Origin of the sequence: Chitiniphilus eburneus, assembly GCF_005048205.1 — a bacterium.
Classification (GTDB): domain Bacteria; phylum Pseudomonadota; class Gammaproteobacteria; order Burkholderiales; family Chitinibacteraceae; genus Chitiniphilus; species Chitiniphilus eburneus.
This window is the reverse complement of the sequence record NZ_SUMF01000006.1, coordinates 57672-115342: the sequence shown is the minus strand read 5'-3', so window position 1 is coordinate 115342 and position 57671 is coordinate 57672. Positions and strand designations below refer to the sequence as shown.

The following is a 57671-nucleotide window of genomic DNA, read 5'->3' as shown; positions in this document are numbered from 1 at the left end:
GGCGGCAGATCGGTCAGGTTGGCGATGCCACCGATATTGACGATCACGCGATGCCGGCGCGAATCGGCGAACACGGCCTGATGGAAGGCGGGCACCAGCGGGGCGCCCTGGCCGCCAGCGGCGACATCGCGCGAGCGGAAGTCGCCCACCACGGTGATGCCGGTCAGCTCCGCCAGCCGCGCGTGATCGCCGAGCTGCACGGTGTAGCCGCGTTCAGGGCGATGCCGCACCGTCTGCCCGTGATTGCCGATGGCCGCCACCTGCTCGGCGGGAACGGCTGCACGCAGCAGCAAGGCCAGCACTGCCTCGGCATAGCATTCGGCGAGCTGGATGCCTGCGCGCCAGGCGCGGTCGATTTCATCCGGCCCGCTGGCCTGGAGCGACAGCAGCGTGTCTCGCAGGCCGCCGGGCAATGGCCGTCCCTGTGCGGCGACGAGGATGGGGGTCGGGCCGGAGACATCCACCAGGACGGCGTCCACGCCATCCAGGCTGGTTCCGGTCATCAATCCGATGAAATACGGCTGGTTCATGGCGCGCACGGGGTAATGAAGGGCATGCCAGTGTAGCGGTTGTAAGGAAGGGCAGGGAAGCAGGGGAGGCTGGAAGCACGCACCCCGTCGATGGACGACGGGGTGTCATGGGTGGACGGTGTGCCGAACCGGCCAGAACGCTTGGATCAGTCGGCGCGGGCGAGTTCCACACGGGCCAGCAGGTTCAGTTGCGCCTGCATCTGGTCCGAATACGGGCGGAAGCGTGCGAACTCGCGCGGGTCCAGCGTGCGCGACTTGGGCAGGTTCAGTTTGGACGGATCGACCTGGTTGCCGGCGATCTTGAATTCGTAGTGCAGGTGCGGACCGGTGGCGCGTCCGGTGCTGCCGACAAAGCCGATGATGTCGCCCTGGCTGACGCGCTGGCCGGCCCTCAGGCCCGACGCGAAGCCGTTCAGATGGCCGTAGAGCGTGCTGTAGGCACCCTGGTGCTTGATCTCGATGGCGTTGCCGTAGGCGCCCTTGCGGCCGACGAAGGTGACGGTGCCGTCCGATGCGGCGCGCACGCGCGTGCCGGTGGGGGCGGCATAGTCGATCCCCTTGTGGGCGCGCCATTCCTTGAGGATGGGATGGAAGCGCATCGAAAAGCCCGACGACACGCGGGAGAACTCCACCGGGGTCTGCAAAAAGCTCTTCTTCAGGCTTTCGCCCTTGAGCGAGTAATAGGCGCCGTCGCCGGGGCGCGATTCGTACCACACCGCCGACAGCTTGCGCCCGGCGTTGACGAATTCGGCGGCGAGGATACGGCCGGTTTTCTGTTCCTGGCCATCGAGGGTATAGGTTTCGTAGACGACGCCGAAACGGTCGCCCTTGCGCAGGCGACGATGGAAGTCGATCTCGCCTTCGAAGATGGAAATCAGTTGCCGCGTGACTTCGTCCGGCAGTTCGGCGCGGTCGGTGGCGGCGAACAGCGAGCTATGGATCACACCGGATTTGAACGAGGTGCCGCGCGCCATTTCGGCTGGCGCCTGGTTCACGCGAAAGCCGCTGCCCGCCGGGCGCACCGTGATCTGGTTGCCGGCGGCGGTCACGTAGCTCAGTTGCAGCAGATGCCCGTCGGTGGTGGTCTGCGCGCGGATCACCCGGCCTGGATGCAGCTCGTACAACGGCTTGGCGGCGGTATCGGTGCGGATGAAATCCTTCGCCGCGTCGTCGTCCACGCCCAGGCGGGCAATCAGCGCGCCCAGCGTATCGCCGGAACGGATGACTTCCTCGCGCCAGAACGGCGTGTCGGCAATGCGCGCAACCAGCTCCGGCGCTTCCAGCGTGGTGGTGACGGGCGTGACGTGGATGGATTCCCGGGGGCCGAATTCGGCGACGCCATAGGCGGCGAAAGTCACCATCAGCGGCAGGGCCACTGCCGCCGCGAGCCAGCCAGCGCGGGCGCTGCCTTGGGAGTGGGCGGGCTTTTCGGATAGAATTTGGTTTTCGTACATCGTGTTGTTCAGGCTTCCTGGTGCGCGGCTAGCGTAACAAAAAGTTGTAGTGCCTGCCAAATCGACTTCATCATAAATTCCTTAATTTCCATAGGCTTACCAGCCGCTGATCTCCATGGCCGAACAAGAACAAACCCCACTGCACCCGGAAACCGTCGCCGCGCTTGCTGTCATCAAGCGTGGCGTGGAAGAACTGATTCCCGAAGAAGAACTGATCCGTAAGCTTGAGAAGAGCCGCGTTACGGGCGTGCCGCTGAAGATCAAGGCCGGCTTCGATCCGACCGCGCCGGACCTGCATCTGGGCCACACCGTGCTCATCAACAAGATGCGGCAACTGCAAGACCTCGGTCACACCGCTCAGTTCCTCATCGGCGATTTCACCGGTCGAATCGGCGACCCGACCGGCAAGAACACCACCCGTCCGCCGCTGACCGAGGAAGACGTCAAGCGTAACGCCGAGACCTACGAACGCCAGGTGTTCAAGATTCTCGACCGCGAGCGCACCGACGTGCTGTTCAACAGCGCATGGCTGTCCGACCTGGGTGCCGCGGGCATGCTGAAGCTGGCGGCCAGCATCACCGTGGCGCGCATGCTGGAGCGCGATGATTTCGCCAAGCGCTTTGCCGGTAACCAGCCGATCGCCGTGCACGAATTCATGTACCCGCTGCTTCAGGGCTACGACTCGGTGGCGATGCAATGCGACATGGAGCTGGGTGGCACCGACCAGAAATTCAACCTGCTGATGGGCCGCATGTTGCAGCAGCAGCATGGTCAGGCGCCGCAGGTGGTGCTGATGATGCCGCTGCTCGAAGGGCTGGACGGTGTGAACAAGATGTCCAAGTCGCTGGGCAACTACATCGGCATCGACGAACCGGCCAACGAGATTTTCGGCAAGGTGATGAGCGTGTCCGACACGCTGATGTGGCGGTATTACGAGCTGCTGTCGTTCCGCCCGATGAGCGAGATCGGCCAGTTCCGGCAGGACATCGAAGGTGGGCGCAATCCGCGCGACGTCAAGGTGATGCTGGCGCAGGAGTTGGTGGCGCGTTTCCATGGCCAGGCCGCGGCCGAGGCGGCGCTGGCCGATTTCGAGGCGCGTTTCCAGAAAGGCGCGATCCCGGACGAAATGCCCGAGTTCACGCTGAACGCCGAAGGCGATGGCCTGCCGGTCACCGCCGTGCTGAAGGAGGCGCAACTGGTGCCGTCCACCAGCCAGGCGATGCGCGATATCCAGGCCGGCGCGGTCAAGCTCAACGGTGAAAAGGTGGCCGACAAGGGCCTGCTGATCGCCCGGGGCGACACCGTGGTGTTGCAGGTGGGCAAGCGCAAGTTCGCCCGCGTGACCGTGGCCTGATCGCCGGGCCGCAACGAAAAGCCGCCCTCCGGGGCGGCTTTTTTTCGGGCGGCGCCAATGACCGTCAGTGCTGGGCGTTCCAGTTGCGGATCGCTTCCTTGCGGCTGGACGCCTGTTGGCCGATGGCGCTGCAATTGCCGTTGCGGCCGAATTTGGCGCACTGCACCCAGTAGCGGTTGGAGCCGGATTTGGTCACCTCGCCCGGCGAGCCGCATTTCGAGCAGGGTTTGGCGGCGAGGGCGGGTTGATCCGTGGGCTGGGTCATGGTCGGGTTCCGGAATGGCTGCGAGGCGCATTGTAGCCAATGCGCCTCATGTCGGGCGAAGTCCGCCGCGCGTGAAGCGGGGTGGCAGGGCTGCGGCTGTGCCGGCTGCCGGGGGCAACGTGGCTCACGCCGTGGGTGCTGGATCGGGCGCGGCGGGCAGGGCCGGCTCGGTGCCTTCGTCCGGCGCGGGGGCCGGGCCGCATGGTACGGCGCCGAGAAAGGCGCGCAGGATGCGTTGCTCGATACGCGCGCGCTGGCCCAGCGGCACCGGCAGTTGCAGATGCAGGCCCACCGATTCACGGTCGTCCAGCGACAGCCGCAGGCGCGGCTCCAGCGCCGCGCTTTCCAGCGCCTGGCCCCGTTGCAGTTCGCGCGCGTGCTTGGCGAGATCTGCCGCGTACTCCTCCACCACCGCGCGCGCCTCGGCCAGCATCGCGCTCTCGCCGCCCTGCCAGTCCTCGCCCCGGTTGATGTTCACGTGGACCGTGTGCAGCACATAGCTGCCCAGCATGGTTTCGTTGAATACCGGTTGCGACAGCACCAGGCTGTTGGGAAAGGTGATACCGCGCCCCACCGTGCCCTTGCGCGCCACGGCCTGGCTGGATTCCAGCAACGTTGTCGACAGCAGGTTGATGTCGATCACCTGGCCCTTGAGGCCGGCGATCTCGATGCGGTCGCCCACCGAATAGGCATGCGTGCTGGTGCGATAGATCGCGCCCATCATGCACAGGATCATTTCCTTGGTGGCCAGCACGATGGCGGCGGCGATGGCGACCAGCGATACCGCCAGCGTTTCGATCTCGTTGGCCCAGATCAGCGCCATGCCGAGCATGAACACCACCAGCACCACGTTGCGCAGGTTGATCAACCAGCGACGCTTCACATCCGGGCTGAAATCGTCGCGCTTGAGGATGCCGTGGCGGATCAGCGAACGCAGCACCAGCAGGATGACGATGAATACCAGCGAGGCGGCGAGATCGCGCAGGAAGATCTTGTCGATGAAATTGGGAAGCCAGGCGGGCAGCATGTGAACTCGTGAGCAACGGAATGGGCCGATTTTAGCAGGCCCCCCCGCCAAAGCCGCCCCAGACTTTGCGTTCCCCCTCCCGCTCAGCCCTCACAGCCCTCCCTCGATACGATAGGCTTGCACCTACGCCCGCCCTGAACCGGAGGAACCCGATGCGCCGTCTGCCCGCCTGGCTGCCTTGCCTGTTGATCCTGCTGTGCGTCGCCTGTTCGCGCCCGACCTTGCCCCGCCTGGCGCCCGACGCCACCGTGCTGGCGTTTGGCGACAGCCTCACCTACGGCACCGGCGCCAATGAGCGGCAGGCTTATCCGGCGGTTCTGGCCGGGCTGATCGGCCGCACGGTGATCAACGAAGGCGCGCCGGGCGAGACCAGTGCGCAGGGGCGCGAGCGGCTGGCGGAGGTGCTGGACGAAACCCGGCCCGCGCTGGTGATCCTGTGTCTGGGCGGCAACGATTTCCTGCAACGGCTGCCGCCCGGCGAAACCGCCGCCAACCTGCGCGCGATGCTGGAGGAACTGCGGCGGCGCAAGATTGCGGTGCTGCTGGTCGGCGTGCCGCAACCGGGGTTGCGGCTGACCACCGCGCCGCTGTATGCCGAACTGGCCGACGAGTTCAAGCTGCCGCTGGAGGATGAAGCACTGGGCGATATCCTGTCGCAGCGCACGCTCAAGAGCGACACGGTGCATCCCAATGCCGACGGTTACCGTGTCCTGGCCGAGGCGATCCGCGATAGCCTGGAACGGCACGGGGCGCTTTAGGGCGAATCGTCCTTCGCACCCCACGTTTGAAGGTTGATTCGCCCTAACGCGCATCGAACCGGGCTGCAAGATTGCGGTTTTTCCCGACGCGGCCGCTGGTTTACCATCTGGGGCCGGGCGCGGCCGCCGTGCCCGCGTCGTTCCCCGCACCCCCACCGCGTCGTTCCCGTCGCCATCCCGATGCCTGCCGCTCCCGGCGCTGGCGCGAATATCCCGATGCTTCCTCACTGCGCGGTGCCCAAGGAGAGGCCATGTCCATTGCCCAGATATCCGATTGGTTCCAATCGCTCTATCGCACCGATGCCTGGATCTACCAGGTCTTCACCGTGGTGCTGCTCACGGTGTTCGCCAGCGCGCTGGCGCGTTACCTGCTCAATCGCCTGGCCGTGCAGCTTGCGCGCACCGCCACCTATTGGGACGACGCGCTGATCCATGCCGCGCGCCGGCCGCTGACCTGGCTGGTATGGGTGATCGGGCTATCGGTGGCGGCGGAACTGGTGGCGCCGGATGCGCGCTCGGAGTTGTTCGATTTCGTCGATCCGGCGCGGCGGCTGGCGATCATCGTGCTGGTGGTGTGGTTCCTGGTGGGCTTCATCAACAACGTGGCCCATGCGCTGGTGCAGCCGCGCGAAGGCCATACTCCGGTGGACGTGACCACGGCCACCGCGATCAGCCGGTTGTTGCGCATCTCGGTGATCGTCACCGCCGCGCTGGTGGCGGCGCAGTCGCTGGGGTTCTCGATTTCCGGCGTGCTGGCATTCGGCGGCGTGGGCGGGATCGCGGTCGGCTTTGCCGCCAAGGATCTGCTGGCCAACTTCTTCGGCGGGCTGATGATCTACCTAGACCGCCCGTTCGTGGTGGGCGAATGGATCCGCTCGCCGGACCGCAACATCGAAGGCACGGTGGAGCATATCGGCTGGCGCCTGACCACCATCCGCACCTTCGACAAGCGCCCGCTTTACGTGCCCAACTCGGCGTTCGCCACCATCTCGGTGGAAAACCCCTCGCGCATGCGCAATCGGCGCATCTTCGAAACGCTGGGCATCCGCATCGAGGACAGCGACAAGCTGCCCGCCATCGTCGCCGACGTGCGCACCATGCTGGCGTCGCATCCCGAACTGGACAACGAACAGACGCTGATCGTCAATTTCAACGGCGTCGGACCGTCGTCGCTCGATTTCTTCATCTACACCTTCACCCGCACCACCGTCTGGGTGGAGTTCCATGCGGTCAAGGAGAAAGTGCTGTTCGAGGTGATGGCCATCATCGCCCGCCACGGCGCGGAACTGGCCCGGCCGACCACGCGGCTGTTGCGGGATGAGGCGGTGGGGAGCGAAAAACCTCAATCCTAAGACTCGGGGTTTCCCACCGATCCCGCTTCGCACGCCAGGACAGCCAGCAAATCCAGCGGCGCCGGGTTGGTCTGGCAGAAGTGGCGTTTGGCGGTGGGTTTCAGTTGCTTGAGCGCGTATTCGGCCCGGGAGGCCGTCGAGCGGTCGGGGTAGGGCGCGACGGCGAGCAGGCGCAAGGGGGGATGGGCGCGGGTATAGCGCGCGCCGCGCCCCGCCACATGCTCGGCCCAGCGCCGTGCCACGTCGGTGGCGATGCCGGTGTAGAGGCTGCCGTCGCGGCATTCGATCACGTAGAGAAACCAGCTCATCCGGCACCCGCGATGCGTCGCTGCTTGATCACGGGCGCCGGCCTGTCGTGGCTCAGGCGCCGTGGCACTTCTTGTATTTCTTGCCCGAGCCGCAGGGGCAGGGGTCGTTGCGGCCCACCTTGTCGCCGTCGCGGGTCACGGTTTCCACTTTGCCGTAGCGCGCTTCCAGCCAGTAGAACATCACATCCTCGACCAGCCACGGCAGCTCCGCGATGCGTTCTTCGCGTTGCGCCACGTTCATCACCTGCGCTTCGTCCTCGGGGTGATGGCCGGCTTCCAGCGTGAGGATGTCGGCGATGGTGTCGTAGAACGCCTCATCGTTGTCGAGTGCCGCCTGCCATTGTTCCTCGTGCGCCAGCATGCCCAGGCGGAAGCCGGACGCCCAGTAGGCGCCCAGCGATTCCTGCCATTTTTCATCCACGCCTTCGTCGGAGAGGATCAGCGGGTAGTACAGCGGATCGTCGCCGACGTTGCTGCGCCGCTTCACCGAGAATGCGTCGGCGATGGTGGCGGCATGGCGGCGCAGCGCGCCCAGGATTTCATCCGCTTCCTGCTGGTCGGCAAACTCGGGCGGCGTGCCGGCGAATACCTGCGGCAGCCATTCTTCCTCCGGCACGTCCACGGGGCCGGTGGTCAGCGCGACCAGAAAACCGTCGAGCATTTCCACGTCCATGGTTTCGTCGGGGGTGCGTGGCGACATCAGGAAGTCGTCCAGGTCTTGCAGTTCTTCGTCGGTAAGGGGGGCGAGTGACATGGGTGTCCTTTGGGTCTGATCGGATTCGCGGGCTGGGGTCTAGGGCGTGTCATCCAATGTTTCACGCCAGCCGTGATGGGGAACGCCATGCTGCGCGGCGTTGCGAGGGATGTCCTGGCTGGCCGCGCGTCGCTCGGTCGGCCAGGTCTGTGATGGAGGCGCGGTGTCCGATGCAATGCCGGTCAGGCGGGTCGATGGCGTCATTGCTTCAACTCCGCCAGCAGTTCCTTCACCCGCACCGCGCGCAGCATCGCTTCGGGCCAGTTGCCTTCGATGCGCAGGCGATCCGGCGGCACCATCTTGTAGTGCTTTTTGCTCTGCACCAACTGGATGATCTTGAACGGTTCCACCACGGTGTTGCGGGCGAAGGTGACGACGATGGCGGCATCGGCGGCGTCGATTTTCTGGATGCCCATCGGCTTGGCCTGCATGCGCAGGCGGTGGCATTCCAGCAGTACGCGGCCGGCATCCGGCAGCAGGCCGAAGCGGTCGATCAGCTCCTGCATCAGCGTGTCCAGATCGTCCGGCGTTTCGCAATTGGCCAGCCGCTTGTACAGGCTGAGCCGTTCGTGCACATCGGGGCAGTATTCGTTGGGCAGCAGCGCGGGCGCGTGCAGGTTGATCTCGGTGGTGACGCCCAGCGGCTGGCTGAGGTCGGGCTCCTGGCCTTTCTTCAATGCCTTCACTGCTTCGTTCAGCATCTGGCTGTAGAGCGAGAAGCCGATTTCCTGCATCTCGCCGGACTGCGATTCGCCCAGCACTTCGCCGGCGCCACGGATTTCCAGGTCGTGCATGGCCAGATAGAAACCGCTGCCCAGTTCCTCCATCGCCTGGATCGCCTCCAGCCGCTTGCGGGCGTCGGCGGTCAGGCCTTCCAGGTCCGGTACCAGCAGGTAGGCATACGCCTGGTGGTGGCTGCGGCCGACACGGCCGCGCATCTGGTGCAACTGCGCCAGACCGAACTTGTCGGCGCGGTTCATCACGATGGTGTTGGCGTTGGGGATGTCGATGCCGGTTTCGATGATGGTGGTGCACAACAGCAGGTTGAAGCGTTGCGCGTGGAAGTCGCGCATCACGTGTTCCAGCTCGCGTTCGCGCATCTGGCCATGCGCCACGCCGATACGCGCCTCGGGCAACAGCGCCGTCAGCCGTTCGCGCATGTTTTCGATGGTATCCACTTCGTTATGCAGGAAGAACACCTGCCCGCCGCGCTTCAGTTCGCGCAGCACCGCTTCGCGGATCACGCCGTCGGAATACTTGGCGACGAAGGTCTTCACCGACAGCCGCTTGGACGGCGCGGTGGCGATCACCGAGAAATCGCGGATGCCTTCCAGGCTCATCGCCAGCGTGCGCGGGATCGGCGTGGCGGTCAGCGTCAGCACGTCCACATTGGCGCGCAGTGCCTTGAGCTGCTCTTTCTGCCGCACGCCGAAGCGGTGTTCTTCGTCGATGATGACGAGGCCCAGGTTCTTGAACTGCACGTCGGGCTGCACCAGCTTGTGCGTGCCGATCACGATGTCGATGGCGCCTTCGGCCAGCCCCTTGATCGCCACGCCCACTTCCTTGGTGGAGCGGAAGCGGCTCAATTCGGCCAGCTTGATCGGCCAGTCGGAAAAGCGGTCGGAGAAAGTCTGGAAATGTTGCTCGGCGAGCAGTGTGGTCGGCACCAGCACGGCCACCTGCTTGCCGCCCGCCACGGCGGCAAAGGCTGCGCGCAGCGCGACCTCGGTCTTGCCAAAGCCCACGTCGCCGCATACCAGCCGATCCATCGGTCGGCCGATGCGCATGTCCACCAGCACCGCTTCGATCGCGGCGGCCTGGTCGGCGGTTTCGTCGAAGCCGAAGCCGGCGGCGAAGGCTTCGTAATCGTGGTGGCTCCAGTCGAAGGCGTGGCCCTCGCGCGCGGCGCGGCGCGCGTACAGGTTGAGCAGTTCGGCGGCGGTGTCGCGCACCTGTTCGGCGGCTCGGCGCTTGGCCTTGTCCCACGCGCCCGAACCCAGCTTGTGCATGGGGGCGGCGTCGGCCGCGCCGCCGGAATAACGGCTGATGACGTGTAGCTGGCTCACCGGCACGTACAGCTTGTCGCCGCCGGCGTATTCCAGCAGCAGTAACTCGGTTTCGCCTTCGCCCAGGTCCATCGAGACCAGGCCCTGGTAGCGGCCGATGCCGTGTGCTTCGTGCACCACGGCGTCGCCGATCTTGAGTTCGGACAGATCGCGCAGCATGGCGTCGGTGTTGCTGCGCTTCTGTTGCTTCTTGCCGCGTGTCTGGGCCACCGAGACGTACAGGTTGGCTTCGGTGACCACGGCGATGGCCGGGTCGGCCAGTGCGAAGCCGGCATGGAGCGGCGCCGCCGCCAGCATCACGCGTTCGCCGGATGCCAGGAATGCCTGCCAGTCCTCGGCCAGCGCCGGCTTCAGGCCGTACTCGGCAAAGAACTGCGCCATCGTCTCGCGCCGACCCAGGCTCTCGGCCGTGATCAGGATGCGACCGGGGTGGCTGCGGGTGAAGTCGGTCAGCCGCACGATAGGGTTGTCGGCGCGGCGATCCACGTCCAGCGCGGGCAGCGGCATCGTCTGTTCGTCGCGTTCGGCGGTGAAGGCCAGGCGGGGGTAGTCCTTGACGCGGGCGAAGAACTCGTCGGGCGGCAGGTACAGCACCCGGGGCGCCAGGATGGGGCGATCCTTCTCGCCGGACAGGTTGCGGTAGCGATCCTGCGTGTCGGCCCAGAAGCGATCCGCCGCGGCGTGCACATCGCCATGCAGCACCAGCAGCGCGCTGGACGGCAGATAGTCGAACACGGTGGCGGTGGTGTCGAAGAACAGCGGCAGGTAGTACTCGATGCCGGCCGGGGTCAGGCCGCTGCTGATGTCCTTGTACAGCCGGCTTTTGCTCGGGTCGCCCTCGAACACCTCGCGAAAGCGCTGGCGGAATTTGGTGCGGCCCTGGTCATCCAGCGGGAACTCGCGCGCCGGCAACAGGCGGATTTCCGGCACCGGATACAGGCTGCGCTGGCTGTCCACGTCGAAGGTGCGGATGCTTTCGATTTCGTCGTCGAACAGGTCGAGCCGGTACGGCAGGGGCGAGCCCATCGGGTACAGATCGATCAGGCCGCCGCGAATCGAGTACTCGCCGGGGCTATAGACCTGCGTGACGTGGCTGTAGCCGGCGAAGGTGAGGTCGGCGCGCAGTTTGTCCGGGTCGAACTTCTGCCCCTTCTTGAGCATGAAGGTGTAGCCGGCGAGGAACTCCACCGGCGCCAGCCGGCCCAGCGCGGTCTGCATCGGCACGATCACCACGTCGGCCTCGTCCTGGCGGATCTGCCACAGCGTGGCCAGCCGTTCGGAGATCAGGTCCTGGTGCGGGCTGAAGTGGTCGTAGGGCAGCGTTTCCCAGTCGGGCAGCAGCACGATGCGGTTCTGCGGCAGCCAGAACGCCAGTTCGTCCTTCAGGCGCGTGGCGGTGGCTGCGCTATCCGCCAGCACCACCAGCGGGCGGGATTGCGCCGCGTAGCGCGCGAGCAACAGGCTGTCGGCGGAGCCATGGGGTGTGGGGAGCGTCAGGCGCTCGCCGGGGCGGGGAAGGGCGGACACGGGTAGCGGGCGGAGGCAGCAAAAACGCCATTATACCGATCCCCCGCCGGACGGCCGGCCATGCCGACTTGCAATTTCGCGGGCCATGCCGAATGATTCGGCACGCCCTTTTGCGCCGTCGGTTCCCGACTGACGGGGTACGAAAAAAAAGCAGGCCCGCGACGGCCACCTTTTCCGACGACAACGATGATAAAGCGTTTCCCGCCTGGCTTCTGGCCGACCGCGCTGGCCTGTTGTGCGGCGCAGGCGCTCGCCTGGACGCTGCGCCTGCCGGGGCAGTATGCCGCCATGCCGGCGCTGGGAACCGGCGTGATGCTGGTGCTGCTGCTGCGCTATGGCCGCGCCGCGTGGGCCGGCGCCGCCATCGGTGCCTGTCTGTGGCCGCTGTTGTCGCGTGTCGGCCTGCCGTTGTTGCTGCCGCTGGCCGCGCTCCAGTTTGCCCAGGCCGTCGCGGTGGCGCGCTTCCTGCCGCAGTTCGGCCGTGGCGGCGAGCTGCGCGTGCACGATGGTTTGCGCTTCCTGGCGGTTGGTCCGCTGATCGGCGCCGGTGCCGCCGCCAGCCTGGGCGTGCTGGTGCTGTATCTGTTCCAGGCCCGGGGCGACGCGCCGCTGTGGGCGCAATGGCTGTTGTGGTGGTGGTCCGACGCGCAGGCCATGCTGGTGGCGCTGGCAGTGTATTTCGGCCTGGCCTACCGTCGCCGCGATCCGCGTGCCGGGCTGGAGCTGGCGCTGCTGGTGGCCGCCGCGGTGGGGGTATCCACACTCGTCTATTTCCCGCCCTGGCCGGGGCTGGGTGACCTGCAATTCCTCCTGTTCCCGCTGATGGTCTGGGCGGCCTTGCGGCTGCGCCTGTTCGGCGTGGGGCTGGCCGGGCTGATCACTACGCTGGCCGCCGCGCTGGCGCTGCACCTGAACCAGACCCCGGTGCTGGCAGCGGTACCGATGGTGACGCTGCTGGTGGCGGTGTCGATCACCGGCCTGCTGCTGTCACTGTCCAACCGCGAAGGCGCCGCCGCAGCGCGCGAATCGCGGCTGGCCGGGCAGGTGTTCCAGAACGCTTCGGAAGGCATCCTGATCACCGATGCCGATGCGCGGGTGGTGGCGGTGAACCCGGCCTTTACGCGCATCACCGGCTATTCGCGTGCCGAGGCCATCGGCCGCATCTCGCGCATGTTCGGTAGCCGGGGACGGCAACGCGTGGCCAACCGCGAGATGTTGGAAAAGCTGGCGCAGGAAAGCTACTGGCAGGGCGAGATGCTGGACCGGCGCAAGAATGGCGAGGCGTATCCGGCGTGGCTGTCGATCAGCGCGGTGCGCGATGAAGTGGGCGAGATTTCCAATTATGTCGGTGTGTTTTCGGACTACACCAACCGCAAGGAAGCCGAGCAGCGGTTGCATTTCCTGGCCAATCACGATGCGTTGACCAAGCTGTACAACCGCACCGCGATGCACGAGGCGCTGGGGCTGGCGGTGGGGCGCGCCGGCGAGGAGCAGCGGCAACTGGCGGTGCTGTTCATCGACCTGGACCGCTTCAAGGCGATCAACGATACGCTGGGCCACGACGTGGGCGATGAATTGCTCAAGGTGATCGCCCAGCGCCTGAAATCCAGCCTGAAGGATACCGATCTGATCGCGCGGCTGGGCGGTGACGAGTTCACCGTGCTGCTGGACAACGTGCAGCAGGTGGACGACGTGGCGCACATCGGCGAGCGATTGCTGACCGAGCTGTGCCGCCCCATCGTGATCCAGGGGCAGGAACTGTTCGTCACCTGTTCCATCGGCATCAGCCTGTATCCCAGCGACGGGCTGCTGCCCGCGCAACTGTTGAAGAACGCCGACGTGGCGATGTATCGCGCCAAGGAACTGGGCAAGAACAACTACCAGTTCTTCTCGCCCGACATGAACGCGCGCGCGTTCGAGCACCTGGTCCTGGAAAACAGCCTGCGCTATGCGCTGGAGCGCCGCGAGCTGATCCTGCACTTCCAGCCGCAGATCGATATCGTGTCTGGCGAGCTGGAAGGCGTGGAAGCGCTGATCCGCTGGGAACACCCCGAGCTGGGCCTGATCCCGCCCAGCAGCTTCATTCCGCTGGCCGAGGAGAACGGCCTGATCGTGCCCATCGGCGATTGGGTGCTCCAGGAGGCCTGTCGTATGCTCAAGCTGTGGCAGGTGGCGGGTTATGCCATTCCACGGCTGGCGATCAATCTGTCGGCGCGGCAGTTCCTGCGCGAGCAGTTGCCGCAGCAGGTGGCGGCCACGCTGGCCAGCCATGACATTGCGCCGCAACGGCTGGAACTGGAAATCACCGAGAGCATGATCATGCAGAACCCCCAGCGCGCGGTCAGCGTGCTGGGCGAGTTGCGCGCCATGGGGGTGAAACTGGCGATCGACGATTTCGGCACCGGCTATTCGTCGCTGTCCAACCTCAAGCATTTCCCGCTCGATACGCTGAAGATCGACCGCTCCTTCATTGTCGGCGTGCCCGAGGATGAGGATAGCGCCGCCATCGCCGAGGCCATCGTCGCCATGGCCAAGAAGCTGCGGCTCAAGGTGGTGGCCGAAGGCGTGGAAACGATCCAGCAGATGCTGTTCATGCGGCGCAGCGGCTGCCACGCGGTGCAGGGCTACCTGTACGCCATGCCGCTGGACGCGGATGGCCTGCTGCGCTACCTTGCGCGCGAAGGTTACGCGGCGGCCGGCCCGGTGGATGCCAGCCCGGCCAAGTGACGCGCAGCCCGCGCCCCGGCGCCTTGCCGGATCGCCCTCTCTCGAATTCCCGGCTCCCATGCAGAAAAAAACCCTCCACGGCTTTCATGCCGTCGCCGCGCGCCTGAAGCGCTTTCCCGACAGCGTGCTCGAAATCTACCTCGACGCCTCGCGCCACGACGCGCGCGCGCGCGACCTGACGCAACTGGCGCAGGCCCAGGGCGTGAAGCTGCTGCATGTGGACGACAAGCGCCTGAATGGGCTGACCGGCGATGCGCGCCACCAGGGGGTCGCTGCGCTGATCGACGCCGGCAAGTCGTACGTGGCGCTGGAGGACGTGCTGGACGATCTGGCCGAGCCGGCCTTCCTGCTGGTGCTCGACGGCATCACCGATCCGCACAATCTGGGCGCCTGCCTGCGCGTGGCCGACGCCATGGGGGTGCATGCCGTGATCGCGCCCAAGGACAAATCGGTGGGCCTGACCGCTACTGTGTCCAAGGTGGCGTGCGGCGCGGCCGAAACCGTGCCCTACGTGATGGTGACCAATCTGGCGCGCACGTTGCGCGAACTGAAGGACCGCGAAATCTGGATCGCCGGCACCGCCGCCGATGCCGATGTGGACCTGCACCACTTCACCGGCGGCACCGGCCCCATCGCCTGGGTGCTGGGTAACGAAGGTGAGGGCATGCGCCGGCTGACGCGCGAGCATTGCGACGTGCTGGTGTCGATCCCGATGTTCGGTTCGGTGGAAAGCCTGAACGCATCCGTCGCCACCGGCATCGTCCTGGCCGAAACCCGGCGCCAGCGCACACTGGCCGGCTGATCCGGCCGGGATCGATCGTGCCGATATGGCCGCGCGGATTGCGCGGCCTTTTTTTAGAGTCGCCAACAAAGCCCTTCTGGCGATGTCGCGCGGGGGCGCCGAGCCTCACTTGCCGTACGCCTTGTACTGCCTGCGACCGAAGGAAGTCCGGTTTATTGCCTTTCAGGGCGTTTCGCGCGCCTTGCCAGAACCGCTGCGCTGGGCTTTGTCAGCGGCTCTTATTGCGTTGTCCTGGATGGGCAATGCCGTGGCAACACGGCGTCATGAATCGTTGAGCGGAACCGGGCCGGATTCCATGGTGAAGGCATGCGATTTTGCCCCGGTTAAATCAAGATTCGATGGCCGCGCGTGGCACTGCTACCGCTGCATGAGCGTGAATATCCCGTTGGTGGGGACAGGGGGCGGGTGATGAGATGCCCGCACTTTTTTCCAATCGGATCCCTGAAATGAAGCATTCATATTCCGCCGTGCTGGCAATGGTTTTTTCATGGTCGGCGGCTTGCGCCAATGCAATGGACCTGACCGCCGCCGCGGGCGAGGATTTCGTTTCCGCCAACGCGGGACTCAATGCCGGCGGTCTCGGGCTGACCGCAGACTGGTTGTATCACGATGACCTCGGCTATGTCGCCGGCCTGGGGTTGGGTCTGGGCGTGCCGCTGGGTTCGGTGCTGGTCACGCTGGGTGGCAAGGCGATGTATGTGGATCTGGATTCGGGCGACACCGGTGGCGCGCTGGCGATGGGGGGGACCGTGCAATGGCCGTTGGGCGAGCACTTCAAGCTGCTGGGTGGCGCCTGGTATGCGCCCGAATCGCTGGCAAGCGGTGTTGGAGCCTACACCGAAGCCATGGCCGGCGTACGCTACAACCTGACCAGACAGATCGGCGCCGATCTCGGCTATCGATACGTGAAGGTGGAAGGCGAGGAGGGGCAACCGTCGGCCGAATTGGCGAACGGCGTTTATGGCGGGGTGTCGTTTTCGTTCTAGGGCGAATCGACGCTATCGAGATGCCGGATGCGTGGGCGCGTCTGGCGCCTTGCATCCGGCATTTTCATCGATCCGCGCGGTTTGATGCGCGCAGCGCCTTCAAGGCCGACGGCGGGCGCGGATTTGCCGGGTGATCCATTTTTCCAGCTCGATCACCGCAAAGATCAGCAGGGCGATCTTCAGGCTGAGCAACCAATATAGGAACGGCAGTGGCGTGGTGCCGAAGATGTCGTTCATGAACGGCAGGTGGACGATGGCGAGTTGAAGCGCCGCCAGGACACCGGTGGCCAGCCACAGGCCCTTGCTGCGGAACATCGCCAGGTCCAGCGAGAAGCGATCCTGGATGCGGCAGTTGAACATGTAGACCCACTGCGTCGCGACCAGCGTCTGAAGCAGCACGGTGCGCACGAAGTCGGTGTCTTTGCCCAGCGCGAGCAACTGGCTTTCCAGGATGAATGCGCTGGCGGCCAGCAGCGTGCCGACCAGGGCCACGCGCCAGATGGCGTAGCCATCCAGGATGGAGCGGGCCGGATCGCGCGGGCGGCGGTGCATCAGGCCGGGCTCCGCCGGCTCGAAGGCCAGGCCGAACGACAGCGTGGTCGAGGTGGCCATGTTCATCCACAGGATTTGCAACGGCGTCAGCGGGATCACCGCGCCGGTGAGGAGGGCAACCACGACCAGCAGCCCTTGCCCCAGGTTGGTGGGCAGGATGAAGTGGATGGTTTTCTTCAGATTGTCGTAGACGCGGCGGCCTTCCTTCACCGCGCGCGCAATGGTGGCGAAGTTGTCGTCTGCCAGCACCATGTCGGCCGCCTCGCGCGTGACCTCGGTGCCCTTGATGCCCATGGCGATGCCGACATCGGCCTGCTTGAGCGCCGGTGCGTCGTTCACGCCGTCACCGGTCATGCCGACCACATTGCCACGCCGCTGTAGCGCGCGGACCAGCCGTAGTTTGTGTTCGGGGCTGGTGCGGGCAAAGATATCGCAACGGTCGGCCACGTCCACCAGCGCTTCGTCGTCCAGCGCCTCCAGTTGCTGGCCGGTCACGACGTCCTGGCCGTTGCCGATCCCCATCATCGCGCCGATGGCCATCGCGGTGCCGGGGTGATCGCCCGTGATCATCTTTACGCGGATGCCGGCGGTACGGCATAGCGCGATGGCTTCGGTGGCTTCGGGGCGCGGCGGGTCCATCATGCCGGCGAAGCCCAGGAACACCAGGCCCTGTTCCAGGTGCGGGTGGTCCAGTTCGGGAAAGCCGGCCGGGATTTCCCGATACGCCGCCGCCAGCATCCGCAGGCCCCCTTCGGATTGGCGCGCCATGGCGTCTTCCCAATAGGCGGCCGCGAACGGGCGCTGGCCATCGTCATGCAGTTCGGTGGCGCAGCGCGCGGCGATCACGTCGGGCGCGCCGATCATGAACAGGTAATGGCGGCCGTTCAGTTCGTGATGCGTGGCCTGGTACTTGTAGGCGGAGTCGAATGGAATCTTGCCGTGCTGCTTCGCCCCGTCGTGCTGGATGCCGGCTTTGGCCGCCAGCACCTTGAGCGCACCGGCGGTGGGGGCGCCCACCACCTGCCAGCGACCGTGGCTGTCGCGGCGCAGGCGGGTGTCGTTGCACAGGTCCACCGCGGTGATGAACAGGCCCAACGGCGTGGCGGGATCGATGCCGCCCACGGCCTGCCCGCCGACTTCACGGATTTCGCCCACCGGCTCGTAGCTTTCGCCGGCCACGGTATAGGCGCGATCGCCCAGCACCACCGACTTCACCGTCATTTCGTTCATGGTGAGCGTGCCGGTCTTGTCCGAGCAGACGATGGTCATCGCGCCCAGCGTTTCCACCGTGGGCAGCTTGCGGATGATGGCCTTGCTGCGCGCCATCTTCTGCACGCCCAGCGACAGGATGATCGAGATCACCGCCGGCAGGCCCTCGGGCACCGCGGCTACGGCCAGGCTGATCAGCGCCAGCAGTAGCTGGCCGAAGGGCATGTCATGCGCCAGCCAGCCCCAGAAGAACAATACGGCCATCATCGCCAGGATCATGATGAAAATGACCTGACCCAGCCGTTTCGTCTGTTGCAGCAGCGGTGTCTGGATCGGGCTGACGGTGGAGATCATGCGGTTGATGTGGCCCAGCTCGGTGTCGCCGGCCGTGGCCACCACGATGCCCAGCGCGTTGCCGGCGCTGACCGTGGTACCGGAAAACGCCATGTTGCGGCGGTCGCCCAGCAAGGCGTCGCCCGGAATGGCGGCAATGTGTTTTTCCACCACCGACGATTCGCCGGTGAGGATGGCTTCCTCGACACGCAGGCTGTGGGTTTGCAGCAGGCGCAGATCGGCCGGAATCTTGTCGCCGGGGCGCAGCGATACCACGTCGCCGGGCACGAGATCGGCGGTGGCCACCACGCGGGTCTTGCCGTCGCGTAGCGCCAGCGTCTGGCTGGAAAGCATGTCGCGAATGCTTTGCAGCGATTTTTCCGCGCTGTTTTCCTGGATGAAGCCGATCAGCGCATTGATGACGGCCACGCCGAGAATGACCATGGTATCCACCCAATGGCCCATCGCGCCGGTCACCACGCAGGCGCCGAGCAGGATATAGATCAGCACGTCGTTGAAGTGCAGCAGGAAGCGTAGCCAGCCAGGGCGGCGCGCCTGTTCGGGCAGGACATTGGGGCCGTGCCGCGCCAGCCTCGCTGCGGCTTCGGCGGCGGACAGGCCGTGGGCCGAGGTCTCCAGCGCGGTCAGCGTGATGGGGATGTCCAGTTGGTGCCAGGTGGGTGGGGCGTTCGGGTCGGGAACGGGTCGTGTCATGACGGGGGGCCTCCGAACCGGTGCTGGCTTCGCTCTGGCTGCCGGGCCGTTGCTTCGCTCGTGGCGGAGAAGGGTGCCGTAGTCCGGTTTGCTCGAATCCAGGTGGTTCTTATCGGGGGTGGATGAAGGTCCGACGGTCAGGGCGCCGGGGTGGGCCACGCCGGGGGCGTGGCGGAAGCCGTCACCGGGTGTGCTGGCCCGCAAGGCGGGCCGGGTCCGGGATGGCGATCGAGCCCGCCGGATGGCGCGTCGGCGGGCGTTGTAATCGGGTTGCGCAGCACCGCGAGGGTGCTGAGCTAGTGTCGAACTACTGCACCAGGGTGACTGGCAGGGTGGAAAGATGAACCACCTGGTAGGCGATGGAGCCGACCACCAGGTTCGAGATCAGCCCGAACCCCCGGGTTCCCATCACGATCCGGTGGCAGCCGCGCTTCTGCGCTTCGTCGACGATGGTCTTGGCTGGCGGGCCGAATTCGACGCTGTACTGGTAAGGCACGCGGGCCTGGTTCAGCAATGCCAGCCCGGCAGCCAGCGCTTCGTCGCCCAGCTCGTGGAAATAGGCGTCCAGCGTGGCTTGCGAGGCAATGGCGTTCAGGCTGATTTTGCTTTGCAGCGGCGATTGCACGTTCAGCAGGTGCACTTGCAGCGGCAGGCCGCTTTGCGTCAGTTCGATCACGTGCGCCAGCGCGCGTTTGGCGTTCTCCGAGCCATCGACGGGAACCAGGATCTTCAACATGGCTTGCTCCTTGTACGGCGTCTTTCAGCGCACCAGGGTGATGGGCAGCGAAGTCAGGCTGAGCGTTTTGATTGCGACGGAACCCAGCACGAAGGCGGCAATGGCGCCGCGCCCCTGGCTGCCCATGAAAATCTGCTCGGCGCCGGTTTCCTCGGCGACCCGGGCAATGGTGGGGGCGACGGCACCGGTCTCGATCCGGATCTGAAAGGGTATGCCTGCCTCTTCCAGCAGGCGGACACCATCGATGAGCGCGCGTTCGCCCTGTTGCAGTGTCAGCGCTGCGATTTCGGCGGCATCCAACGCGCGGTAACCGGGGTGGAGTTCGGGTTGCACGTTGAGCAGGCAGACTTGCCCGATTCGTTCGTAGTCGGCGAAACGCAGCAGGGTTGCCACCGCCATGGTGGATTGGGGCGAGCCGTCCACCGGGATCAGCACCGTTCTCATGATGACCTCCTCGATCATGCCGTCGGATTGCCGCGCGGGGGCGGCGCCAGGTTCCGCATGCGATCGGTGGAAAGGTCGGTGGGGCTATCGCGCTGGGATCGGGAATCGGCCGCGTGGACTACATCACGGGATCGGTGCCTGACTCAGCGACTCATGACGTTTGCCTTTGGATCGCAGGAAGAAATTAAGGTAATTGGACGTCTTTCCGCATGCCCCAGGCATGACCTGGATCAATTTGCGAGAAAACACGAATTGATAGGCGATAAGTGTGTCCGAATTTGCATGTTAAAAATAACGCTTAATATTCAGATATTTGCTAAAGCTTCCTGCTGTCAACCCTAAGTGGCGGTGATAATGCATGGGTATGGCCCTCCATCCATGGTTGATCGGGCGGGTCACCTGGTGTCGCATCCCCGGCGAGCCAGGTGAAGCGAATGCGCGACCGTGAAAAAGACCACCATGGGTTGACAGCGGTTTGTCGTAAAAAACCATCGGATCGCGGCCTGAGGCTCAACGATCGCGGCGCCATTGCGCGATCTTGCGGAACAGCCAGCTATCGGGTTGCTCGACGCCGGTACGGACATAATCCATCGTCGCCCGGTGCGACAAGGCAGCCTGCTGCGCGTGGTATGAACCCCGTGTTCCGGCGAAAAGGATACGGTCGCCGAAGGACAGGGTGCTTTCCGGCGGTGGCAGCAGAATCTCCCTGCCACCGTGCATAAACAGCAGCGGCAGGCAACGCAGCGGCAACTCCACATTGTGCGGGTTGGTCTGGAGATGGCGCATTTCCAGCGGCGGTGTTGGGTTGGCCAGCAGTGCGTAGATGGCCGCTTCGTTGCCGGCATTGAGTTCCACCACCCAGGTCTGTGGCACGTCGCCCCGGCAAAGCTGTTCCAGTTCGCGCATCAGCGCCGCCGCCCAGATTTCGCTGCGGGTCTGGATCAGTTCCAGAAAACGCGCCAGCGTGGGCGTGTTCAAGGTCCGCAGGCATTCGTGCGACATCACCCGTGCGCGCACCACGGCCAGATCCGGTTTGAATGCGGTGAACAGCAGGCTGTTGTTGGCCATATTCTGCCGCGCCACCACGAACAGGTCGGGCTTGATGGCGCGCGCGGTGGCGATGGCCGACAGATTGCTCGCATCCTGATCGTGGCAGGCGACCAGCCCCACCGCATGCGCGATGCCGGCCGCGCGTAGCGACGCATTGTCCACCCCCAGCGCCAGCGTGAACTGCGCCGGATCGATGCTGGGTTGCGGCTCGGGATCGATCACCGATACCGTGGCGCCCTCGCAATCGAGGGCCTGTTTCACCGCCTGCCCGAAGCGGCCGTAGCCCACGATCACCCAGTGGCCGCGTGGCGGCTTGATCAGCGGCGGCAGCGGGTTGCCGGGGAACTCCGATAGCGTGTCCCACAACCGGCTGGTGTGCGGCGCATGCAGCGCGCGGCGAAATTGTGCGCCCACCGCGTCGAACATGTTGATCACCCGGTTGGCGCCGAACGACGCCATGTTCTCGGCCACCGCGTGGGTCTTGGAACGGCAGACCGACAACAACTTCGGCCGCAACACATAGGCGGCGATGGCGACGGCCAGATTGGCCTCCTCGTCGCCGGTGATGGCGAGAATGCCCTGGCAGCGCGGATGGGTGAGCCCGGCATAGGTCAGCAACTGCGGGTTGGCGGCATTGCCGGCATAGGCCGGCACGTCGAACCGGTAGTCGGCGAAGATCACATCCAGCACGCGTTCTTCGCGCAGGTCCAGCACCACGAAGCGCAAGCCCTGGCGGTCGAGCGCCTTGCACAGCAGCCGCGCCGTCTGCCCGTAGCCGCAGACCAGGATGAATGGATCGGCCAGCCGCCGCACCCGCCCGCTGAACCGCGCCAATTGCAGCGCTTGCAGGAAGCTCTTGTCCTGCACGATGGCGAACGTACTGCCGATGGTGTAGGCCCAGCCCACCACCGACATGTAGATACATACCACCACCCACATTCTTTGCAGGTAGGTAAAGGCGTGTGGCACCTCGCCGAAACCGATGGTGGTCGCGGTGTAGCTGACGAAATAGAACGCATGGAAAAAATCCATGCGATAAGGCTGGCCGTGCTCATCCACGCCCGGGATCAGCACCAGACCCAGGACCGACATCGAATAGATCAGGATCAGCGTGATCAACGGCGCGCGCATGCGCCGCAACACCAGGAAGAAGATATTGGGCATCGACCCACCCATGGGCTGCTGGGGCGCGCTGGTCATGGCGTGCCACGAAGGCCGATCGAGATCGACCCCACCCCGAATCGCCTCTGCCCGATACCACCGCGAGCAAAGCGAGGCTCCCTCTCAGCCACCCCACAAAGTCTTCGACTTCGCGGGGACCCCGGGGCGGCGAGGGCGGGAGGAGTGGGTTCGATCAAGAAGCGCCGGTTACCGGCAGACAAAAAGCCTCGCGCCCCCCATTCCGCCCAGTGCTTGCTGCCGTTGGCACATAACCGACGTTCAAACCAAACCCCCACCGACGCCGTTACGCAACGCGGGCCGATGCCACAGCGAGCAGAGCGAGGCTCCCTCTCAGCCACCCCACAAAGTCTTCGACTTCGCGGGGAACCCGGGGCGGCGAGGGCGGGGGGAGTGGGTTCGATCAAGAAGCGCCGGTTACCGGCAGACAAAAAACCTCGCGCACCCCATTCCGCCCAGTGCTTGCTGCCGTTGGCACATAACCGACGTTCAAACCAAACCCCCACCGACGCTGTTACGCAACGCGGGCCGATGCCACAGCGAGCAAAGCGAGGCTCCCTCGCGGCGGCGAGGGCGGGGGGAGTGGATTCGATCAAGAAGCGCCGGTTACTCGCAGACCACTGACCTCTCGCACCCGGCTTTGCCGGGGGCTTGTTGCGACAGGCACTTGACCAGTCCATAAATCAAAACCTCACCGACGCGGCGAAAGCGTTTCGCCGATCAGCAGCACCACCGACACCACATTGGCCGCCAGCGCGCCGCCCGACAGCGACACGATGCTGGACATCACCGTCGGGGTGGTGCCGACGCCGCTGACGTACAGGTTGTAGCCCCATACCCCGGCGGCGGCGATCAGTTGCAGGTCCGCCACCAGGCTGGTGGCCAGGTGCAGGGCGCCGAGCTGGGTACGATCGCCGAACTTGAGCACGGTGGCGATCAGGTTCACCACGATGGCGGCGAATAGTTCGAATACCTCGTGCTGGTGGGGAACGTCGATCTCGCCGAGGAAAAAGCCGAAGTTCAGGGTGAACGCCAGCAGGATGAAGAAGCCGAAGATGATTTTTTCGAGATTCATGGTGGGCGCGCCGGCCGGGAGAACGCTCCTGATTGTAGTCGGCGGCGATCACTTGCCAACAACCCCGGGCACTGGCCATTCCGCCCGCCAGCGCCGGGGGCCGCGGATATCCCTTGTCGTCGGGCCGCGACGGAGCAGGCCGGCCGATGCTCAGGCCGGCGGCCGATCAGCTTGCGTGCTGTCCGATTCGAACAGGTTTTCCAGCTCGCGCATCGCTTCCTGCGAGGTCTGGATCAACTGGCTTTCGTCGTGATACGCGGCCTGCTGGCGCAGCAGCAGGCGCTCGTCGTAATCACGGAAGGCGGCAACGGTGGCGATGGCGTCGGCGCTGGTCAGGCCCAGCGCCTGCAATGCGCCCTTGGCCATTTCCAGGCTGGAATGGTAGGTTTCGCGCTCGATGGCGGTCACGCCCAGGTCCATCAGGCGATAGGCATGCGCGCGGTTACGGGCGCGGGCAAAGATCTTCAGCTTGGGAAAATGCATGCGCACCGTTTCGGCGGTTCTTACCGAGGCTTCGACATCGTCGATGGCCAGGATCAGCACCTCGGCCTGATCGGCACGCGCAGCGCGCAGCAACTCCAGCCGCGATGCGTCGCCGTAGAACACCTGGTTACCGAAGCGACGCACGAAGTCCACCTGGTCCGGACTGACTTCCAGCGCGGTGAACGGAATCCTGCGCATGCGCAATGTACGGCCGACGATCTGGCCGAAGCGGCCAAAGCCCGCAATGATCACCCGGCTGCCCTCGGTCGGCTCGATGGTATCGAACTCGCGGGTGCGGCGCGGCGCCAGCCACGGGGCGATCCAGCGTTCGTGCACCAGCGACACCAGCGGTGTGGCCGCCATCGACAGCGTGACCACCAGCACCAGCGTATCGGCCAGCGGTCGCGCCATCACGCCGTGCACGATGGCCAGGCTGAACAGCACGAAGGCGAATTCGCCGCCTTGCGCCAGCGCCACGCCCAGGTGGCGCGACGTGGTGGCGGTGGCGCCGGTCAGCCGGCCCAGGCCGAACAGTACGGCGAACTTGATCGCCATCAGCCCCAGCACCCACGCCACCAGCGTGCCTGGAATGCTGCCGACGAGGCCCAGGTTGGCCGACATGCCCACCGCGATGAAGAACAGTCCCAGCAGCAGCCCCTTGAACGGTTCGATGGTGGCTTCCAGTTCGTGGCGGTATTCCGAGTCGGCCAGTAGCACGCCGGCGAGAAAGGCGCCCAGCGACATGGACAACCCCACTTCTTCCATGAGCATTGCCGTGCTCAACACCAGCAGCAGCGCGGCGGCGGCGAACACCTCCGGGCTGCCGAAGCGCGCCACCAGCCGCAGTGCCGGACGCAACAGCCAGTGGCCGCCCACCACCACGGCAATCACTACCCCGACCGCTTTGAACACGCCTGCCCAGCCCGGCAATTCGCCGCCGGACAGCAGCGGCAGAAAGGCCAGCATCGGGATCACCGCCAGATCCTGGAACAGCAGGATGGCGAAGGCGTCGCGGCCGTGGCGCGTGGTCAGTTGCTTTTTTTCGGCCAGCATCTGCAATACGAAGGCGGTGGATGACAACGCCAGCCCCAGGCCGGCGACGATGGCCGCCGCCAGCGGCGTGCCCATCAGCATCAGTGCGCCGCCGATTGCCAGCGCGGTCACGCCCACTTGCGCGCCCCCCAGTCCGAACACCGCGCGCCGCAGCACCCACAGCCGCGATGGCTGCAATTCCAGCCCGATCACGAACAGCAGCAGCACCACCCCCAGTTCCGAAAAATGCAGGATGTTTTCCACATTGGCGACCAGACCCAGCCCCCACGGCCCGATCAGCACACCACCGGCCAGATAGCCCAGGATGGCGCCCAGGCCGGCACGCCTGAAGAGCGGCACCATCACCACGGCGGCACACAGAAAGACGGCGATCTGGCTGGTCAGGCTCATCGGGATATCCGGGAAACAGGGCGGGGTGACAGATTATCGTAATCCCCATGTTTTAACCGAAATCGCTTGCGTTGGCTGGGGTTGCGTTTCGGGGCAGGGTTTGCGTCGCCGATGCATGATGGCGGGATAATCCCGCTATCTTGTTGACCGAGGACTGTGTGATGACCCGCTTGTACGGCAATATCCTGACCGAACGGGGCTGGCAGCATGGACACCTGCTGTTCGATGGCGAGCGGATTGTCGGCATCGACGCCTCGCCCGCCGACCCGGCGGGGAACGACGATCCCTACCTGTTGCCGGGCTTCATCGACCTGCATGTGCATGGCGGCGACGGGGCCGACGTGATGGATGGCGCCGAGGCGCTGGCGCGGGTGGCGCGCAAGCATGCCGGCCATGGCACCACTGCCTTGCTGGCGACCACTGTCTGCGCCGACGATGCCTTGCTTCGCGCGCTGTTGCCGCAACTGGGCAATGTCTGTCGCCAGCGCCCCGTCGGCGCGGCCGAGGTGCTGGGCATCCATCTGGAAGGCCCCTATGTCAGCCCGCACAGCCTGGGCGCCTTGCCCGACGAAACGCGCGCCGCCACGCTGGCCGAGGTGGATCGCTATCGTGCGCTGGCGCCCGTGCGGGTGATCACGCTGGCGCCGGAGATACCGGGCCACGACACACTGATCGGCGAGCTGGTGCAGCGCGGTATCCGGGTGCAACTGGGCCACGGGCAGGGTAGCTACGAAGCGGCCGTCGCCGCGCTGGCGCAGGGGGCGGCGGGCTTCACCCATCTCTTCAACGCGATGAGCCCCTTGCATCATCGCGCGCCGGGCATGGTTGGCGCGGCCTTGGCACACGCCGAATTCAGCGAACTGATCCCGGACCTGATCCATGTCCATCCCGGCGCGATGCGGGCCGCGCTGCGGGCGATTCCACGGTTGTATTGCGTGACCGATGCCACATCGCTCGCAGGCCTGCCCGATGGCCAGTACGGCGATGGTCCGCGCGCCGTGCACAAATGCCTGGGCGGGGTGCGGCTGGCCGATGGCCGCCTGGCCGGTAGCGCGCTGACGATGGATCAGGCGCTGCGCAATCTGGTCGGGATCGGGCTGACGCTGGCGGGTGCCTCGGCATGCCTGTCGCGCAATCCGGCCGACTACCTGGGGCTGTCCGAACGCGGACGGCTGGCGGTGGATGCGGTGGCGGATGTGGTGCAGTTCGATCGTGCGCTCTGCCTGCGCGGGGTATGGGTGGCGGGCGAGGCGGTGACGCCGGTGGCGAAGGGCGCGCCGGCTGGCTGAACGGCCCGCGCGTTCAGCCCAGGCAGCGCTTCAGATCCAGCGCCAGGCGCTGCGCCTGATCCTCGTCGAGCGTGGCGGTGGTGATGCGCAGCCCCTGCGCCGGGGTTTGCACGCCAAAGGCCTCGCCGTTGCGCACCAGCCAGCCGAGCCGGGCCAGCGCATAGGCAACCGGCTGACCATCCCGCTGCAAGGGCAGCCACAGGTTGAGGCCGTCCGCGCCGGGAAGGGGCGCGATTCCTTGCCTGGCCAGTGCCGTTGCCAGTGCTTCGCGCCGGCGCGTGTAGTCGTGTCGCGCCTGGGCAATGCGCGCGGTGAAATCCGGCGCGACAAGGCAGGCTTCGACGATGTCCTGCAACAGGTGGCTGACCCAGTGGGTGCCGCAGGCCAGCCGCAGTCGCAGCCGGCGCGAAGTCTGCGCGTCGCTGGCGACGAAGGCCAGCCGCAGGTCGGGCCCAAGTGCCTTCGACAGCGAGCGGATCAGCGCCCAGCGCTGGGCGGACGCGGGGATCACCGTGTGGTACGGCACCTCGGACAACATCGCGAAATGGTCGTCCACGATGACCAGCACGTGGGGATGGCGCGCCAGCAATTGCCGCAAGGCACGTGCGCGCCGGGTGCTGAGGCTACATCCGGTGGGATTGTGTGCGCGCGGCGTCACGATCACCGCCTGTACGCCTTGGGCAAGGGCGTCTTCCAGCGCCTCCGGTCGCATGCCTTCGGCGTCCACCGGTACGCCCACCGCCTGCAATCCGGCGACGCGCAGCGTGCTGATGCTGCTGAGAAAGCAGGGGTGCTCCACCGCCACCTTGTCGCCGGGCACCAGATGGGCCGCCAGCAGCCGCTCGATGGCATCCACCGCGCCGTGGGTCAGGTCGATGCAACAATCGTCGGCACAATCCGCGCCGAGCCACGCTCGCGCATAGGCTTCGAGTCCCGGGTTGACCGGCGCTTCGCCATACAGCCGCGGCCGGTATGCCCGCCGTGCCAGGGCGGCGGGCAGATCGGGCAGCCAGGCCGTGGCCGGGTTGCCACTGGCCAGGTCGGCAAGGGGTGAGCCCGGCAGGCTGCCTTCCTGTTCGACCGGGCTTTCCTGCGGCCGGATCAGCGTGCCGAGCCGTCCTTGCGATAGTGCGATGCCGGCATGCACCAGCCGTCGATAGGCCGTGGCCACCGTATTGCGATTGACATCCAGCGCCACCGCCAGCTCGCGCACCGGGGGCAGCGCCTGCCCCGGCGCCAGCCCGCCCGACTGCGCCAGCAGGCGCACGCTGTCGAAGATTTCCGCTGCGGTCTTGCCGGCTATTTTCATTTTGACCTATGACAATATATACTTTGCAACAGATCAATTTTACATGGCTGCGCCGATACGCGCACCCCACCTCACCAGCCTGAGCAACCATCGTGGACGATCCGCTTTCCCTCGTGCAACAGCCCTATCCCGAGGCCAGGACCGTGGAGGACTTTCACCGCAATCTGGCCGCCATCCAGACCCGGATCGCCGATGCCTGCGGGCGCGTGGGGCGCGACCCGGCTGGAGTGCGCCTGCTGCCGGTCAGCAAGACCGTCGATGAGGCACGCATCCGCCTGGCTCACGCCGCCGGATGTCGCATGCTCGGCGAGAACAAGGTGCAGGAAGCCCAGCGCAAATGGGAGACACTGGCCGACCTGCCCGATCTGCGCTGGTCCGTGATTGGCCACCTGCAGACCAACAAGGCGCGGCGGGTGGCCTGCTTCGCCAGTGAGTTCCAGGCACTGGACAGCCTGCGCGTGGCCGAGGCGCTGGATCGGCACCTGCAGGCGGAGGGGCGTTCGCTGGACGTGTTCGTGCAGGTGAATACCTCGGCCGAGGCCAGCAAGTACGGCCTGCATCCGGATGACGTGCCGGCGTTCCTGCACGCGCTGCCGGCGTTTTCCGCGCTGCGGGTGCGCGGGCTGATGACGCTGGCCGTGCTGTCCGGCGATGCCGCGCGCGTGCGCGAGTGCTTCATCCGCCTGCGTACGCTGCGCGACCGTCTGCGCCAGGACATGCCGGCGAGTGTTGCGCTGGGCGAGCTGTCGATGGGCATGTCGGGCGACTTCGAGATCGCGGTCGAGGAGGGCGCCACCGTGGTGCGGGTGGGGCAGGCCATCTTTGGTGCACGCGCCTTGCCCGACAGCCACTATTGGCTAGGGTGAATCGACCTTCAAACATGGGGTGCGTTGTGCCTCGCTCGCGGGGATCACCCCACTTCGCTCGGCACGCCTTGCCCTGCATCCGGCCTTCTTCCTTCGCACCCACGTTTGAAGGTCGATTCGCCCTGGCGCCCACCCCTTGATCGCCCATTCAACCCACCGACCTGGACTGCCCATGAAAACCGCCCTCGCCATCCGCCATCTGCATTTCGAAGACCTCGGCACGCTGGAGCCACTGCTGCGCGAGCGCGGTTACGCGGTGCGCTACATCGATGCGGTGGTGGACGATCTCGCCACGCTGGATGCGCAGTCACCCGATCTGCTGGTGGTGCTGGGCGGGCCGATCGGCGCATTCGACGACGATGCCCATCCTTTCCTGGCCGACGAGCTGGCGTTGGTGCGGCGGCGCCTGGCGAGTGGCGGGCCGGTGCTGGGCATCTGCCTGGGCGCGCAGTTGATCGCCCGCGCGCTGGGCGCCCGGGTGTACGCCATGGGGGTGAAGGAAATCGGCTTCGGGCCGCTGATGCTGAGCGACGATGGCGAGCGTCACGCGCTGTCCGCGCTGGGCGAGGTGCCGGTGCTGCACTGGCATGGCGACCAGTTCGACATCCCGCCCGGCGCCGCGCGCCTGGCCAGCACGGCGGTCTGCGCCAACCAGGCCTTCGCGCTGGGTACGCGGGTACTGGGGATACAGTGCCACCTGGAGGCCGACCCGGTCCGGTTGGAGCGCTGGCTGGTTGGCCATGCCAGCGAACTCGCCCAGGCCGGCATCGACCCGCGAACACTGCGCGCGCAGGCGCGCGAGCACGGAGAGCGCCTGACCACAGCGGCGCGCGCCGTGTTCTCCGCCTGGCTCGACGGTATCGAAACTGCGCCGGGCCGTGCCGACCGAAAGCCTGCCGCCATACCATTGCCCATCGATGTGATATCGGTGCAATCGCAGGTGGTGTACGGCAGCGTCGGCAACAACGTGGCGATGCCCGCATTGCAGGCACTGGGCCTGCTGGTGGCTGCGGTGCCGACGGTCGCGTTCGGCAATACCCCGCATTACCCGACTGTCCACGGTGGCGCATTGCCCATCGACTGGTTCGAGGGCTACCTGAGCGACCTGATCGACCGCGACGCGCTCCGGCAGACGCAGGCGGTGCTGGTCGGCTACCTGGGCGGTCCGGCGCAGGCCGCATCGCTGGCGCGCTGGCTGGGCGAGCTTCAGCCGACACACCCGGCGATGCGGGTGATCGTCGATCCGGTGATCGGCGATCACGACCATGGCATCTATGTCGATCCGGCTATGATCGACGCCTACCGGCGGCACCTGTTGCCGCTGGCGCATGGCCTGACGCCCAATGGCTTCGAGCTGGAATGCCTGACCGGCCTACCCGGCAACGATGCCGAAGCGGTGGTGGCCGCCGCGAGATCGCTGCTGACCGGCCGCACCGAGTGGGTGGTGGTGACCAGCGCCGCGCCAGAGGCCTGGGCACCCGGCGAAATGCGCGTGGCGGTGGTCGAGCGGGAGCGGGTGCAATGGCTGCGCCATCCGCACATCGATATCGCGCCCAAGGGCACCGGCGATCTGTTCAGCGCCACGCTCACCGGGCATCTGCTATGCGGTGCGCCGGTGGCCGAAGCGGCCGCGCGCGCCTGCGAACAGGTCGTCCTCGCGCTGCGCCGCACCTACCACGCACAGTGCGCTGAACTGCTGCTGCCCCCGGCGATACACGCTGGCAGGATGGAGTGATCGCCATGGATACCTATCGACTCATCATCCATCGTCATGGCCGGCTCCTGGGCCACTTCGAATCCAGCACGCCCGGCGCGCTGGAGGCGGTGAAGGACATTACCGCACGCCTGGGCGCGGACGATGGCTACCGGATCGAACTACAGATCGCAGACGGTGAGCGCCGGCTGTTGGAAAGCAGCCCGGATGGTATCCGCCTGCTGGGCTGCGAGCTGTTGTTCCGGCCAGTGTTGCTATCGGCGTGAGGCCGGAGGGTGGGGGCGCCACAGCCCCTTGCCTTGCCGCCTTGCCCGATTGATTCTTCGAGCTTCTGGTTTTGTTCCGGCCGATAAGGGCGCGACGCATCGCATGGGCGATGCTGGTGAGCCCATCTGTGACCCCTTCACAAGCAGCTCAGTATTTGCATGGTGCAAACCAAAGGTTCATGAAAAAACATTGATGTATGCAAGTAAGTAATGTAGCGTGCATGGCACATAATAATTGGCGCATTCCGCTGTGCTTGCTGCTGCGGTTTTGGGTCTGTTCATGCCGCTGCTTATACCGCTCCTGGCGTGATATTTGATGAGTTTCCATCAGCCGATTGATCAGGAGTGAATTGTGAAAAATGATATTCCGGAAGAAATGCTCAAACTCAAAAACGAAATCATCTGTGGCATGATTGACTACATGGAAGGGGATGACGCCGACGATGATTTCGATGCGGGCTACACCAGGGAAGATGTCGATAAATGCGATGCCATTCTTGCGGATTATTTGATTTCAGTTTCAGATCCTGCCTTGTACGGTGATTCAGAAAAAATAATGGCATTGGTAAAGGACGTAGTTGCTTCTCTCAATGTGCTAAATAAAGAATGCGAGCATGGCCTCATTGAGACGGATCAGCGTGAGGGTATTTGTGAACTCATCATAAATTCAGCTACTTTAGCGGGCTTGATTTCATCAACCTATGACATTACCGAAGAATGGCGCGAGTGGTAGTCACCTAACGAAGCTTTGCAAAAGCCCCGGCCGGCACGATTGAACCATCCAGGGTTATAGCCCAGAGCACATTGATGAACCGCCAACACTTCAGTCAACCGGGGCCAGCTAACGCTGGCCCGTTACTTCCAACCCTAGGGCTGATATGGCACCGCTTAATGCCGAACAAAAATTGAAAGATTTGCTGGTTGCTGAAGGGTTTGACTTCACGCATCCCGATCCATCGCTGGCTTGGTCAGTGTTCAAGAGCTTTGCAATAATTCCTGTCGAGGGTGTTGACGATGGATTTCTGTGGCAACTCGGTTGCCATGATTTCACCGGAGAAAAGCTCTGTTATCTCGATTTTGTGCGTCAGTTCTCGTTCTACGACGAGGGCGAGTATGACCACATGGAACAACTGCATATTGAGTTTACGTCGAAGCCAACGCCTGCGCTCTCGCCACTGGAGCGAAACCAATGGGCATTCGATTACCCGTCTCTTGCCGAGTTTTTCCAGGATGTCGAAGGTTTTCCTGAATTTCAAATCGCACTTAAACATGCCAGTTGGAAAGTCAAGGTATGTCAGGAGGAAGTGTGAGCCCTCACAGCCCTGATGTTTCAGTCGATCGGACAACCCAGGGCTGCGATTTGCCTTCTCCCTGCTGCGCTGGCTGCCAGTCACTTTCAACGTTTGGGCATGGATGATCGACTGGCAAGTCATGGTGAATGGAAGCTAGCTGCATGGGTGGAACGAACGGTGTATCAAGCACCGCGATATCTCGCGCTCCTTGGGGGGGAGAGGGGACTGCATAACTTGATCCTGGCTGATCAATCCAGGTTGCTCCTCGTCGGGCGCGTGCTCCATTAGGCCGTGGGTCGCCCATAAACAGCCGCTTGCTCCACGCTATTTTCCTTGATTGCCCTCGCCAATCTGCGAGGGGTTTGCTGTTGCCGACATTCATGCCATTGTCATGGCGCGCATGAACTGAACGCCGCTTGCAGTACCGCCGGCATTGCCAAGCATGACCAGCGCTTCTCAATCAAAAACGATACTGGAGGATGAACAGATGTGGAACTTAACCAGGGGGCGGCATGTACTTGCCGCGCTGGCTTTACTTGCCGCCGGGTCGGCATTTGGCGGCTACGCCATCACCGGCGGCTCGCCGTTTTCCGCGCGGTTATCGCCGCAGCCGACCAATCAATGCGGTGCAGCCACTTCGCCGTTCGACTGCACCTATAACTTCGTACCGAACCCCAACTTCTATGCGCCCAGCAAGGCTTTCGATCAGAACAACGGCACTTATTGGCACAGCGCTGGCGAGAACCACGACTCCTGCGGCTCCGGCCAGGGTTGTTCCTATGAAACCATCTGGGACAAGACCGGCTATCTCGGGATGACGTTCGACACCTACCAATTGGTGGACGAGTACCAGATCACGCCATCATCCACGCTGCCGACCGCACCGAAGGACTGGACCCTGGAAGGGTTCGACGGCATCAAATGGATCACGCTCGATCAGCGCAGCAACCAAAGTAGCTGGTCGGTGAACCAGGCTGTTTCCTTCAAGGTGCCTTTCCCGAAGTACGCGGTGAAGTACCGGCTCAAGATCACCGCCAACAACGGTGCGACAGTGCTGCAGGTCGCCGAGCTCCGTTTCTACTCCCCGTTGCAGGGTACCTATGTACAGCCGTGGCTGCGTTACTACGGCTCCGGCGATCATTTCTATTCCGCCCGTTACGACGACCTGGGAACCGGCGCCGGCGTGTACCTGTTGGAAGGCCTGGAGGCTTATGTCTGGGCCTCCGGTCAGGCTGGTACGGTGCCCATCCACCGCTACTACAATGGCACCGACCATTTCTACACCACGGACTGGAGCGAGTTGGGCAGTGGCCGCGGCAGCTATCGCTATGAAGGGGTGGTTGCATATGCCTATAACAGCGCCAAGCCAGGTACCGTGCCGCTATACCGCTATTACAACGGGCGGGATCATTTCTATACGGTGACCCAAGGCTCCTACTCCGGCTACTGGCAAGAATCGACCAATATGTGGGTCAGCCCGACTCCGCGTCAGCCTGGCAGTGCACCGTTCGATACCACCGGCGATCGCATGACCGACGTCGCGGTCTGGCGGCCATCCACTGGGCAACTGCTGCGTTACGGCCCCTACACCGCCCAGGCCTGGACCACACAGCAGGGGGATCTTGCTGCTCCGGCCGATTTTGACGGTGACGGGATTGCAGACCTTGCCTACTGGCGTCCTGGCACTGGCAATTGGTATGTGACCTACAGCAGCAACGGTACGACGGCGAGCCGCAATTGGGGATCGCAAGCGGTTGGTGACATGCCGGTTCCAGCCGACTATGACGGTGACGGCAAAGCTGATTACGCCGTGTGGCGCTCCTCTACCGGGCAGTGGTTCCATATCCGCAGCAGCGATGGCGGCACGCTCGGCCCCTATTGGGGTGCAACCGGCGACAAGCCGGTAATGGGCGACTTCGATGGGGACGGCAAAGCCGATTACGCGGTATGGCGGCCCAGCACCGGAGAATGGTTGATCCGCAACAGCAGTGGCATTCCCGCCATCAGCAGCACCTTTGTGCTTGGCAGCAGCAGCGACCTCCGCGCACCCGCCGATTACGATGGCGACGGCAAGACCGACGTGGCGGTATGGCAACCCAGCACTGGTTTGTGGCTGATCCGGCTCAGTACGACGGGTGCGATCAAGCAGGAGTACTTCGGCGGCCAATACGGTGGCGTTCCGGTGCCTGGCCAGTACGATGCGGATGGCAAAGCCGATCTCGCCATCTGGAACCCGAACACCGGCACCTGGCAGATCCGCTACTCCTCAGGCCAGCCGGATTTGGTGGTGCAATGGGGAACGAGCGGCGATGTGCCGCTTGCCGGACTCTTCGTGCGTTAAGTCGCAGCGCTGGGTTAACAAACGAAACCGACCTTCTCGTTCCTGGGTGGGTGCAATCAAAGCCGCCGACTATCGAGGTCGGCGGTTTTTTTCGTTTAGCCCCTACTGGCTTCGCATCGGGCAACCCTATTTACAGCCGACTTTTCTCTCTTTTTCCATGGCGCTGGGCTGTACAAAAAAGCCACACCGCGCAAACCCGCGCCCCGCCTGAAAACCTCGCGCGCGGGCGGCCGTCGGTCGGCATAGCATACGTTTTCCGTATTGCGCTAGGTCAGACGTTTCCCCTAGTATTTGTGGCAACCGGATGCCCTGGACACAATATCTTGTGTTTGTTCACAGGCCATTCACAGCTTGTTCACATCCTTGTCCCCAGAACATCCTTAAAAAGGAGCCGTGCATGTACGCCGAGCTGGAGAGCCCCACTGGAAGCCGTATGACCGATCTCAACACCACCCATCTGCAAGACAGCCGCTACGCCGCCTACAAGACCATCCGCCGCAATGGCTCGGTGGTGTCGTTCGAACCGAGCAAGATCTCGGTTGCCGTGACCAAGGCGTTCATCGCGGTGCAGGGCAGCCATGCTGCGTCGTCTTCCGCCGTGCGCGAGCGCGTGGCCGCGCTGACCGAATCGGTGGTGAGCGCGCTGATGCGTCGCAAGCCGGAAGGTGGCGCCATCCATATCGAAGACATCCAGGACCAGGTTGAACTGGCCCTGATGCGTGGCGGCGAGCACGACGTTGCCCGCGCCTATGTGATCTACCGTGAACGCCGCGCGGCCGAACGTGCTGCCAAGGGCGAGGATCACGCCGGCGAAGCGTTGATGACGCTGAATGTGAAATACGAGGACGGCACGTCGCGCCCGCTGGATCTTGGCCGCCTGAAGGGGCTGATCGCCTCTGCCTGCAGCGGCTTCGACGGGGTGACCGACCAGGGCCTGATTCTGGCTGAAACGCTGAAGAACCTGTATGACGGCGTGCCGGCCGAGGAAGTGCGTAAATCCGCCGTGCTGTCCGCCCGTGCCCTGATCGAGCAGGAGCCCGCCTACAGTTTCGTCACCGCGCGCCTGTTGCTGAACATCCTGCGCCGCGAGGTGCTGGGTGAAGAGGCTACGCACGAAGAGATGGCCGAGCGTTATGCCGAGTATTTCCCCCGCTTCATCAAGCGCGGCATCGAAGCCGAGCTGCTGGACGAAAAGCTGGCCCAGTACGATTTGGCCCGCCTGGGCGCCGCGCTCAAGCATGACCGCGACTACCAGTTCGGTTACCTGGGCCTGCAAACGCTGTTCGACCGTTATTTCCTACACGTACACGGCGAGCGCATCGAGCTGCCGCAGGCGTTTTACATGCGCGTGGCGATGGGCCTGGCGCTGAATGAAGTGGACCGCGAAGCGCGCGCCATCGAGTTCTACAACGTGCTGTCCACCTTCGACTTCATGTCCAGCACGCCGACGCTGTTCAACTCCGGCACCCGTCGCAGCCAGCTTTCGAGCTGCTACCTGACCACGGTGGCCGACGATCTGGACGGCATCTATGAGGCGCTGAAGGAAAACGCGCTGCTGTCCAAGTACGCTGGCGGCCTGGGCAACGACTGGACCCCGGTCCGCGCGCTGGGCAGCCATATCAAGGGCACCAACGGCAAATCGCAAGGCATCGTGCCGTTCCTCAAGGTAGTGAACGATACCGCCGTGGCGGTGAACCAGGGAGGCAAGCGCAAGGGCGCGGTCTGCGCGTACCTGGAAACCTGGCACGCCGACATCGAGGAATTCCTGGAGCTGCGCAAGAACACCGGTGACGATCGCCGCCGCACCCACGACATGAACACCGCGAACTGGATTCCCGATCTGTTCATGAAGCGCGTGATGGAAGGGGGCGACTGGACGCTGCTGTCGCCCAGCGAAGCGCCGGACCTGCACGACCTGTATGGCAAGAAGTTCGAGGAAGCCTACCTGCGCTATGAGGGCAAGGCTGCACGCGGCGAGCTGCGCGTGGCCAAGAAGCTGCCGGCGCTGACGCTGTGGCGCAAGATGCTGACCATGCTGTTCGAAACCGGTCACCCTTGGTTCACCTTCAAGGACCCGTGCAACATCCGCAGCCCGCAGCAGCATGTGGGCGTGGTGCATAGCTCCAACCTGTGCACCGAAATCACGCTGAACACCAACGACAACGAAATCGCAGTCTGCAACCTGGGTTCGGTGAACCTGGTGAACCATCTGAAGGACGGCCAGCTCGATTCCGAAAAGCTGGCGCGTACCGTGAAGACGGCGATGCGCATGCTCGACAACGTCATTGACATCAACTACTACCCGGTGCGCAAGGCGCGCAATTCCAACCTGAAGCATCGCCCGGTCGGCCTGGGCATCATGGGCTTCCAGGATGCGCTGTACAGCCTGCGCACGCCGTACGCCAGTGATGCCGCCGTGGAGTTCGCCGACCAGTCGATGGAACTGATCGCCTATCACGCCTACTGGGCCAGCACCGAGCTGGCGCAGGAACGCGGTACCTACCCGAGCTTCAAGGGCAGCCTGTGGGATCGTGGCATCCTGCCGCAGGATTCGCTCAAGCTGCTGGCGGAGGAGCGCGGCGGCTACCTGGACGTGGACACCACCGAGCGCCTGGACTGGGCCGCGCTGCGTGCACGCATCGCCAGCTACGGCATGCGCAACAGTAACTGCCTGGCGATCGCGCCGACCGCCACCATCGCCAACATCGTTGGTGTTTCGGCCAGTATCGAGCCGACCTACCAGAACCTGTTCGTCAAATCGAACCTGTCTGGCGAGTTCACCGTCATCAACGAATACCTGGTGCGCGATCTGAAGGAACGCGGCCTGTGGGATGAAGTGATGATCTCGGACCTGAAGTACTTCGACGGCTCCGTGGCCCGCATCGACCGCATCCCGGAAGACCTGCGCGCGCTGTACGCCACCGCGTTCGAAATGGAACCCGCCTGGCTGGTGGAATGCGCATCGCGTCGCCAGAAATGGATCGATCAGGCGCAATCGCTGAACATCTACATGGGCGGCGCCAGCGGCAAGAAGCTGGACGAACTGTACAAGCACGCCTGGATTCGCGGCCTGAAGACCACCTACTATCTGCGTACCCTGGCCGCTACCAGCGCCGAGAAATCCACCGGGCGTGGCGGTGAGCTGAACGCGGTGCCGTCTTCCGGCGGGCTGTCCAGCGGCCCGGCCGCGCCGGCCCCGGTGATCGCCGCGGCGCCTCAGGTGGGGGCGGGCGATGGCGCGGCGGAAGGTGCCAAGTTTTGCAGCATCGACGATCCCGAGTGCGAAGCCTGCCAGTGACTCCTGGAGGCCGAGGTCCCCGCTGACGCCGAGTCGGCTCCGCCCCGGGCGGAGATGGCCCGGCACCGGGGACGCGCCGCCCGCTCGCTACGCCGCGTGCGTGACTGGTGGGTGGCGATGCCACGCTGGTGGCGATGGGCACCGGGGAGGGGCGGTGCCGGGTAGTGCAAAGATTTCATAACAACAAGATGGCAGGAGTAACTATGAATCGATCGCTCATCGCCTGCGCCATGGCTGCGTTGCTGGCCATGCACGCCCAGGCCGAAGACGCACCCGCCGCCGCGTCGGCATCGGCACCGGCCGAGGCGGCAGCCGAGCCCAAGGCCCCCCCGGCGCCACCAGTGGAACTGAAACGCCTGAGCGCCCCGGAAGGGCGCGCCGTGACGATCAGCAGTCTGACTTTCGATGCCCCGCCGGGCGCCAGCGACGCTTATGCGATCCTGGTCTACGAAGGGCCGGGCGGTGTGAAACAGGTGAGCGTGAAGGCGCGGGACCGCGTGGTGAACTTTGCCGGCCAGCCGCCGGGTGTGGGCAAGCTGCTGCAACTGACCGTGCCGCCGGGCCCTTACCTGATGCGCTATGTCTACGGCAGCTATCAGCCCAAGGATGCGGACAAACGCCGTGAATTCTGGATACCGCTGGGGCACCGCTACACCGTGGCGCCCAATGAGGTGGTCTACCTGGGCAATCTGCACGTGGTGCTCGACGGTACGCCGGTGGCAGTGGTCTCCGACCTGCGCGCTCGCGACTTCTACGCACTGGCGCAGCAGGATGAAATCAACGATATGAGCAACCTGCAATTGCGCTTGCCGCAACCGTCCGGCTTGCCCTATCCCTATTGAGCGAAGTGTGCCGGCTGCCAGGGCGGCCGGCACAACCTTCCGCAGCGACAGGAGTCCTATCTTTTTGCGGTCTGGCCAGGAGCAGGGTCATGCGTAGAGTCATCATCATCATCGCGGCGCTGGCATTGTCGGCCTGCGCGGCATTCCGCCCCAAGGTGGAAAACGGTCAGTTTGCCGTTCAGCCAGGGCAGGGCGCCGCGTTGATCGCCGTTACCATGACCAGCTTCGATCCCGATACCGCACAGGCCGGCGTAGTCATCAATGGCGTCGGCGGCAACATCTATGTGCAGGCACAGCAGTACACCGATTACATCCGTGCGCCCGGCGACGAACCCGATGGCAAGGGGCGCCTGTTCCTGATCAACCTGCCGGCGGGCGATTACCGCATCACCGAGGCCAACGGAAGCTGGATGCAGGAAATTGGCGGCTGGCGCTATCGCGAATACGTCACCGTGCCCCGCAACGACCCCTTCCATGTCGATGCCGGGCGGGTGGTCTACCTCGGGCAGATGCACATCAACCTGAACTACCGGCCCGATGCCCAGACCAGTGATACCCGGGCACGCGACCTGAATCACGCCCAGGTGCTGTGGGGCGTGACCGACACCCGCAACATCGATTTCCGGCCGCTCTCCAGCGCGGCCCAACCCTGACACCCTGGATCTGCCCGCGCCACCGACTCGTTGGCGCGGGCACTGAACAAGCAAGCAAAAGGATCGTTCCATGTTGAGTTTCGACGACGACATCATCACCCCCGCCGCACCGCAGCCCACCGCGCCCCAGGCCGGCGCGGCGCCGGCCGCCCCGGTTGCCGCCGCAGCCAACGGCCGCGTCAACGTGGTGGACAAGCGCATCATCAACGGCACCACCGACGTCAACCAACTGGTGCCGTTCAAGTACAAGTGGGCATGGGAAAAGTATCTGGCAACCTGCGCCAACCACTGGATGCCGCAGGAAGTGAACATGCAGCGCGACATCGAGCTGTGGAAGAACCCCAATGGCCTGACCGAAGACGAACGCCGGCTGGTGAAGCGCAACCTGGGCTTCTTCGTTACCGCCGACAGCCTGGCCGCCAACAACATCGTGCTCGGTACCTACCGCCACATCACCGCGCCCGAATGCCGCCAGTTCCTGCTGCGCCAGGCATTCGAAGAAGCCATCCACACCCACGCCTACCAGTACATCGTGGAAAGCCTGGGCCTGGACGAAGGTGAAGTGTTCAACGCCTATCACGAAGTGGCCAGCATCCGGAACAAGGATGAATTCCTCATCCCCTTCATCGACGCGCTGACCGACCCCAACTTCAAGACCGGCACGCTTGAGGCCGACCAACGCCTGCTGAAATCCGTGATCGTGTTCGCCTGCATCATGGAAGGCCTGTTCTTCTACGTGGGCTTCGTGCAGATTCTGGCGCTGGGTCGCCAGAACAAGATGACCGGCGCTGCCGAGCAGTATCAGTACATCCTTCGCGACGAATCGATGCACTGCAATTTCGGTATTGATCTGATCAACACCATCAAGCTGGAAAACCCACAACTCTGGACCGACACTTTCAAGGCCGAGATCTACGAACTCTTCAAAAAGGCGGTGGAACTGGAATACGCCTACGCCGAAGACACCATGCCGCGCGGCGTGCTGGGCCTGAACGCCAGCCAATTCAAGGAATACCTGCGCTTCATCGCCAACCGCCGCCTGCAACAGATTGGCCTGGAACCGCTATTCCCCGGCGTGACCAACCCATTTCCGTGGATGAGCGAAATGATCGATCTGAAGAAGGAAAAGAACTTCTTCGAAACCCGCGTGATCGAGTATCAGAGTGGTGGGGCGTTGAGCTGGGACTGAGCGCCGGCGTCGGGCGACAGATAATTTTTCATTTACGACGCATAATTTTTCACCCGACGACACACAATATTTCATTGTGGCATAAGAGAAAAGCCCCGCAAGTGCGGGGCTTTTCTCTTATGCAAGATTACGGCTGGTCCCAATTTGGCAGGCGAGCTTTAAGTCGCTCAATAGTATGTCGCCATTTTGGGGTGGTGGGCTTACAAACTGTATTTTTATTTCCGAAAAGCCCAATTTCATTGATGGCACTCTGACTGTCTTTTACATCTAGCCACTTTACTCGAACAAAGTATTCAGCCTTTTCTGGGTCAGTTGCCTCGGCGCGATAAATTTCTCGATGCTCAAGCACATCCAATGCGGCTTTCTCGCCTTCTGGCGTGTTGATTTTGAAATCATTCACAGATTGAATTGGTTCAATAACTCGTCCAACGCCTACATAGCCTTTTCCTGGAATTTTCACCCAGACTCGATCGCCAGGGGCGAGCAGTTTCAATGTTTGGCTATACCAAGCTCCTCCGCCAGCACTAATGAATCCGTATCGGCGAGCATCTTCCCAACTTCTGCTGCTCTCGTCACCGAAAGAAACATAAAACTCACCATTCCAAGGTTCTTTAGGGTCATTGCCTATGCCTGTTGCTGATTGCGCTGCGTTAACCTGAGTCTCGCCGGGGTCCAGCAACCAAGCCCGGCTCAGCAGTTTTTCTTCGCCAAATTGGAAGACCTGAAAGAAGAGCACATTAATTGGGATGTCGCGCGCGTTCAAATAAGTAACAATTCTTTCAGTAGATGGGTCGAGCTCTGATGCGACCAAGATAATCTGATGTGATTGATTCAAAGCCTCTTCATCTAAAGGGGTATAGAAACGCTGTAAAAAGGCCTCATCTAAACGGCCGCCGTTAGAGAATCGGCGGTATATCTGAGCTATGCGATCAGCCGTTAACTCGGAAACCCAGGAGGCATAATCAAGGGCTTGAGCTACTATTTCACGAGGTGTGCGATCCCGCTTTAGCTCTATTAAGACCAAGGAGCCATCTGGAGCAATCGCCAGCAGATCGATGCGCCCACCGTCGTTGGTGCGCTCCTGTCGTCCGATCAACATCCACTCGCTGGAGAGAATGCGCGGATCGCGCACGATCATGGCTTCGAGCTGCTGCTCGTTGTTCAGGCGAGTGGTGTTCAGCAGGGTGGGCGTCTCGCCGACGCGCCAGATGGCATGGTGGATGGGCATCGCGACTCTTTCTGTATAAGCTTCAGGCAATCAAATGGAGTAGCTGCTGGTCGTTCCGAAGCTTTACACACCATTTCGCAACCGAGGACAGTTCGGCCTTGGGACTGATGAGCGCACGCATCTGCTGGCGAATATGTTTGAGCTTCTCCTTGGCCGCTGGATTCGCTGCGAGGTCATTGCGCGCCTTTGCTTTGTTGTACTGCTCGATCAGGTTATCAACCTGCTGCCACACCTTGCGGCGCTCATCTGACAAGGCGGGGTGCTCATTGAGCTTCAGGCGCTTCACCGTCTCTTCAACGCGCTGGCGATCCCAATCCGAACAGCCCGGTCGCGGTATCGCATTGCCTTCTTCATTGAATGCGAGGAGCTGCACGTCGTCTTCGTCGATTGGGTCAATCAGATAAGGCGCTTCAGACTCTTCGCATTGCGCCGCATACGTGGAGCACATCGAACCGGTGCGCAGCGGAAACCAGCCGCCTTTCTTGCGGTTGCCCACGTTGCCGCAGGCGCGGAAATTCATGTAGTTGAAGGCTAGCCACCAGTAGCCATCGCGCTCGTCACCTTCGAGTGCCTTGGCCTGCTTCTTCGGGCGGAAGTGCTCAACATCGTAGTGCGAATACAGCTCGCGCGCTTCCGAGAACCAGCACTTGCCGTGAGACAGAGCTAGCAGCCAGGGCTTCAGCTCGGCCCAATGCCAGCTGTTTGCGTCGATCAGCGCATTGCGTGCTTCGCGCTGGCCTGCTGCTTCGAGTTCGGCAAGCTCACTCACCAATTCCTGCGAGCGTTTCAGCCAGGCATCCCACTTCTCTTGGCTCCAGGCCGTCCAACCCGGAATGTCCGTATCCGTCGGCAAGCGGTTTTCGAGGTCGATCCATATCATTGGTCGTTTTCCTCCTCGCTCAGGATCTCGTTGATGATCTGCTCGGCAATCTTGTCCTGCTCCGCAATCTCTTCCGCCGTCAGGTTCGGGCGGCGCAGCTTGCGGTGCTCGGCCAGCTTGCGCACGAACAGCGCGTAGTCCGGGTCGCGAAAATCCGCGTTGGAAAATCCAAGGTCGGCCAGCTCGGTCGACAGGCAGGTGAGCTCTGCTTCCTCATCCGCTGTGCGCGGAGATTTGACGAACAGATCGTTACGGCGCTTCAGGCGGCGCTCGGTTTCGATATCCAGTGTCGACGACAAGCCAAACAGCTCGCTCTTCAGCAGCCCTGTAACACCCATACCCTGCGGGTGAATCGCGGGCGATTCGATTTCCGTGTGCGACGCCAGTTGTTGAATGACATGCACCTGCTCGCGCTTGAGACCGCCAAGCAGGATGGGGTCGTGCGTGGTCAGCAGCACTTGCGACTCACCCGAGGCACCCAAGCCCTGCTCATCTTCCATTGCGGCCTTGATTTCATCAAACAGGCGCAGCTTCCAGATCGGGTTCATGTGCGTATCCGGCTCATCGAGCAGGAACAGGCAGTGGTCATCACGCGTGATGCGCATCAGGCCCAGCACGGTGAGCATCTGCAGCTCGCCTTCCGAGAGCTGAGTGAAGCTGACCTTGCCACCTTGGTCGTCCTTTTTCTTCACCGTAATGCGCACTTCCTCGATCAGGTCGCCGATGTAGGCGCCTTCGGCGTAGCGGAAGAATCTGTCGGTGCCGCCCACCAGCTCGCCCAATTGCTTGAGCTTGGCCTGGTTGGGCACGTAGAGGTAGAGCTGGCGTTGCTTCTCGGTGCGGCCACGGAAGTCGATTTGCTTCTTCACCTCCTGCGCAATTGGTGCCCAGGCCACTTGCCACAGCTTGTCGAGAAACTCGCTCACCACATTGCCGCGCGCATACCAGAAGCGCGGATCACCTTCGTTGAGCTCGTTCTCTTCAAACTTGCTCCCCAGTCGTTTTTCGCGCAGCTTGTGCGGCTCTTTCAGCACAAACAGGGCAGACTCCAGCGATTCGATGTGCAGATTCTTCAATACCTTCTGGAACACCGGGTCTTCTGCAACGAATAGCAGGCAAGCCAGCAGAACCAGTTGGCTATGTCCGCCGCGGCAATAGAAAAGCCGACGCAAACGATCATCACCAATCTTGGCTAGTCGGGTTTCCCGCTGGCGTTCAGATGCACTCAACCAGCGTGCTTTTTCATTTTGCAGGGGAGCAAGAGCCTGCAAAATTTCTTGCGACTCGATGCGTTGCTCTTCTGTCAGGTTTTCTTCTTTAAAGACACGCAGTCTGGCTTCAAGCTTGGCGATCTCTTTATCGGCGGGAAACTCTTCAAGTCGTCGGCGTGAAATCACCTCGTCTGTTGTGATCTCTTGTCGTTCATTGAAGCGCCGTAGATGCTCTTGAAATAGAAGCTCGACCCGTTCATTGCGTCCGGAGTAGTAGGCAAACACATGACTCGGCAGCAGACGTGGGCCGCGACGCTCGTCCTTGCTGTCAGGATCATTCTTGTTCAGGTACTCCTGTTTGACCTGCTCTCCATCAACCCAAACGTACGGAAGCCGCTGTTTTTGGGTGTCCGCCTGAATGCGCACGATATGTCCGCGAATCTCATATTCCAGCGTGTAATCCAATGGTTGCTTGTCGAGCGTCTCGCTGGGCAGGTTCAAATCGATATTGCGAAAGATGGTGATCAGCGCTTCGATCAGGTTGGACTTGCCCGTGCCGTTCTGGCCGATCAGCGCATGGCTGCGGATGGGCCGGGACGCCTCATTCGGGCGGCCCGGCGTGGCCTCCAGTTGCGTCGCGAACGTCAGCTCGGCATTACGCAGATTGCGGAATCGTGGGATCGAGAGATAGCGCAGTTGCATCAGGCCTCCGCACGCTCCGAGGGTTTCTCACGCACTTCAGCCACCGCAGGCTCCTCGATCCAGCCGTGCGCCACCTCGATTTTCAGCTGCGTGTAGAAGGCGTCGATCTCCAGCGTGGAGCGTTGCCACAGGTCTTGGGTCGCAAGTTCGCCTTTGTGCCTGGCGAGGATACCGGCCAGCGGCGCTTGGTCCTTAATGCTGGGCGTTTGGCCCAGACGCAGCCTAGAAATCAATTCGGTTTGTGGGACTTTCACTGCTTCCTCCTCTGTCACCAGATCGATACCTGTCAAAGACGCAACCGTCGCTTGAGCCAACAAAGAACCTATCTGTTGCCGCCGTACGATGAGCTTGCGCCACTCAACGCACAGCTGTGTCAGCTCGGAGAGCCTGTTCAATATCGCCCGCTGCTCTGCTATAGGCGGAATCGGCAGAGGGAAACTGCGCAACTGCGTCATGTTGATCGATGCAAGATTGGTGGTCTGCTTCGATGCTCCGGCGAAGTAGTCCCGCCCGATACCTGAGTTGAAAACCAACTCGACCCATTCGTTGAGCAGCAGGTCGCTAGGCACACGCGCCTTGAAAACATGATTCTGGTGCAGACAGTCATCAATGCTTCCAGGCCAGATTGCGGTACGGCCTACTTTGTCCCAGTCACCGCCCTCGGTTATCAGGAGGTCGCCCTTGGCAACTTTGTACTTCTCAAGCTCGTTCTTGGCGATCTGGATCGTCTTCAGTTCGTCGAGTTTGAAGTAACCCCGCTGCACATTCGCGACGGACAAGTATTGGCGGATAAGCGTCTCACGCCCGCGCAGATCGCGCCCCTTGGTCACTCCACCGATCACAATGGCCACTTCGTCAAATGCCACTGTCACCCAATGCGGCGGATAACTTGTTTCCGGCTCTGCCATCGCGACAAGCTTTTGCTTACGCATCAATCCTGACGCGTTGTACTGGTTGCGCAAGGCTTGGCAATCGCTTTTGATTCTTTCGATATCGAGGTCCTGCGCCATGCTCTTAGCCAACAAGCCGCGTACCGCAAGATTCTTGAGTTCTGCGATGGCTTCGTCGACATCCTCCGGCGCGCTGAACAAGCGGCCGAAGTTCACTTCCAGCCGTGCCCAACTCGCTTGCAGTTCGTGCGGGCTTTGGGCTTTGGCGACGGCTTGCAGGGTGGCTTCGCGCAGGGTGTTCTGTAGCTTGCAGCGTTTCTGCTGCTCGTCCTCCAGCTTGTCGCACAGCGCCATCAGCTCATCGACTTTGGTGACGATGCGAAGTTGCTCCTCGAAAGGTGGCAATACCGCTGGCAAGGCCAAGAGCTGGTCTTGCTTGATGCCGGAAACAGTCGTACCAGTTCCCCTGATTTTTCTCGTCCTGTAGAGAATCAGGAAATAGTCTGGACTCACCTCTGGCGGCAACTCCAACGCTTTCAGATCTTGGTTAATCGCCATAGCTACGCGGTTGATAGCGACCTTGCCCAACCCCATACGCGTGCAGACAATGACCCGGCCGGGCTGGATGAGATTCGAAGAACTGTTCTTTAGTCCTTCCTCAGTTATGTGATCTTCCGTGTCATCAAGAAACTTGTGTTCCTTCATGTCTTTGACACTGGCCCAAGGAATATCACCGCCCCAGTATGTAGAATGCGTTTTTGATGGTGTCCCACCTCCAGTGATAGTCAAAGCGAGATCACCTAAACGGCAAATGGCCCAATGCGGTGGCACCTTGAATTCGGCACGCGAGATTGGTGCCTGTTTGGCGATTACCTTTTTTCGCTCAGGATGAGCTTGCTTCTGAGCTTCAATAGTGGCGATTAAGGGCAAAGCGTCGATCGGCGATTCGGTTCGAATCAAGTCTCCGGATACGGCCAGATGCAACACCAACTCCCGCAACTGCGCCATCCCTCCCGGCGCATTCGCGATATGCCCGAACTCGGCCAGAAATTGTTGCGTGTCCATTAAGCGTCCTCCCCGCTGCGGTTGTCGAGCCGCACACGCGAGTGCGCAATGGCTTCGTGCAGCTTGGCTTGCAGCACTTCCTTGGGTGGCAGGGCGGTGAGGTATTCGGCGACGTGGATGCCGCTGGCGCCGAGCTCCAGCAGTTCGATCTGTTCCTGCTTTTTGCCGCTGCACAGGATGATGCCCAGCGGCGGCGCTTCGCCGAGCGCTTGCTCGTGTTTGGCGAGCTCCTGGGCGAGCAGGGCGTCGGACTGGCGCGAGAGGGCTGTGCGCTCGAAGAGCCGGGAGTCGAGCCGCTCTTGCAGGGTGCGGGTGCTCCAGCCTTCTTGCTGACACATCTGCAGGTAGAAGTCGCGCTTGAGCGGGTCGTCGATGTAGATGAGGGCCTTGAAGTGCGTCCAGCTCAATTGTCTCTGCGCTGCGGAGACAATCGCCGCGTCGGGAAAGGCCTCGGCAAAGCGCAGCATGTGGCGCAGATTTTTCTCGGAGAAGCCCCGGCCGTAGTCAGCCTCCAATTGTCTCGATACTGCAGAGGCAATCTGCTCGCCGTAGGTGGCACGCTCGCCTTCAAGCAGTTCGCGGCGGATGCGTTGGCCGATGTGCCAGTACAGCACGGTGAGCGCGCTGTTGACGACGCTGGCGAGCTGCTGGCGGCCTTGCTCGATGAGGCTGCGGATATCGCACAGCAACTCGTTTTGCGCCATGCGTTCGACGATGGCTGGCGGTTCTTTGGGTACTTTAGATGCTTTGTGGCTGGGGCTCATTCTTCTGCGGCCTCCACCGTGAAGTGGTGCGCCAGCGCGGCAGCCAGTTCGCTTTTGAGCTGGTTCTCGGTTTCCTCGATCTGGCCGAGCAGGGTTCTGTATTTTTCCAGCAGCACGTCGGGGTCGTGGGTTTCTTCTTCGGCTGCGTAGGGGTTCTTGCCGTAGTAATCGAGGTTGTAGATGGGCCAGTAGATGCGGTCGCCGGCGGACTGGGCGTCGCGGGCTTGCAGGCGCAGGCCTTCGATCTGCGGCCGCAGCATGTCAATTTCGTCTTCCACCGGGCGGCGCTGGGCTTGATCGACGATACCCTTGATGGACTCGCGCAGATCACGTACGCGATTTTCGAGCGCACTGGCTTCGTTGTTCAGCTGCTCTGCGCGCTGCCAATGCGGTTGCGCTGCGGCGACGGCCTGTTTACGCGCCTTGCCAAACTCGTACTTCCAGGCTTTCTTGTCGGTGATCTCGGCGTCGGCATCGTAGGCTTCGCGCGCTGCGAAGTTATCAGCTTCACTACCCCACCACTCCTTGATAGGCGCGAACTCTTCGAGCTGGATAGGCTTGGTCTTGGAATAGCTCTTGTAGCCCTTGGGGTAACGGTGCTCGTAGAACCAGATGGTGTCGGTGTGGAAGTGATCGCCGTCACCATCAACCGCTGCACCCTTGGTGAAGAAGAGCAGATTGGTCTTGATGGTGGTGTAGGGCGCGAACACGCCCTTGGGTAGGCGGATGATGGTGTGCAGATTGCAGTCGCGCAGCAGCATCTCTTTGAGCGTGCCCTTGATGCCCTCGCCAAACAGGAAACCGTCGGGCAGCACGACCGCTGCACGGCCGTTTTCGTGCAGGAGCTTTTTGATGATCAGCGCCATGAACATGTCGGCGGTTTCGCGCGTGCGCAAGTTCGCCGGGTAGTCGCTGCCCACACCATCATCTTCGTAGCCGCCGAAAGGCGGGTTGGTGATGAGACACATCACTTTTTCGTGCGCGCCCCAGTCGTTCCAGGGGCGACCGAGGGTGTTGCGATGCTCGATCTGGCTGGGCACGTCGATGCCGTGCAGCAGCATGTTGGTGGTGCACAGCAGGTGGGGAAGCTGCTTTTTCTCGAAGCCACGAATCAGCGTTTCGATTTTCTTCTTGTCGTTGGCTTTGGATTTGGTGCTGATCTGTTTGGCGAAGTGGTCGATAGCTGCTGTGAGAAAGCCGCCCGTGCCGCAGGCCGGGTCCAGCACTTTTTCGTTGGCATCGAGTCGCGGATTGACGCGTTCGACCATGAACTGCGTGATGGCGCGTGGCGTGTAGAACTCTCCCGCGTTGCCCGCGCCGCGCAGATCGTTAAGCAGCTGCTCGTACACGTCGCCAAGTTGCGCGCGCTCCCTGAAGTCGTCGAAGTGAATGGCCTCTTCAAGTTTTTCGATCACGGCGAGCAACTGAGTGCCGGACTTCATGTAGTTGTTGGCGTCTTCAAAGACGCTGCGGATCACCGCATGTTGAGCGCCTTTGGTGGCGTCCAAGTCTTTGAGCTGGGGGAAAAGCCGGTTGTTGACGAAGCTGATGATCTCGCTGCCCGCGATCTGTGGCTGCTTCTTGCCGTCTTTGCCCGGCACATACTCTGCCCAGTTTCGCCAACGAAATTCTTCGGGCAAGGGCGATGTGTATTGCTTGCGCTGGTCTTTGGCGTCGTCTTCCCACTCGCGTTCGCGCTGATCGAAGACCTTGAGGAAGAGCATCCAGGTGAGCTGACCAAGGCGCTGGGCGTCGCCGTCGACGCCATCGTCCTTGCGCATAATGTCCTGAATGGATTTGATCGTGCTGCTGAGATTCATTGCTTACTTTTCTGCGTGTGTGGGCGGAGCCAAGTGCTCAGGCCTGTTTTTGTTCGGGTGCGTCGTAGAGCGCTTGCTCCAGCTCCTGCACCGCTTGAGTGTATTGCTCGATGCTGCCGAAGATACCGCGACGAATCTGCGTTTTGCTGCCGAATTGGTCGAAGGGGGGGAGCTCTAGCACCTTGGCGTCTTCAATATCTTGCACGCCGTGGTCGGCGAATTTATCAAGCAGCGCTTCGAGCACAGCCCGGGCTTGCTCACCATATTTGCCGAACACATCGCGTTTCTTGACGTTGTTTGCTCGTTCGCGGCGGGTGAGCGGTTTTTGGTCAAAGGCGACGTGAGCGACTAGATCAAACACATCTAACTCGCTGCCATTGGCCACGGCCTGTTGGAGGATTTCGAGCGGCACACCGTGTTCGGCAAGCTCTTCTAATATGGCCTGCTTGCGCTCGGCGCTATTCCAGCGGCGCAGGAAGTCGGTCATGGTACCGAACTCGGCCTGTAGCGTTTTCTTGATGTCGTCCTTGAGCAGGACTCGGTAGTCCTCGGTGATGAGTTTGCCATCGGCATCCAGATACTGAGATCGCTCGACCGCTACGCGCACATTGACATCGTCGATCACGTATTTGATGCGGCCTTCACCACCCCCGCCGCCACCTCCCGCATCGCCGCCGGGTGATGTGTCATCACCACCGGTCGGTACCGGGTCATAAGGTGGCGGCTCGGGTTCGCCAGTGTCTGGCACTTCGGGAGTTTCCGGCGGCACCACAGGGTCGTCGGGCTTGGGTTCGTAAATCATCACGGGTTCGCCGTCGAAGTCGGGATCAGCGAACAGGCGCGTTGCGCCCTTAAAATCCATGATGGTGAAATAAAGCTTCTGATAATCCTCGCGCAGGCGGGTGCCGCGGCCGATGATCTGCTTGAACTCTGTCATCGAGTTGATGTTCTGGTCCAACACGATGAGCTTGCAGGTCTTGGCATCCACGCCGGTGGTTAGCAGCTTGGAGGTGGTGGCGATGACTGGATAGAGCTCGTCGTTGTCGATGAAGTAGGAGAGCTGCGCCTTACCTTCGTTATCGTCGCCGGTAATACGCATCACATAGCGGCGGTTGCTTGCGGCCGCGGGAATTAGCTTCACAAGCTCCTGCCGCATGCGCTCAGCATGATCCTGGTCATCGCAGAAAACGATAGTCTTAGCCTTCGGATCAGTAGCCTTGAGGTATTCCCATACCTTGCTGGCAACTAGCTTGGTGCGCTTTTCCAGAACAAGGTTGCGATCAAAGTCTTTGGTGTTGTACTGGCGCTGTTCCACTACCTGCCCAAGCTTGTCGACCTTGCCCTTCGTCGGTGTGTAGCCGACGGCGTCGACATCAGTGGCGATGCGAATGACCTTGTACGGGGCGAGGAAACCGTCCTCGATGCCTTGCTTGAGCGAATATGTGTAAACCGGATCACCAAAGTAGTTGATATTGCTGACATCCTTGGTTTCTTTGGGCGTTGCCGTTAGACCCAAGTGAGTGGCGCTGCTGAAGTATTCCAGGACGTCACGCCACGCGGAATCATCAGCGGCGCTGCCACGATGGCACTCATCGATGACTACCAGGTCGAAAAAATCTGCGGGAAACTGGCGATATATTTGCTTCCACTCTTCTCGGCCGGTTACGGCCTGATAGAGAGCCAGATAGATTTCGTAGTTTTTCTTGACCTCACGATTGGTGACTTTGTGCATCACCTCACCGAATGGCGCAAAGTCTTGCTGCATGGTCTGGTCAACCAAGATGTTGCGGTCAGCCAAAAACAGTACGCGCTTTTTTGCCTTGGCTTTCCACAGTCGCCAAATGATCTGGAAAGCGGTATAGGTTTTACCAGTGCCGGTAGCCATTACGAGCAACACACGTTGCTGGCCTTTAGCGATGGCCTCAATAGCGCGATTGATGGCGACACGCTGGTAATAACGCGGCTCCTTACCGCTACCGTCGGCGTAAAACGGCTGCTCGATGAGTTTTACGGCCGTGGGTTCGGCAAGACCTTTCCATTGCTGATAAAGCGGCCAGAGATCGTCGAGCGTGGGGAACTCGGTCAGTGAGAGCTCACGTTCGACTGGCTGAGTTAGTCCGGTGCGGTCGTGCAGCAGGAAACCGTTGCCATTGCTGCTGATAGCAAAGGGGGCATCAAGCATCTCGGCATAAGCCAGCGCTTGCTGCATGCCGTGGCCCATGGAAAATTTGGCCTGCTTAGCTTCGACTACTGCGATCGGGATGTTGGGGCGTGCGTAGAGGACGAAGTCAGCTCGTTTCGGACCTCCCTTAGCGTCAGGGTTTTTGACCCGCGCTGCGAGCTTGCCCCGCACCATGACCCGGCCGTCGGTGAGGTTTACCTCTTCACGAAACTGGTGCTGTTGCCACCCGGCTTGCTGAATGGCCGGCGTGATGAACTTAGTGCAAATGTCGCGTTCGCTGAGCAGCGTCTTGTCCACTTACTCCCCCGACTTGTCATCATCTGCGCCGCCATCGCGGACCCACTTATCCACTTCGGATAACTGAAATTTCCACAACCGGCCAATCTTGTGTGCAGGCAGTGCTCGCTTTTCACGCCAGCGGTACACGGTGTCCTTAACGACGCCCAGATGTTGCGCAACGTCTTCTGCGGTGACCCACGGTTCAGATGTCATTGTGGCAAATCCACGTGATGTGCTTAAGTCGTCCTAAATCGTGTTCAGTATAAGAAAAATCCCATGATCGGATAAGTAGTATGTCGCATTTGTTGCCTATCCTCCCCTTGGATATGGCATCGCTTTTATGTACTGCATCAGCCACTTGGCGGCATTCTGCATGTTAGGAATCAGCCACTGAAGATATGCAAAAGGTGCACTTTCTCGCGGTTTGAACAAATCGCATAACGACAAAAATCTAACAAGATCAGGCACTTGAGCAAGTGTTGGCGCTGCGGTAGGTTTCGGGATGGCCTTCGTAACCTATGAGTGTGCACATGCTTCGGACTGCGACCGACGTACTTGAAGAGTTCCGCCTGCGCGGCATCTCCGTGGCGCAGTGGGCGCGTCACAACGGTTTTAACCCGACCTTGGTCTACCAAGTTTTACGAGAAAAGCATGTCCCGACACGGGGACAGAGCCACCGTATTGCCGTCGCGTTGGGAATGAAGAAGGGCTTTTTAGAACAGGACCTGAGCCTGATGAACCAGGTTGCTCAGTAAGGGGACACGACAAGAAGCAGATCAAACACTGAACTAAACCCATAAACACAAACGGACCCTTTCGGGTCCGTCTGCGGTTGCGGTATCTGAAGACACTACAACGGGGTGGCACCTGAAGTGTCTTCCGAACGCAGCCCGTCGTCAAGTCACGCCCGTACTTCGGGCGGGGCGCGCTGATGCACGTCCTCCAGATGCCTTGTCTGGCCGTGCTTTGGCGCGTTTTCTTCGGGAGACACCATGCTTTTGCAGCACGGTGCTGGCATACCTTGCCAGCAGTTACTTCACGCCTCGGACGAGGCTGTCCGGCCCATTCTGGCCCAGATTGATGCCGCATTCCGGCATTCCCCCTCCGTCGCCAATACCCTGCATGGAGTGCGGCGTATCCACCAAGGTGCACGAGGTCGGAGCACCTCGCTGTTCCCCAGCCGCAAATCGGGCGGTGCGATTCCGCTCGAAAGCAAGCTGGAGCTGGCCTACGCGGTCGTGCTGGAACGCTCGCCAGCGGTACTGCGCTATCGCACCCAGGCAGTTCACATCGCATTACCGGCCGGCCAATCGGCTTTCCCCGATTTTCTGGTTGAGTTGATGGATGGTTGCTTTGAGCTGCACGAGGTGAAGCCATCGATAGCCCACCTATCCCGAGCGTATCTGGACCGGTGTGAGCTGATCCGCAGCGTGTTGCAACCAGCGCAGGTGCCTTTTCGGCTGGTCGATACGGCGCAACTGCCAAATCGGAAGCACTTGGAATGGCTGTTGCAGCGCTACGTGCGCGGGCATCTCCAGGTGTGGACGGGTGCCCAAGTCCAGTTGGGTGCAGAAGTGCTGGCTGCATTTCAGCCGGCCTCGCTTGCCCAGGCCCATCGCCATCTCACCCAAGCCGGATTTTCGGCGCAGTTGGCGGATTACTTGGCCTTCCATCGTCACTGGCACGCGCCGGAGGAAGTCGAGCTGGAGGGCATGCTATGACCGCCACTGTCATCGACCCTCAGGTCGGCCTGCGCTTCGAGTTACATGGTGCCGAGTTTGAAGTCGTCTTCGTGGCCCGAGGCATGGTGCGCTATGCGGCCACGGCAGGTGGTCGCCAGCACAAGATGCCTCTCGCTGATTTCGCCGAGCTTGTGCGCACTCACAAGATCGCGGTGAAGAGTGAGTCGGCGCGGCGTACCGTCCACGAGCACAACGCGCCGGCATTGGTTCGCAAGCATCGCTATGTGGAGGCGGTCCTGCGTCAACTGCCACATCCGACAGCGCGCAAAGCCCTCAATGCCGTGATCCAACAGGTTGCTGCTGAGCTGAATGATCCGGCCCCACCGACCGACAGGGCAGTCATTTATTGGCTCCGCGCCTTTGAGTTGCGCGGCGAACAAGGTTTGCTCAGGAAGAGAGGCTCGGGCAACTACGCCTTGCAGTTTGATCCCGAGGTCGAGCTGCTCATCAATGAGGCAATACAGCAGATTTACCTCAAGCCTGAGCGCTCCAGTGCCGTCGATATTCGCAGCTATGTGGTCGGCAAATTGGCTGAGTCGGGTCTGTGCTCTGCATTCCACAACGACATTCGCGTACCGACGTTGCGCTCGATTCAGCGCCGGCTCAAGCAGCTTGACCCCTATGTCGTCGCCCGCGCTCAACGTGGTGAGCTTGCCGCGAACCGGATAGCCCGTGCGGCAGGCAGAACGCGGCGAGCGGGCGCGCTGCTATCCGTGGTCGAGATGGATACGCACTTTTTGGACATCCAGGTCGTCGATCCAGATACGGGCGAGGTGTTGGGGCGGCCGTACCTGACTTGCCTGTTTGATGTGTGCACACGCGCCGTGGTGGGTATGCACATCAGCCTTTACCCGCCGAGCGCTGCGACGGCCTTGGCCGCGCTGTGCGACATGTTGACCCGGCCGAATCGCGGCCTGCCGGGCGGTGTTGCCATCCTCATCATTCCAGACAACGGCATCGAGTTTAAAAACAGCGCATTCATCAGGGTGTGTGAAGCGCTGGCCATCATCATTTCGCCAGCACAAATCAGAGACCCGAACGGCAAGGCGCACATCGAGCGCTTCTTCTACATCCTGACCCGAGGGTTGGTGCAGAAGCTGGCGGGGACGACCTTCTCAAACCCGGTTGCACGGGGTGACTACGACTCGGCCAAGCACGCTTGCCTGACGCTGAACCAAGTGGCTGACCTGATCGAACAATGGGTCAATGAGGTGTATCACCAGACCGTCCATAGCCGCACTGGGCGGGCACCGATTCTGGCTTGGGAAGAACTGGCCAAGGAGATCGCGCCCCTCTCGCTGTCGGCTGAGGATGTCGATGCCCTGGCACGCCGCCCGGTGATGCGGACCATTCAGCATGGCCGCGTGCAGGTCGATGGCATTGAATACTTTTCGCATGCGCTAGCGACGTTGCAGGCCCAAGGCATCGACCGGGTGACCGTGCTGGTCAACGATCTGAATCTGCACACTGTGTTGATTCAGCATCCCACCGAAAAAGACACTTTCATCCTCGCCGAATCGACCGATCCGGAATACACGGTTGGGCTCGATTGCTACATGCACGCCGAGTCGATGCGCATCAAAAAGTCGTTCTCACAGGCCGATCTCAAAAAGCTTGGCCTTAACGCGAATGCCCTGGCTCGCGCTCGATTGCTGGAGGACATCCGTAGCGCCAGCCAAATCGGCAAAAAGCGCCTGCGCAAGCTCACCAATGGCCAGGGGCGCGAGGCCAATGCGCTGCAACAACAGACTCATATGGCAGAAGCAAAACCAAGCCGTCCAGCTATGGCAGCGCCCAGTCCCGTCATCGCAACGCCCGCATTGCCCAGCCCCGAGACCGCCCACCTCGTTGTAGCGGACACAACTGATGTGCCGTATACCGCGTTTGAGCTGGAGTGGTGAGCATGCAAACCGTCACCACACTCCAACGCGTTGCGCTGCTCGATAAGGTTGTTGTCCCCCATCCGGCTTGGGAACGGGCTATGCAGGGCGTTCAGGACTGCGTCGCAAAATCCGAGGTCTATCGCGAGCCGGTGGGCAGCCTGCTTTTGGCCGACGGCGGCATGGGCAAAACCACGGTCTGCCGGGCCATTCTGGCGCAGATGCCCCACACGACCAAAGTCGAACAGCGGCTGGAAAAGACCCTTATCCCGGCCTTTTATGCGGAGGTGCCGTCGCCGGCCACCGTCAAAAGTGTCGCCGCCAGTTTGCTGGCCAAACTGAACGACCCCAGCCCGCAGGCTGGGAATACCGGCCAGATGACCCAACGCCTCTGCAAGCTGCTGGCTGAGTGTGAAACGAAGCTGGTGCTTCTGGATGAGTTTCACCATCTGTTCGATATCCGTAAAACAGGCGCGAGGGTCAACACGAACGTTTGCAACTGGATCAAGTCCGTGGTCAATCAAACCAGGGTGACATTTTGCTTGGTCGGCTTGCCTCAGTTCGCGCCAATCCTTGCGTGCGACAGCCAGCTTGCGCGACGTTTTCCACTGGAATTTTCGCTACCACCCCTACGGGTTGGGACGACAGCCGAACCTGGGGCGTTGCTGCTCTTCCTCGCCCAGATCAAGCACACCCTGCTGCACAAGCTGCAATTTCAAGCTGTGCCGCATCTGGATCGGCACGATATTGCCCTGCAAATCTATGCCGCAACGGGCGGCTCCCCGGCGTTCGTCATGGCCCTGGTCAAGGAGGCCGTGCGCTTTGCACTGGACGCGCAATCCAACCGGCTCACGCTGGAGGATTTTGTCTTGGCTTGGGATGCCGGCGTCACGGCGAAAGCCAGTCTGAGCCGGGACAATCCGTTCAAGGGTTCACCGGCGACGCTTGCAGCCGTGCTGCGGGAGGGTAGATGAAAATTCACCCCATCCCGGTTCGACCGCTTCCCTACGAAGACGAGTCGCCGGCCAGCCTGCTGATCCGTGCCGCTGAGGCCAACGGCCATGCTTCGGTCTATCAGTTGCTCTCGCAAATCTGCACTGTCTCCGGCGAGGAGGCGTTGATCGCACACTGGGCTGATCCCAAACGGTATCGCCAGTTAGTGCAGGCCCTTGGGCTTGGCGAGCAGGCAGCTGATTTGGCTTGGCTGCGCGCCGGGCCTACCTCGCGTAGCCCAAGACTGTTCAGGTCGCTACCCGTCACGGATTCGCTGTTCGTGCTCGACGGCACCCGATTCTGCCCGCTGTGCTTGGGTGAATCGCCGTATTGGCGGCGGCAATGGTCCATCTTGCCCTTCGCCGGCTGCATTGCTCACCGTTGCCTGCTGTTGGACCGGTGTATGGCTTGCGGCAAAGGCTTGAGTCCCGGCCGTGGCTGCTTGCGACGCTGCAATCACTGCCAAGCATCGCTGACCACGATGAAGGCCGCTCGGATCAAGCCATTCCCCTTGTTTGCCCTGGAATCGCTGTTTGAACAGAACAACGCTGCTGCGGTCGCCAGTGTGCTGAGTTTCTGGGAAGCGTTGCGCCAGTTCGACGGCCGGGGCGACGCACCGCAAGTGGCATTTGACCAGCTTGTGATGGCGGTCGCCTGGTTCAGCGACAGTCCTACCGTCGTTGACCAGCTTGCGGATCAATTAGCCCAAGACAAGACAACGCATCCTCGCATCCGGATGCTGCCTTTTTTGACGGCGGATCCGGCCATCGCCGAGTGGGCAGAGCAGGTATTGGATAGGGTGTCGGGCGCGGAATGGCAACACACCCCCGGTCGATCTGTCACAGGGGCGCTGACCAAGCGGGAAGTGTGCGCCGTGCTGCGCGTCTCAACGGCGGAACTGGCGACCCTGATCCGAACTGGCGCGCTGCCCTGGCCGGCTGCAGGTGGGCGACAACCCAAAATTCCGCTCGGCCAGATCGAGGCCTATTTGGATCGCCAACGCGTATCCGATGTTCAGCCGGATGTTCGAAGCGATCAAAGCGAGCCCGTTGCCGACGACGGCTGGCTTGATGTGACCATGCTGGGATCGCGCTGGCAGGTGCACCCGGAGGTGATCCGCTCACTGATTGCGGCGAAATGGCTCCCTGGCCGGAATCGCACCGTTAACCGCTGCCGCAAGATGATGGTCTCACTCGATGAGACCAGTACCTTCGAGCAGCAGTTTGCGTTGGTCGGCACCTTGGCGCGGGAGTGGGGTGTCAATGCCACCAATCTCGCGGAGAAACTTAAAAGCCTGGGTATCAAAGCCATCGCTGGCCCCGGCATTGATCGGGTGCTCACTTCGCTGTTCAAGCGAGCCGATGTGGCTGGCGTAAACGCGGAGATGCTGCAGGCCATTACGCAATACCCCACCCGTACCGGCCGCAAGCGTAAAGCAGACCATCAGTGCAAAGCCCAATCCGACGGGATCGCGACGGCAGAGGTCGCGGAGCTGCTAGGGATCAGTATCCAACAGGTCGCGGTACTGCTGCGACGCGGGGTGTTAAAGCGGACGGCGAAGATCCATCGTCCAGCCCGTGTCGAGCGGGATTCCTACTGGAAGCTCGCGCGGACCCTGCAGCGTGATGATCTGCTGTCTATCGATGCCGCAGCCGAGCTCCTCGGCGTGGGTGTGCCGCGGTTCCGGTCGAACTGGGTCATCACCGGCATCATCAAGGTGATCGATCTGGGCATTTGGCGTTTCGTGACCCGCGACGATGTCGAGACGGTGAGGCAGCTGCGCGGGCGGTATTTCACGGCGACAGAAGCTGGACGGATGCTGGGCATGCACCGCACGCACATGCTCAA

General features: G+C 62.5%; 44 protein-coding genes and 1 pseudogene (2 of these 45 cut by a window edge). 22 read left to right on the top strand and 23 right to left on the bottom strand.

Annotated features, from left to right (window positions below):
- A protein-coding gene (locus FAZ21_RS08270) for an anhydro-N-acetylmuramic acid kinase (RefSeq protein ID WP_136772824.1) crosses the window boundary here: on the bottom strand, nucleotides 1–530 show its 5' portion. It extends 568 nt beyond the left edge of the window; only the first 530 of its 1098 coding nucleotides appear in the window; it begins with the start codon at nucleotides 528–530; the stop codon falls past the left edge of the window.
- A gap of 146 nt (nucleotides 531–676) precedes the next feature.
- Complete coding sequence (locus tag FAZ21_RS08265) at nucleotides 677–1984, bottom strand: M23 family metallopeptidase (protein WP_136772822.1); 1308 nt, start codon at nucleotides 1982–1984, stop codon at nucleotides 677–679.
- Between the two features lie 115 nt (nucleotides 1985–2099).
- Here FAZ21_RS08265 and tyrS point away from each other — a divergent pair, with 115 nt between their 5' ends.
- The gene (gene tyrS / locus FAZ21_RS08260; RefSeq protein WP_136772820.1) at nucleotides 2100–3338 is read left to right on the top strand and encodes a tyrosine--tRNA ligase; all 1239 of its coding nucleotides are present in this window, start codon (nucleotides 2100–2102) and stop codon (nucleotides 3336–3338) included.
- 64 nt (nucleotides 3339–3402) lie between these two features.
- On the opposite strand, the gene FAZ21_RS08255 is transcribed toward tyrS, so the two are convergent.
- Together FAZ21_RS08255 and FAZ21_RS08250 are read right to left on the bottom strand one after the other, a co-directional pair.
- Nucleotides 3403–3603: a Lar family restriction alleviation protein gene (locus FAZ21_RS08255; protein ID WP_136772819.1), complete on the bottom strand. Its 201-nt coding sequence runs from the start codon at nucleotides 3601–3603 to the stop codon at nucleotides 3403–3405.
- Between the two features lie 124 nt (nucleotides 3604–3727).
- The gene (locus FAZ21_RS08250; RefSeq protein ID WP_136772817.1) at nucleotides 3728–4630 is read right to left on the bottom strand and encodes a mechanosensitive ion channel family protein; all 903 of its coding nucleotides are present in this window, start codon (nucleotides 4628–4630) and stop codon (nucleotides 3728–3730) included.
- A gap of 152 nt (nucleotides 4631–4782) precedes the next feature.
- On the opposite strand from FAZ21_RS08250, the gene FAZ21_RS08245 reads away from it, so the two are divergent.
- Both FAZ21_RS08245 and FAZ21_RS08240 read left to right on the top strand, forming a co-directional pair.
- Nucleotides 4783–5388: an arylesterase gene (locus FAZ21_RS08245; RefSeq protein WP_136772815.1), complete on the top strand. Its 606-nt coding sequence runs from the start codon at nucleotides 4783–4785 to the stop codon at nucleotides 5386–5388.
- Nucleotides 5389–5639: 251 nt separating this feature from the next.
- Entirely contained in the window at nucleotides 5640–6740 is a 1101-nt protein-coding gene (locus FAZ21_RS08240; RefSeq protein ID WP_136772813.1) for a mechanosensitive ion channel family protein, read from the top strand.
- On the opposite strand, the gene FAZ21_RS08235 is transcribed toward FAZ21_RS08240, so the two are convergent.
- Genes FAZ21_RS08235 through mfd form a run of 4 tightly spaced genes read right to left on the bottom strand, consistent with a single transcriptional unit; the run spans nucleotide 6737 to nucleotide 11395 of the window.
- Entirely contained in the window at nucleotides 6737–7048 is a 312-nt protein-coding gene (locus FAZ21_RS08235) for a GIY-YIG nuclease family protein (RefSeq protein ID WP_136772811.1), read from the bottom strand. The genes FAZ21_RS08240 and FAZ21_RS08235 overlap by 4 nt on opposite strands.
- 52 nt (nucleotides 7049–7100) lie before the next feature.
- Nucleotides 7101–7802, bottom strand: coding sequence for a UPF0149 family protein (locus FAZ21_RS20805; RefSeq protein WP_136772809.1), 702 nt, complete (start codon nucleotides 7800–7802; stop codon nucleotides 7101–7103).
- A 39-nt stretch (nucleotides 7803–7841) separates the two neighbouring features.
- Entirely contained in the window at nucleotides 7842–8006 is a 165-nt protein-coding gene (locus FAZ21_RS20255) for a hypothetical protein (protein ID WP_169307307.1), read from the bottom strand.
- A complete protein-coding gene (gene mfd / locus FAZ21_RS08225) occupies nucleotides 8003–11395 on the bottom strand; it encodes a transcription-repair coupling factor (protein ID WP_136772807.1) in 3393 nt (1130 codons plus the stop codon). The genes FAZ21_RS20255 and mfd overlap by 4 nt, the downstream gene beginning before the upstream one ends.
- 186 nt (nucleotides 11396–11581) lie before the next feature.
- Here mfd and FAZ21_RS08220 point away from each other — a divergent pair, with 186 nt between their 5' ends.
- From FAZ21_RS08220 to FAZ21_RS08210, 3 genes are all read left to right on the top strand, one after another.
- The gene (locus FAZ21_RS08220; protein WP_136772805.1) at nucleotides 11582–14122 is read left to right on the top strand and encodes a putative bifunctional diguanylate cyclase/phosphodiesterase; all 2541 of its coding nucleotides are present in this window, start codon (nucleotides 11582–11584) and stop codon (nucleotides 14120–14122) included.
- Nucleotides 14123–14180: 58 nt separating this feature from the next.
- Complete coding sequence (gene rlmB / locus FAZ21_RS08215; RefSeq protein ID WP_136772804.1) at nucleotides 14181–14924, top strand: 23S rRNA (guanosine(2251)-2'-O)-methyltransferase RlmB; 744 nt, start codon at nucleotides 14181–14183, stop codon at nucleotides 14922–14924.
- Between the two features lie 446 nt (nucleotides 14925–15370).
- Nucleotides 15371–15910 carry a YfaZ family outer membrane protein gene (locus FAZ21_RS08210; protein WP_169307306.1) on the top strand — a complete coding sequence of 180 codons (540 nt, stop codon included), beginning with the start codon at nucleotides 15371–15373 and terminating at the stop codon, nucleotides 15908–15910.
- A gap of 99 nt (nucleotides 15911–16009) precedes the next feature.
- Here the strand turns inward: FAZ21_RS08210 and FAZ21_RS08205 are convergent, their stop codons facing one another.
- The 6 genes from FAZ21_RS08205 to FAZ21_RS08180 form a co-directional block, all read right to left on the bottom strand.
- On the bottom strand, nucleotides 16010–18718 hold the full coding sequence (locus tag FAZ21_RS08205) for a cation-transporting P-type ATPase (protein WP_136772800.1): 2709 nt from the start codon (nucleotides 18716–18718) through the stop codon (nucleotides 16010–16012).
- Nucleotides 18719–19025: 307 nt separating this feature from the next.
- The gene (locus tag FAZ21_RS08200) at nucleotides 19026–19454 is read right to left on the bottom strand and encodes a universal stress protein (RefSeq protein WP_136772798.1); all 429 of its coding nucleotides are present in this window, start codon (nucleotides 19452–19454) and stop codon (nucleotides 19026–19028) included.
- A gap of 24 nt (nucleotides 19455–19478) precedes the next feature.
- Nucleotides 19479–19898: a universal stress protein gene (locus FAZ21_RS08195; protein ID WP_136772796.1), complete on the bottom strand. Its 420-nt coding sequence runs from the start codon at nucleotides 19896–19898 to the stop codon at nucleotides 19479–19481.
- Between the two features lie 510 nt (nucleotides 19899–20408).
- Complete coding sequence (locus FAZ21_RS08190; protein WP_136772794.1) at nucleotides 20409–22148, bottom strand: potassium channel family protein; 1740 nt, start codon at nucleotides 22146–22148, stop codon at nucleotides 20409–20411.
- Between the two features lie 670 nt (nucleotides 22149–22818).
- The gene (locus tag FAZ21_RS08185; RefSeq protein ID WP_136772792.1) at nucleotides 22819–23202 is read right to left on the bottom strand and encodes a DUF6394 family protein; all 384 of its coding nucleotides are present in this window, start codon (nucleotides 23200–23202) and stop codon (nucleotides 22819–22821) included.
- Nucleotides 23203–23352: 150 nt separating this feature from the next.
- Nucleotides 23353–25128: a monovalent cation:proton antiporter-2 (CPA2) family protein gene (locus tag FAZ21_RS08180; RefSeq protein WP_136772790.1), complete on the bottom strand. Its 1776-nt coding sequence runs from the start codon at nucleotides 25126–25128 to the stop codon at nucleotides 23353–23355.
- 161 nt (nucleotides 25129–25289) lie between these two features.
- Here FAZ21_RS08180 and FAZ21_RS08175 point away from each other — a divergent pair, with 161 nt between their 5' ends.
- Nucleotides 25290–26417: an N-acetylglucosamine-6-phosphate deacetylase gene (locus tag FAZ21_RS08175; RefSeq protein ID WP_136772788.1), complete on the top strand. Its 1128-nt coding sequence runs from the start codon at nucleotides 25290–25292 to the stop codon at nucleotides 26415–26417.
- 13 nt (nucleotides 26418–26430) lie between these two features.
- Here the strand turns inward: FAZ21_RS08175 and ptsJ are convergent, their stop codons facing one another.
- Nucleotides 26431–27726 carry a MocR-like B6 salvage transcription factor PtsJ gene (ptsJ, locus tag FAZ21_RS08170; protein ID WP_136772786.1) on the bottom strand — a complete coding sequence of 432 codons (1296 nt, stop codon included), beginning with the start codon at nucleotides 27724–27726 and terminating at the stop codon, nucleotides 26431–26433.
- Nucleotides 27727–27818: 92 nt separating this feature from the next.
- Here ptsJ and FAZ21_RS08165 point away from each other — a divergent pair, with 92 nt between their 5' ends.
- The 10 genes and pseudogenes from FAZ21_RS08165 to FAZ21_RS08115 all read left to right on the top strand — a co-directional run bounded on the left by FAZ21_RS08165 (nucleotide 27819) and on the right by FAZ21_RS08115 (nucleotide 40187).
- Nucleotides 27819–28592 (top strand): YggS family pyridoxal phosphate-dependent enzyme, encoded by a 774-nt coding sequence (locus tag FAZ21_RS08165; RefSeq protein WP_246038555.1) that lies wholly within the window; start codon nucleotides 27819–27821, stop codon nucleotides 28590–28592.
- A gap of 172 nt (nucleotides 28593–28764) precedes the next feature.
- Nucleotides 28765–30327, top strand: coding sequence for a pyridoxine/pyridoxal/pyridoxamine kinase (gene pdxK / locus FAZ21_RS20800; RefSeq protein WP_246038554.1), 1563 nt, complete (start codon nucleotides 28765–28767; stop codon nucleotides 30325–30327).
- Nucleotides 30328–30332: 5 nt separating this feature from the next.
- On the top strand, nucleotides 30333–30572 hold the full coding sequence (locus FAZ21_RS08150; protein WP_136772782.1) for a cytoplasmic protein: 240 nt from the start codon (nucleotides 30333–30335) through the stop codon (nucleotides 30570–30572).
- Nucleotides 30573–30924: 352 nt separating this feature from the next.
- The gene (locus FAZ21_RS08145) at nucleotides 30925–31305 is read left to right on the top strand and encodes a hypothetical protein (RefSeq protein WP_136772780.1); all 381 of its coding nucleotides are present in this window, start codon (nucleotides 30925–30927) and stop codon (nucleotides 31303–31305) included.
- Between the two features lie 145 nt (nucleotides 31306–31450).
- Nucleotides 31451–31882, top strand: coding sequence for a hypothetical protein (locus FAZ21_RS08140; protein ID WP_136772778.1), 432 nt, complete (start codon nucleotides 31451–31453; stop codon nucleotides 31880–31882).
- A gap of 424 nt (nucleotides 31883–32306) precedes the next feature.
- Nucleotides 32307–33941: pseudogene (locus tag FAZ21_RS08135) on the top strand (FG-GAP-like repeat-containing protein); the annotation flags it as partial.
- Nucleotides 33942–34638: 697 nt separating this feature from the next.
- A complete protein-coding gene (locus tag FAZ21_RS08130) occupies nucleotides 34639–37503 on the top strand; it encodes a ribonucleoside-diphosphate reductase subunit alpha (RefSeq protein ID WP_136772775.1) in 2865 nt (954 codons plus the stop codon).
- 203 nt (nucleotides 37504–37706) lie between these two features.
- Entirely contained in the window at nucleotides 37707–38345 is a 639-nt protein-coding gene (locus tag FAZ21_RS08125; RefSeq protein ID WP_136772773.1) for a hypothetical protein, read from the top strand.
- Between the two features lie 89 nt (nucleotides 38346–38434).
- Nucleotides 38435–38998: a hypothetical protein gene (locus tag FAZ21_RS08120; protein ID WP_136772771.1), complete on the top strand. Its 564-nt coding sequence runs from the start codon at nucleotides 38435–38437 to the stop codon at nucleotides 38996–38998.
- A 70-nt stretch (nucleotides 38999–39068) separates the two neighbouring features.
- The gene (locus FAZ21_RS08115) at nucleotides 39069–40187 is read left to right on the top strand and encodes a ribonucleotide-diphosphate reductase subunit beta (protein WP_136772765.1); all 1119 of its coding nucleotides are present in this window, start codon (nucleotides 39069–39071) and stop codon (nucleotides 40185–40187) included.
- Between the two features lie 127 nt (nucleotides 40188–40314).
- Here the strand turns inward: FAZ21_RS08115 and FAZ21_RS08110 are convergent, their stop codons facing one another.
- The 8 genes from FAZ21_RS08110 to FAZ21_RS08075 are packed head-to-tail and all read right to left on the bottom strand — an operon-like array spanning nucleotide 40315 to nucleotide 51421.
- Nucleotides 40315–41415 carry an endonuclease NucS domain-containing protein gene (locus FAZ21_RS08110; RefSeq protein ID WP_136772764.1) on the bottom strand — a complete coding sequence of 367 codons (1101 nt, stop codon included), beginning with the start codon at nucleotides 41413–41415 and terminating at the stop codon, nucleotides 40315–40317.
- A 22-nt stretch (nucleotides 41416–41437) separates the two neighbouring features.
- Nucleotides 41438–42295: an HNH endonuclease family protein gene (locus FAZ21_RS08105; RefSeq protein WP_136772763.1), complete on the bottom strand. Its 858-nt coding sequence runs from the start codon at nucleotides 42293–42295 to the stop codon at nucleotides 41438–41440.
- Nucleotides 42292–44208 carry an AAA family ATPase gene (locus FAZ21_RS08100; protein WP_136772762.1) on the bottom strand — a complete coding sequence of 639 codons (1917 nt, stop codon included), beginning with the start codon at nucleotides 44206–44208 and terminating at the stop codon, nucleotides 42292–42294. The genes FAZ21_RS08105 and FAZ21_RS08100 overlap by 4 nt, the downstream gene beginning before the upstream one ends.
- Nucleotides 44208–46163, bottom strand: a complete 1956-nt coding sequence (locus tag FAZ21_RS08095) for a restriction endonuclease subunit S (RefSeq protein WP_136772761.1) — start codon at nucleotides 46161–46163, stop codon at nucleotides 44208–44210. The genes FAZ21_RS08100 and FAZ21_RS08095 overlap by 1 nt, the downstream gene beginning before the upstream one ends.
- Nucleotides 46163–46927: a DUF1016 N-terminal domain-containing protein gene (locus FAZ21_RS08090; RefSeq protein ID WP_136772760.1), complete on the bottom strand. Its 765-nt coding sequence runs from the start codon at nucleotides 46925–46927 to the stop codon at nucleotides 46163–46165. Before FAZ21_RS08090 ends, FAZ21_RS08095 begins: the two co-directional genes overlap by 1 nt.
- The gene (locus FAZ21_RS08085; RefSeq protein ID WP_136772759.1) at nucleotides 46924–48747 is read right to left on the bottom strand and encodes a type I restriction-modification system subunit M; all 1824 of its coding nucleotides are present in this window, start codon (nucleotides 48745–48747) and stop codon (nucleotides 46924–46926) included. Before FAZ21_RS08085 ends, FAZ21_RS08090 begins: the two co-directional genes overlap by 4 nt.
- A 37-nt stretch (nucleotides 48748–48784) precedes the next feature.
- On the bottom strand, nucleotides 48785–51226 hold the full coding sequence (gene hsdR, locus FAZ21_RS08080; RefSeq protein WP_136772758.1) for an EcoAI/FtnUII family type I restriction enzme subunit R: 2442 nt from the start codon (nucleotides 51224–51226) through the stop codon (nucleotides 48785–48787).
- Nucleotides 51227–51421 (bottom strand): helix-turn-helix domain-containing protein, encoded by a 195-nt coding sequence (locus FAZ21_RS08075; protein WP_136772757.1) that lies wholly within the window; start codon nucleotides 51419–51421, stop codon nucleotides 51227–51229.
- Between the two features lie 317 nt (nucleotides 51422–51738).
- On the opposite strand from FAZ21_RS08075, the gene FAZ21_RS08070 reads away from it, so the two are divergent.
- The 5 genes from FAZ21_RS08070 to FAZ21_RS08050 form a co-directional block, all read left to right on the top strand.
- Nucleotides 51739–51963 (top strand): DNA-binding protein, encoded by a 225-nt coding sequence (locus FAZ21_RS08070; protein ID WP_136772756.1) that lies wholly within the window; start codon nucleotides 51739–51741, stop codon nucleotides 51961–51963.
- Between the two features lie 237 nt (nucleotides 51964–52200).
- Nucleotides 52201–52929, top strand: coding sequence for a hypothetical protein (locus FAZ21_RS08065; protein WP_211243410.1), 729 nt, complete (start codon nucleotides 52201–52203; stop codon nucleotides 52927–52929).
- Nucleotides 52926–54851 (top strand): TnsB C-terminal domain-containing protein, encoded by a 1926-nt coding sequence (locus FAZ21_RS08060; protein WP_136772755.1) that lies wholly within the window; start codon nucleotides 52926–52928, stop codon nucleotides 54849–54851. Before FAZ21_RS08065 ends, FAZ21_RS08060 begins: the two co-directional genes overlap by 4 nt.
- A gap of 2 nt (nucleotides 54852–54853) precedes the next feature.
- The gene (locus FAZ21_RS08055) at nucleotides 54854–55804 is read left to right on the top strand and encodes a TniB family NTP-binding protein (protein ID WP_136772754.1); all 951 of its coding nucleotides are present in this window, start codon (nucleotides 54854–54856) and stop codon (nucleotides 55802–55804) included.
- On the top strand, nucleotides 55801–57671 hold the 5' portion of the coding sequence (locus tag FAZ21_RS08050; protein WP_136772753.1) for a TniQ family protein. 331 nt of this gene lie beyond the right edge of the window; 1871 of the gene's 2202 nt are visible here — the first part of the coding sequence; the start codon lies at nucleotides 55801–55803; the stop codon falls past the right edge of the window. Before FAZ21_RS08055 ends, FAZ21_RS08050 begins: the two co-directional genes overlap by 4 nt.

Coding starts and splice junctions, on each gene's coding strand:
- FAZ21_RS08150 (WP_136772782.1), top strand. CDS start 30,333: ATGGATACCTATCGACTCATCATCCATCGTCATGGCCGGCTCCTGGGC.
- FAZ21_RS20255 (WP_169307307.1), bottom strand. CDS start 8,006: ATGACGCCATCGACCCGCCTGACCGGCATTGCATCGGACACCGCGCCT.
- FAZ21_RS08125 (WP_136772773.1), top strand. CDS start 37,707: ATGAATCGATCGCTCATCGCCTGCGCCATGGCTGCGTTGCTGGCCATG.
- rlmB (WP_136772804.1), top strand. CDS start 14,181: ATGCAGAAAAAAACCCTCCACGGCTTTCATGCCGTCGCCGCGCGCCTG.
- FAZ21_RS08100 (WP_136772762.1), bottom strand. CDS start 44,208: ATGCAACTGCGCTATCTCTCGATCCCACGATTCCGCAATCTGCGTAAT.
- tyrS (WP_136772820.1), top strand. CDS start 2,100: ATGGCCGAACAAGAACAAACCCCACTGCACCCGGAAACCGTCGCCGCG.
- FAZ21_RS08110 (WP_136772764.1), bottom strand. CDS start 41,415: ATGCCCATCCACCATGCCATCTGGCGCGTCGGCGAGACGCCCACCCTG.
- FAZ21_RS08210 (WP_169307306.1), top strand. CDS start 15,371: ATGAAGCATTCATATTCCGCCGTGCTGGCAATGGTTTTTTCATGGTCG.
- FAZ21_RS08180 (WP_136772790.1), bottom strand. CDS start 25,128: ATGAGCCTGACCAGCCAGATCGCCGTCTTTCTGTGTGCCGCCGTGGTG.
- FAZ21_RS08200 (WP_136772798.1), bottom strand. CDS start 19,454: ATGTTGAAGATCCTGGTTCCCGTCGATGGCTCGGAGAACGCCAAACGC.
- FAZ21_RS08245 (WP_136772815.1), top strand. CDS start 4,783: ATGCGCCGTCTGCCCGCCTGGCTGCCTTGCCTGTTGATCCTGCTGTGC.
- FAZ21_RS08130 (WP_136772775.1), top strand. CDS start 34,639: ATGACCGATCTCAACACCACCCATCTGCAAGACAGCCGCTACGCCGCC.
- FAZ21_RS08120 (WP_136772771.1), top strand. CDS start 38,435: ATGCGTAGAGTCATCATCATCATCGCGGCGCTGGCATTGTCGGCCTGC.
- FAZ21_RS08140 (WP_136772778.1), top strand. CDS start 31,451: ATGGCACCGCTTAATGCCGAACAAAAATTGAAAGATTTGCTGGTTGCT.
- FAZ21_RS08095 (WP_136772761.1), bottom strand. CDS start 46,163: ATGGACACGCAACAATTTCTGGCCGAGTTCGGGCATATCGCGAATGCG.
- FAZ21_RS08220 (WP_136772805.1), top strand. CDS start 11,582: ATGATAAAGCGTTTCCCGCCTGGCTTCTGGCCGACCGCGCTGGCCTGT.
- FAZ21_RS08090 (WP_136772760.1), bottom strand. CDS start 46,927: ATGAGCCCCAGCCACAAAGCATCTAAAGTACCCAAAGAACCGCCAGCC.
- FAZ21_RS08195 (WP_136772796.1), bottom strand. CDS start 19,898: ATGAGAACGGTGCTGATCCCGGTGGACGGCTCGCCCCAATCCACCATG.
- FAZ21_RS08255 (WP_136772819.1), bottom strand. CDS start 3,603: ATGACCCAGCCCACGGATCAACCCGCCCTCGCCGCCAAACCCTGCTCG.
- ptsJ (WP_136772786.1), bottom strand. CDS start 27,726: ATGAAAATAGCCGGCAAGACCGCAGCGGAAATCTTCGACAGCGTGCGC.
- FAZ21_RS08185 (WP_136772792.1), bottom strand. CDS start 23,202: ATGAATCTCGAAAAAATCATCTTCGGCTTCTTCATCCTGCTGGCGTTC.
- FAZ21_RS20805 (WP_136772809.1), bottom strand. CDS start 7,802: ATGTCACTCGCCCCCCTTACCGACGAAGAACTGCAAGACCTGGACGAC.
- FAZ21_RS08205 (WP_136772800.1), bottom strand. CDS start 18,718: ATGACACGACCCGTTCCCGACCCGAACGCCCCACCCACCTGGCACCAA.
- FAZ21_RS08085 (WP_136772759.1), bottom strand. CDS start 48,747: ATGAATCTCAGCAGCACGATCAAATCCATTCAGGACATTATGCGCAAG.
- FAZ21_RS08115 (WP_136772765.1), top strand. CDS start 39,069: ATGTTGAGTTTCGACGACGACATCATCACCCCCGCCGCACCGCAGCCC.
- FAZ21_RS08055 (WP_136772754.1), top strand. CDS start 54,854: ATGCAAACCGTCACCACACTCCAACGCGTTGCGCTGCTCGATAAGGTT.
- FAZ21_RS08265 (WP_136772822.1), bottom strand. CDS start 1,984: ATGTACGAAAACCAAATTCTATCCGAAAAGCCCGCCCACTCCCAAGGC.
- FAZ21_RS08105 (WP_136772763.1), bottom strand. CDS start 42,295: ATGATATGGATCGACCTCGAAAACCGCTTGCCGACGGATACGGACATT.
- FAZ21_RS08175 (WP_136772788.1), top strand. CDS start 25,290: ATGACCCGCTTGTACGGCAATATCCTGACCGAACGGGGCTGGCAGCAT.
- FAZ21_RS08065 (WP_211243410.1), top strand. CDS start 52,201: ATGCTTTTGCAGCACGGTGCTGGCATACCTTGCCAGCAGTTACTTCAC.
- FAZ21_RS08075 (WP_136772757.1), bottom strand. CDS start 51,421: ATGACATCTGAACCGTGGGTCACCGCAGAAGACGTTGCGCAACATCTG.
- pdxK (WP_246038554.1), top strand. CDS start 28,765: ATGAAAACCGCCCTCGCCATCCGCCATCTGCATTTCGAAGACCTCGGC.
- FAZ21_RS08250 (WP_136772817.1), bottom strand. CDS start 4,630: ATGCTGCCCGCCTGGCTTCCCAATTTCATCGACAAGATCTTCCTGCGC.
- FAZ21_RS08240 (WP_136772813.1), top strand. CDS start 5,640: ATGTCCATTGCCCAGATATCCGATTGGTTCCAATCGCTCTATCGCACC.
- FAZ21_RS08235 (WP_136772811.1), bottom strand. CDS start 7,048: ATGAGCTGGTTTCTCTACGTGATCGAATGCCGCGACGGCAGCCTCTAC.
- FAZ21_RS08060 (WP_136772755.1), top strand. CDS start 52,926: ATGACCGCCACTGTCATCGACCCTCAGGTCGGCCTGCGCTTCGAGTTA.
- FAZ21_RS08190 (WP_136772794.1), bottom strand. CDS start 22,148: ATGACCAGCGCGCCCCAGCAGCCCATGGGTGGGTCGATGCCCAATATC.
- FAZ21_RS08070 (WP_136772756.1), top strand. CDS start 51,739: ATGCTTCGGACTGCGACCGACGTACTTGAAGAGTTCCGCCTGCGCGGC.